Raw genomic sequence first — 54,239 nt, forward strand, 5'->3', positions numbered from 1 at the left:
TCTGGCGGCCCAGGTCGGCGGCTCGGCCGACCTGCTGGACCTGTCGCACAAGCTGTCGGGTGCGGTGGCCGATGCCATTCGCTATACGAACGGCTCGACCCATGCCGCGACCACCGCAGCCGAGGCGCTGGCCCTGGGCGAGGGCGTGTGTCAAGACCACGCCCATGCGCTGATCGCTGTGGCACGGGAACGCGATCTGCCGGCGCGCTATGTGTCGGGTTATCTGCATTCGACACAAGACGGCCAGTCACATGACGCCGCCCATGCCTGGGCCGAGATTTTTGTGGACGGGCTGGGCTGGGTTGGGTTCGACGCGGCCAATCGCTGCTGTCCTGACGAACGCTATGTTCGGCTTGGTTCGGGGCTGGATGCGCAGGATGCGGCCCCGATCCGCGGCGTGGCCATGGGGACCGGAACCGAGAAACTGGCCGTCGCCGTGCGGGTCGAGGAACTGGCGCAATAGTCGCGTTTTGATATGCGCGCGACCGGCATTCCGGCCAGGGGTGCCGGTCGTGATTTCGGTGGAAATCTGGTGGAGCCAAGGGGAGTCGAACCCCTGGCCTCATCATTGCGAACGATGCGCTCTACCAACTGAGCTATGGCCCCATCCGCCGGTTTTTTGAACCGCGGCGATACGCTTGTCAAGCGGCCTTCACTGGCAGCGCCTGTGCAATCGCAACTGTCACCACTTTGCGGTGAGGGCCGGATCAGCAGGTGAGGATGCGGTCTGCCGGGAATCCGCTGCCGCGACCGATGCGGCGGCGACAATTGACGAAGGGCGGGTGGGCAAAGTGCGGGGCGAAGGCCGGCCATGGCGCCGGCTGCACCGTCAATCCGGCCCTGCGCACCGCGATCGGGACAAGATCAACGCCCCGTCATTGCAGCTTCGACGAACCGGACCAGATCAGCCGCCGGACGGGCACCGGACAGCCGTGCGATTTCGCGGCCCTGTCGGAACAGGATAAAGGCCGGGATGCCCTTGATGTTCCACCGCACCGTCGCCGCAGGTTCGCGTTCCGTGTCGATCTTGACCAACCGTGCCCGGCCTTTCAACTGGGTCGCGGCCTTGTCGAACTCTGGCGCCATAGCCCGACAGGGGCCGCACCATGGCGCCCAGAAATCGACCAGCAAGGGCAACCCATCGGAGCGCGCCGCCTTGTCCAGCGTATCGAAATCAACCGCGACCGGCTTGCCCGGCAGCAGGCCCGCGCCGCAGGTGCCGCATTTCGGCCCAGAGCCAAGCCTATCCGAAGGCACGGCATTGACCTGGAGGCATTCCAGGCAGGTCAGTTTCAGCTTTTCGGCCATCGCCGTATCCTTACATCGCGGTTTTGCGACATATCTGCGCGGTGTATCGCCGCTTCAAGTGCTCGGGGCGGGATCGGAACTTGTGCAGGCGCCTGGCGCTGTTGCTATCGTTCGATTTTGTCTACTATATTATGATGATGACACATTCTGATGACCTTGATGCACGGATCGGTGCGCGCGTCCGTGCCGAACGCGAAAGTCGCGGCTGGTCACTGACTGACCTGGCCAAGCGCGCCCTTGTTTCGCGGGCGATGATCCACAAGGTTGAACGCGGTGAAAGCAGCCCCACCGCAAATCTGCTGGCCAAGCTGTCGGGCGCCTTTGGGCTTAGTATGTCGACCCTGATGGCGCGGGCCGAACTTGGGCAGGGAAGGCTTTTGCGCAAGCAAGATCAGCCGGTCTGGACCGACCCGGTTACCGGCTATCTGCGCCGCCACGTCTCGCCACGGTCAGAAATGCCATTGGATTTGGTGCATGTCACGCTGCCGCCGGGGCAAGAGGTGCCGATGCCCGCATCTGCCTTTGCCTTCATCCGCCAGCTTATCTGGGTTCTGGATGGCAACCTTGTCTTTGTCGAGGGACCGGCCCGGCATGAGATGCAGTCAGGTGACTGCCTTGAACTGGGCCCGCCCGCTGACTGTGTGTTCCGCAACGAAAGCGACCGCCCTTGTCTTTATGCTGTCGCAGTGCTGCGAAACAGCTGATCCGTCCTGTCGCAGATCGTTGACATTACATCTAATATAGTGGACCGAATGATATTATGATGTCATTGGGTGCAGCATGATGATTCGAGATGCAGAAGGCAGGGATATCGCCGGAATAACGGCGATCTATAACGACGCGGTAGAACGGACGACCGCGATCTGGAACGACGCCAAGGTCGACATTGCCAATCGCACGAACTGGTTGGCCGAGCGGCGGCACGCGGGCTATCCGGTGCTGGTCGCGGTGGACGACGCCGGCGAGGTTCTGGGCTATGCCTCATTTGGTGATTGGCGCGCCTTTGACGGCTATCGCCACACGGTCGAACACTCAGTCTATGTCCGAAACGATCAGCGCGGCGCGGGCATCGGGGCGGCGCTGATGCAGGTGCTGATCGACCGGGCGCGACAGGCTGGCAAGCACGTCATGGTGGCGGGGATTGAGGCCGGAAATACCGGATCAATCAGGCTGCATAAAAAATTGGGCTTCCAGCAGGTTGGGCTGTTGAAACAGGTCGGCACCAAATTCGGCAACTGGCTTGACCTGACCCTTCTGCAACTGTTGCTGGACGACCGCGCCACCCCTGATCTGACAAAGGCCGCGCCATGACCGTTTTTCTGTTCTTCATCCTTGTTGCCGCAGGCGCCGCACTGGTCGTGCAGAATATCATCATGATGCAGATGTCAGTGCGGGCATCGACCATCCTGATCGTCTTGCTGATGAATTCCGCCGTCGGGCTGGTTTTGTTGTCGGCCCTGCTGATTGCGCGAACCGGGTTTGGCGGCATCCGCGAGCTTGTCAGCGGCTTTCAGCCCTGGGCGATCCTGCCCGGCCTGCTGGGGACGTTCTTCGTTTTCGCCAGTCTGCTGGGCTATCAACGGGTAGGGGCGGCGGCGACGGTTTCCATCCTCGTCGCCAGCCAGTTGCTTCTGGGCCTGACCGTCGATCTTGCCCGAACAGGCAGCCCGTCGCCTGTGACGCATCTGCCCTCGCTCGTCGGTGCCGCGCTGCTGGTTCTGGGCGCCTATCTGGTCGTGTCTCGCAGTATCTGAGCGGCGGATTACTCCGCCGCTTGCGCATAAGCCTCCAACGGCGGACAGGTGCAGATCAGATTCCGGTCGCCATAGGCGTTATCCACACGCCCGACAGGCGGCCAATACTTGTCCACACGGAATGCGCCCGGCGGGAAGCAGCCCTGTTCGCGGCTGTAAGGACGGTCCCATTCGGCCACCAGATCCTCGACCGTATGGGGCGCGCGGCGCAGCGGGCTTTCATCGGGTTTCATCCGGCCCTCGGCGACCTCGGTGATCTCGTCCCGGATCGCCATCAGCGCGGTGATAAAACGGTCTATCTCGGCCTTGGTTTCGGACTCGGTGGGTTCCACCATCAGCGTGCCGGCGACCGGCCAGCTCATCGTGGGCGCATGGAACCCGTTGTCGATCAGGCGCTTGGCAATGTCGTCCACGGTCACGCCATGTTCGGCAAAGGGCCGCGTATCGAGGATGCATTCATGCGCCACCCGCCCGCGATTGCCCATGAACAGGATCGGGTAAGCCCCGGCAAGACGGCTGGCGATGTAATTGGCGTTCAGGATAGCCACACGGGTCGCCTGCGTCAGCCCGGCCCCGCCCATCATCAGGCAATAAGCCCAGGAAATCAGCAGGATCGAGGCGCTGCCATAGGGTGCCGCCGAAACCGCGCCGCTGTCATCATCGCGGGGATCGCCCGGCAGATGCGGCGCCAGATGCGCCTTGACGCCGATGGGGCCCATGCCGGGGCCGCCGCCGCCATGGGGGATGGCAAAGGTCTTGTGCAGGTTCAGGTGGCTGACATCGCCGCCGATCTCGCCCGGCTTCACCAGCCCGACCAGCGCGTTCATGTTTGCCCCGTCGATATAGACCTGCCCGCCATGATCATGGGCGATCTGGCAGACCTCGCGCACGGTATCCTCAAAAACGCCATGCGTGCTGGGATAGGTGATCATCACGGCGGCCAGCTTATCGCCCGCCGCCCTGGCCTTGTCGGCGAAATCTTCAAGGTCGATGTCGCCATTGGGGGCCGATTTCACCACCACGACCTTCATGCCGCACATCTGCGCGCTGGCCGGGTTGGTGCCATGCGCCGAAACCGGAATCAGGCAGACATCGCGCTGATCATCGCCATTGGCGCGGTGATAGGCCTGAATGGTCAGAAGCCCCGCATATTCCCCCTGCGCACCGCTGTTGGGCTGCATCGAGAAGGCGTCATAGCCGGTGATCTGGCACAGCTTGGCTGTCAGATCTTCGATCGCCTCGGCATAGCCGGCGGCCTGATGGCGCGGCGCAAAGGGATGCAGCGCGCCGAATTCGGGCCAGGTGATCGGCATCATCTCGGCCGCGGCGTTCAGCTTCATCGTGCAGGACCCCAGAGGGATCATCGCCCGGTCCAGCGCCAGATCGCGATCCGACAGGCGACGCATATAGCGCATCATCTCGGATTCCGCGCGGTTCATGTGGAAAACCGGATGGGTCAGGTAATCGCTGTCGCGCAGCAGGGCATCGGGAATGGCGGGTGCGGTCGCGGGGGTCGCGGCCTCTCCGATGCCAAAGGCGTCCAGCAGCCGCGCGATCACGCCTGCATCAGTGGTCTCATCGACGCTGATGCCCACGCGGTCACGGCCAACCTTGCGCAGGTTGATGCCGCGCTGCTCGGCTGCGGCCAGAATGCCGGCCTGACCGACGCCGACCTTGACGGTGATGGTGTCAAAGAACGCATCCGGCGCGACCTCTGCCCCGGCGTTGCGCAGGGCATCAGCGACGGTCACGGCATGCAGATGCACCCGCTGCGCGATGGCGCGCAGCCCGACCGGCCCGTGGAATACGGCGTAGAAGCTGGCCATGACCGCCAGCAAGGCCTGCGCGGTACATACATTCGACGTGGCCTTTTCGCGGCGGATATGCTGTTCGCGGGTTTGCAGCGACAGGCGATAGGCCTGATTGCCGCTCGCATCAATGGAAACCCCGACGATCCGTCCCGGCATGGTGCGCTTCAGCGCATCGCGGCAAGCCATGAAGGCGGCATGCGGGCCGCCATAACCCATCGGAACCCCGAACCGCTGCGACGAGCCGACAGCGATATCGGCCCCCATCTCGCCCGGCGATTTCAGCAGGCACAGGGCCAGCAGGTCGCTGGCCACCACGGCCAAGGCACCATTGGCATGCAACGCCTCGATTTCGGGCGTCAGGTCGCGGATATGGCCGTAGGTGCCCGGATACTGGAAGATCGCGCCAAAGACCGCGCCCGCATCCAGATCGTCGATGGATGCCTTGACCACCTTGATCCCCAAGGGGGCGGCTCGCGTCTCGATCACCGAAATGGTCTGCGGATGCAGATCATGGGCGACAAAGAACGTATCGGATTTGGACTTCGACTGGCGATGCGCCATGGCCATCGCCTCGGCCGCCGCCGTCGCCTCGTCCAGCAGGGACGCATTGGCCACCGGAAGCCCGGTCAGATCGGCCACCATGGTCTGATAGTTCAACAGCGCCTCAAGCCGGCCCTGGGCAATCTCGGGCTGATAGGGGGTATAGGCCGTATACCAGGCCGGATTCTCAAGAATATTCCGCTGGATCGCAGGCGGCGTGACGGTGCCGTAATAGCCCTGCCCGATCAGGCTGGTCATCACCTTGTTCTTGCGCGCCACCTCTTCCATCCGGGCCAACAGCGCGGCTTCGGACAGGGCGGGCCAGTCCAGCGGGCTATGCTGCCGGATCGCCTTTGGCACGGTCTGGTCGATCAGCGCCTCCAGGCTGTCGGCCCCCACAGCCTTCAGCATCTCGTCCATCTCGGCGGGCGAAGGACCGATATGGCGGCGATTGGCGAAATCATCGGGATTATAGCGGGTCGGGTTCCAGCGGCTCATCACAACCATCCATGTAGGGAAGCAAGGCCCGGCAAAAGGCCTCATCATCCGTGCAGAAATATCCTCGGGGGGTCCGGGGGGCGAAGCGCCCCCGGTCCGACAGTCAGAATCAGCCGATCAGCGCCTGATAGGCGGCTTCATCCATGAAACCATCCATGACGCCAGCATCGGCGGGCTTGATCTTGAAGAACCACGCCGCCATCGGATCGGCATTCACATCGCCGGGCGCATCGGCCAGCGCGCTGTTGACGGCGGTGATAACGCCCGCAACCGGCGCGGTAATGTCAGATGCGGCCTTGACCGATTCGATCACCACGACCTCTTCGCCAGCGGCAACCTCGCGACCCTCTTCGGGCAGCTCGATGAACACCACATCGCCCAGCTGCTCGCTGGCATGGGCGGTGATGCCGACGACGATCTCACCACCTTCGTCGCGCAGCCATTCGTGATCTTCGGTGTATTTCAACATGGGATAAGTCCTCAGCGTTTGTAGGAAGGGGTGACAAAGGGCAGGGCGGAAATGCGAACCGGCACCCGGCGACCGCGAAGATCGGCCCAGACAAGACCGCCCTCGGCCAGTTCCGCCGGCAGATAGGCCATGGCCACCGGCCCGCCAACCGTCGGGCCAAAGCCGCCGGAACAGACCGTGCCGATCTGGGCGCCACCTGCTTCGGCCTCGAACAACGCCACACCCTCGCGGATCGGCGCCCGACCCTCGGGGCGCAGCCCGACGCGCCGGATTGTCGCCGATCCGTCAGCCAGTTGCCCCAACACCCGGTCAGCGCCCGGAAAACCGCCCTCGCGGGCACCACCGCGACGACGCGCCTTGCCGATCGCCCAGCTCAGCGCCGCCTCGGCCGGGGTGGTTTCCTCGGTCAGGTCATGGCCATAAAGCGGCATTCCGGCTTCCAGCCGCAAACTGTCCCGAGCAGCCAGTCCGATGGACATCACCTCGGGCTGATCCAACAGGGCATCGGCAAAGCTGCGCAGATGGGTCTGTGGAACCGAAATCTCGAATCCATCCTCGCCGGTATAGCCCGAGCGGGATACCCAAAGCTCGGCCCCGTTCCAGTTGTGGCTGGCGACATCCATGAACTTCATCGCCGCCACGCCAGGCAGAAGCCGGTCCAGCACCAGCTGGGCCATGGGACCTTGCAGCGCCAGCAGACCGCGATCGGTGATCGGCTGCACGCTGACGCCAGCCAGCTTTTGCAGATGCGGGATATCATGGTCGGCGCGGGCGGCGTTCACCACAAGCAGATAGTGATCGCCGCGATTGGCGAACATCAGGTCGTCCAGAATGCCGCCCTGATCATTGGTGAACAGCCCATAGCGCTGACGCCCCTCGGGCAGACCCAACACATCGGCGGCAATCAGGCTTTCCAGCGCCAGCGCGGCGCTTGTCATATCGCCATCCATGGGCGCGACCCGCACCTGCCCCATATGCGACACGTCAAACAGCCCGGCATGGGCACGCGTGTGCAGATGTTCGCCCAACACGCCTTGCGGGAATTGCACCGGCATGTCCCAACCCGCGAAAGGCACCATCTTGGCCCCTTCGGCGACATGCAGATCGTAAAGTCCGGTCCGTTTCAGTTCCTCGGCCATCGGCCCTCCCCAAATTTGGCGCCGGTGGTCCGGCATCTGTCAACCGGCATGACGCCAGCCCTAGATGCCCCTTCTGTCCCTGCCCGCTGACGGGCGCCTGAGATCGTTATCCCTTCGGCGGGCCATCTCGGCCACTCTCCAGAGTTCTGACGGATAACGGTCCTTTTGCCTGAGAGTTCGCCGGGGCGGCTGCTCCTTCGGCACTGGCGCGTCGCCAGCTTCTCCCGAAATCCTGTGCAAGACAGGTACCGACACTGCCCGGCCAACGCAAGAGATTTGTCATCCGGGCACCGCGACGGCGCCCATTCAGGTTTTCGGAAAGACGAACACCCGGTCGCGCCGCAACATCAGCCACATGGGCGTGCCGGCGGGCGGTAGGAACACGCCGGGCACGGTGGCACTAAGCGTAATGGCATCATCGTCGGTGACGAATTCAACCAGCGATTCCCGGCCCAGATAGCGCGCCCGCACGACCCGCGCATGGGCGGCCGTGCCATTTTCCGGCGTCGGCGCCGGCCCCTGCCCGTTTCGGTCGAAATCAATCTTCAGGTGCTGGGGACGAATGACGATATCGACCTCGGTTTCATCGGGCACGCCGGGGGTCAGAAATTCACCAAAGGGCGTATGCGTCAGCGCCCCTTTGACCTTGCCGGTCAGCAGGTTCAGATCGCTGAAAAACGCCGCGACCTGGCGGTCGACCGGGGCGTTGTAAAGGTTATAGGGCGCGCCCTGCTGCACAATGCGCCCGTCCCGCATCAACAGGATCTGATCGGCCATCCGCATCGCCTCGACCGGCTCATGCGTGACCAGCAGAACGGCGGTGCCTTCCTCTTTCAGCAGGGCCAGCGTGTCGTCACGGATGCCGTCGCGCAGCCGTTCGTCCAGCCCGCTGAACGGCTCGTCCATCAGCAGCACGCGAGGGCGGGGCGCCAGCGCGCGAACCAGCGCCACCCGCTGCTGTTCACCGCCAGACAGTTGATGGGGATAGCTGTCGATATGCCGCCCCATCTGAACCCGGTCCAGCAATTCCGCCACACGAGGCCGGTTGGCGGCCTCGCCGCCCTTCAGGCCAAAGGCCACGTTCTCGGCCACGGACAGATGCGGGAACAGCGCGAAATCCTGGAACATCAGCCCAATGGCGCGGCGTTCGGGCGGCACACGAAAGACCGTGTCGCAGACCAGTTGCCCATCGACCAGGATACGCCCCGAATCCTGCATATCCACGCCGGCAATGATGCGCAGCGTCGTCGATTTCCCGCAGCCCGAGGGCCCCAGCAGGCAGGCAACCTGCCCGGCGGGGATGGCGAAAGACACGTCATCCACGACCTTGCGTCCGCCAAAGCTGCGGGTGAGATTCTGCACCTCTAGTCGCGGAGGGATCTGCACGGGGTCTGCCAGATTCTTTCGGTCAGGTTTTACCGGGCCTATCAGCGCGGCAATTCAGTCGCAACCAGTTCCATCGGCAACCAGCCATGGATCGGGGCAAGATCGGGCAGCCGCGCAGCCCAGACGGCACCGCCTCCGGGCGGCTGATCGGGGCGGGTTCGGGCATCGGTTCCGGTCAAAGCGCACCAGCATAATGTTCCGATCCCACCATGCCCGACGATCAGCAGATCGCCCTGCGTCTGCATCACCGCATGCCGACCCATCGCATCCATCCCGCGCGCCTGCACATCATCGGCACGTTCCCAGCCTTCCACATTGTCGCCGGGATTGGCAAAAAACGCATCGGCCAGCGCCTCGTGCCGGTCATGGGGCAGATAGCCGGTGGCCGAGCGGTCGATCTCGTTCAGCGCCGGATCGCGCAGCGGGACCAGTCCCAGCATGTCGGCGATCAGATCGGCAGTCTCGATCGCCTTGCGTTCAGTGCTGCTGATGATGCGGCTGGTGGCCGCCAGCCAATCCGCCCCGGCAAGCGCCTGCACCCGCGCCCTGCCCTGATCGGACAGGGGCCAGTCGGGCACCGGCACCGCCGGATCTATCACCACCTGCGGATGACTGAGATAACGCAATACAGTCATCTGTCGGGCTCAGATGGTGACGTTCAGCGCCCCACCGTCCAGCAGGATGTTCTGCCCGATGATGAACCGCGCCTGCTGGCTGCACAGAAAGGCGCAGGTGGCGCCAAAGTCCTCGGCCGTGCCATAGGTGCCGGCGGGAATGCTGGCCTCGCGGCGCTTGCGGGCCTCGTCCACGCTGATGCCGGCCGCCTTGGCCGCGCCGCCATCCAACCCCTTGGCCCGGTCGGTCGCATGGATGCCGGGCAACAGGTTGTTGACCACCACGCCACTGCCCGCCACCTGCCGCGACATGCCCGCCACGAAACCGGTCAACCCGGCGCGGGCAGTGTTCGAAAGCCCCAGAACGGCAATGGGCGAACGCACCGATTGCGAGGTGATATTGACCACCCGGCCCCAGCCACGATCCATCATCCCCGGCACCAGAGCCTGCATCAGGGCGATGGCGCTCAGCATATTGCCGTCGATGGCCTTGATGAAATCGTCACGGTTCCAGTCGGTCCAGTTGCCCGGCGGCGGGCCACCGGCGTTATTGACCAGAATATCCGCCTGCCCCACGGCGGCCAACACCTTGGCGCGACCCTCATCCGTGGTGATGTCAGCGGCAACGGGCGTCACCTCGACACCATATCTGTCCGCAATCTCGCGCGCGGTGGCTACGATTTCCGCCTCGGTCCGGCTGTTGATGACCAGGTCAACCCCGGCCTCGGCCAATGCCTCGGCGCAACCACGGCCCAGACCCTTCGATGCGGCGCAGACCAGCCCGCGCTTGCCCTTGATCCCAAGATCCATGCATTCCCTCCGTCGATTATCGCGGCAGGGAAACCCGTCCATGCCGGGATGTCAAACCCCTGCCTTGCGGCCCGGCCACCCTAGTCGCCGCCGCCACCACCCCCGCAATCACTGGACGAGTCACCGGAATCGCAGCCCCAGCTGTCATTACCCGCATATCCCGCGCCAGACCCCGAAGCGTCATGAGTATAATCGCTGCCCCGGCGCGACCGCCGCCACCGCAGAATTCGTGGCACCAGGATCAGCAACGCAAAAAATGTGAACAGCGCCGGAAGAATATAGCGCTCCAACCGCCCTAACCCCCAACTGCATCGCGAATCGCGCGCATGTTCGCGCCATAGACATGCGCCTGGTCGACCGACCCGCCCTTGAACACGGCGGACCCGGCCACCAGCACATCGGCGCCAGCCTTCACGACCAGAGGGGCGGTCTTGGGATCGACCCCGCCATCCACCTGAATATGGATCGGCCGATCTCCGATCATCCCGCGCAGTCGGGCGATCTTGTCGACCTGGCTGTGAATGAATTTCTGCCCGCCAAAACCGGGATTGACCGTCATCACCAGAACCATGTCGGCCAGATCCAGCACATATTCGACGGCCTCCAGCGGCGTGCCGGGATTCAGCGCCACACCGGCCTTCTTCCCGGTGGCGCGGATCGCCTGCAAGGTCCGGTGAATATGCGGCCCGGCCTCGACATGGGCGGTGATCATGTCGGCCCCGGCCTCGGCATAGGCCTCGATATAGCGGTCGACCGGCGCGATCATCAGATGCACATCCATGAAGGTCTTCACATGCGGACGAAAGGCCTTCACGGCGGGCGGGCCAAAGGTCAGGTTCGGGACGAAATGCCCGTCCATCACGTCGACATGTACCCAATCCGCACCCTCGGCCTCGATGGCGCGGATCTCACGCCCGAAATCGGCAAAATCAGCGGACAGGATCGACGGGGCGATCTTGATGCGGCGGTCGAATGTCATGGCACGGCCCTCGGCAATATGCGTGCCGCACCCTTACGGCCCCAACGCATGACAGGTCAACCACAGGCACAGCCTGCTTTGGTGCCTGCTTTGGTCCCGAAATATCCTCGGGGGGTCCGGGGGGCAGACAGCCCCCGGCCATCGCCCCCGGCAAGGTCTCCCGGCAGATCAGAAGCACAGGATTTCGGCCTCGGCCTCTGCGCGGCGCAGCGTGGCGACGATTTCGGTCATCTGCGGCATCCCGCGAAACATGCTCGCCCGCTCGCCCGAGACCTGACGCATGGTCAGGACCGTCTCGGCGCTGACATAGTCGTCATAGGTGATCACGCTGGCGATCTGGTCGATGGCACAGGAACAGCGGTCCAGCATCTCGCGGGTCTGGCCATTCGTGGCCATGCAGGCAAAGACATATTCGGCCCGCGCATTGGTAGGGAAATCACTCACCTCTTGTGCGGCGGCCGGGGTGGCCAGAAGGCACAAAACGGCAAGGCCCGACCTCATTTCATCACCAGACGGTTCAGATAGCCAGGCCTGTCACCCTCAGTCCGCGCGACCATTTCGCGAATCGGCGCCTTGGGGCCGCCAATGGTAAAGACCATTTCCATCGTCTCGAAACCGCCCATCCGCGCGGCGTTGGGATCGGCCGCGAAGGGGGTGAACCGCGCCACGACGGTATCGCCGTCACGCGTCAGGTTGCCACCGCCAAACAGCGCGTCCTTCATGCGGTTGCGGATATAGAAGGGGCTGCCTCCGGTCAGGACGGCCATGTCGCGGGCGGTGCGTTCCAGAAAGAAGGTCAGCACCGGATCGCCGCCGCTGATCGGGAAGGGGCCCAGCTTGCGCTGGAAATCACTGGCGTCATGGATCAGTTGCAACACCGGCTTGCCATCTGCGGGATCGACGATCTCGGTCAGGGTCAGCGTGCCGTCCTGAACCGGACGAAAGCCCTCAGCGGCGGGGCCTTCGACGGTTTCGGACCAGACCAGCTGCGCCTCGCCCAAAGACCATGGCCCGCGCTCGGCAAAGACCGCATCGCCGGCCTCGCCGGCAAGTGTCGGCGCGACAGGGATCAACAGCAAAGCCAGCGCAAGGCAGATGGTTTTCCTCATTCCGGTATCCTCCCAAGAACCGCCCAAGAACCGCAATGGCACGATGGCGCAGCACCGGGGCGCGGGCAAGGGCCGGGGGCGGCGCCTCCGTCGATGGTCGCAGGATCGGCTGCGCCGCGCCTATGCCAGCAACTGTTCCAGCACGGTTTGCAGATCGGCCGGACGCACAGGTTTTTCCAACAGCGGCACGCCGATATCGGCACAGGCGCGGGCGATGTCGGGATCACGGCGCGCCGTGACCATGACCGCAGGAATCGGCTGGCCTGCCGCGGCGCGCAGCGCGTTGATCGTGGCGATGCCGGTGTCGCCCTGGTCCAGATTGTAATCGGCAAGGATCACATCGGGCGGATCATCGCCCATCGTCGCCAACGCCTCGGCGGTAGAGCCGGCCAACCGGGCGATCATCCCGGCCTGATCCTGCAAGATCACCTCGTATCCGCGCCGCATGCCGATATCATTTTCCACGATCAGCGCCAGCCGCCCGCGCAATGCGCCGCCCTGACGGGACCGGCTGGCGGCATCCATCGGGTCGGCCTCGACCGTCACGGGCAGGCCGACGCGAAAGACGGTGCCGCGCATCGGCTCGCTGTCCAGTTTCAACGGGTGGCCCAGCTTGGCGCAGGCACGGCGGACGATCGACAGGCCCAGCCCCATGCCCATGGTGCCGGGATCGCGGCTAAGCCGCTGAAACTCGCCAAAGATGCGGTTGCGGTCGATGGCGGGAATGCCGGGGCCGGTATCCCAGACCTCCAGCCAGGCCATCGGTCCGCGCGGGCGCATCCCGACCAGAACGCCACCCCGCGCCGTATATTTGATCGCATTCGAAATCAGGTTCTGCGCCACTCGCCGCAGAAAGACCGGATCACTGTCGATCACCGCCGAGGTCTGCGCAAAGCGCAGGCGCAGCCCCTTGGCCTCGGCCATGGGGCCATATTCGTCGGCCAGGCGCGAAAACAGCGGGTCCATCGCGACGGGCTTGCGGTGAAACTCGATCCGCTGGCTATCCAGCCGGGCAATGTCCAGAACCGCATGCATCAGCTGTTCGACCGATTCAAAGGCCCCTGTCAGGCGGGCCAGCATTTCCTGCTGGGTGTCGTCCATCCGCGTCGCGGCCAGCGCATCCAGAAACAGGCGCGCCGCCGACAGCGGTTGCAGCAGGTCATGGCTGGCCGCGCGCAGAAACCGCGTCTTGGAGCGGTTCGCCTCTTCGGCCGAGGCGCGGGCCACGGCCAGTTCACGGTTGCGCTGCGACAGATCGGCCAAGGCCTGTTCCAACTGCGCCGTGCGGGTCGTGACCTCTTGTTCCAGGGCCACGGCGGCCTGGAACATCGACCAGGCCGAGCCGCGCGATTCCTCCAGCCGGTCGGCGCGCTCGATCAGCACATCCGCGATGCGGCCCAGCTTTTCGGCCTGACGTTCAGGGCTGTCATCAGGACGCAGCATCAGGGCGATCCGGGTGGCGGCAGGACGGCAAGGCCAACAAAGGTCTGATTCACATGCATGGCGCTGTGCTGTTCGCCATAGGTGTTGAAGCCGACGATGTTATAGCGCGCAAACAGATCCGACATCGCATCCAGCAAACCGGCACGTTCCAGCGCCAGCCGCCGCAGAATGCAGTCAAAGCCCAGCACCATCAGCGGGCGGCGGGGCAGCGCCTCCATCGCGCCGGCGAAACCATGGGTCAGATCCTCGGCCCGGCCCAGCGTCAGCACCGTGCCCACGTCAATCGCCGACATCAAGGACAGCCCGCCGCAATCGGTGCGCGCCCGGATCGCGCGGACATGATGGCGCCGCCCCATGCGCAAAAGCAGCGGGTGGCGGGCGAAATCGGTCGGCGTCAGCGCCGCTTCGGGGATGCCGGTCAGCCTGGCATATTCCTCGGCCGCGGGTTCGGCGTTCAGTTCAAGGATGATCCGCTGTTCAGGGATCGCCGCCGTCACCACCGCGCGGGTCTGGGTCGGGCTGAAATGGGCGAATGTGACCTCGCTGACAGGCAGCACGGTTTCAACCATAACGAAAACCGCAATGTCAGAGGCCACCTCGTCATCCGCGATCAGGCAGGTGCGGGTAAATTCCAGCGCATCGCCGGCCGAGCCGCCCAGCACCGGCATGGCGGGCAGCGCCGCCTCGATGGTGGCGGTCAGCACCTCTTCCTTGCCGGCAAGGCCGTCGGAAAACAGCAGCCCGAACTGCGCCCGGTCACGGTCGCCCGCGAAATCGGCATGGCGACGGCGCAGCTGTGCCATCCATTGCGAAACCGGGATATGCGCCAGATCGCGCAGCACCTCGATTTCCGCCCGAAAGGTTGCGCGGGGAAAGCCGATCGCCACCACCTTGCCATTGCAATAGCCCTGCGGCCCGATCTCGCCAGCCGATGAACAGCCCGCCAGCCGGCAATCGGGCAAAGCCTGACGCAGCGCAGCGGCCAAAGGTGCCAGCGCCTCGCGCGGGGAACCGAACAGGATCACCAGAGCCGGGTCGATGGCGCCCAGCTGGTCCAGCAGGTGTTGTGCGCCGGCCGGATCGCCCGCGTCGATCTGGACGGTCAGCGGCCCGTAAGGATAACCCGCCCCGTCCGGCATCATCCGGCCTCGAACAGCTTTACCGAATTGGCCAGAAGAACGGCCTGTGTGCGCCGGCGGGCGTTGATCTTGGACATGATGGCGGTGATATGGGTCTTGACCGTGGCCTCGGCGATCGACAGCTCGTAGCTGATTTCCTTGTTCGCCTTGCCCTGACAGATCAGCCGCAAAATCTTCATCTGCTGGGGGGTCAGGCTGGCAAAGCGGCGGGCCAGATCGGCGCGGGCCAGTTCCTCTTCCTCGGCCAGTTCGGGTTCATAGCCTTCTGGGGTGACATGTTCGCCGTTCCACATCCGGCGCAGGCTGTCCACCAGCGCCTCGCGGCCAAGGGATTTGCTGATATAGCCCTGCGCCCCTGCCGACATGGCGGCCTGCACCTGGGCCGGGTCGATATCGGCCGAGATCATGGTGATCGGCACATCGGGCAGCAACCGGCGCAGGGTCACGATGCCCTCGGCCCCGCGCGCATCGGGCAGGTTCAGGTCAAGGATCACGGCGTCAGGGGCGCCCTGCGCCTTGATCTGGTCGACCGCCGCGGCAAGGCTGCGGGCGGTGTGGACGTGTTTCAGCCCGAAACTGATCTTCAAGGTCAGCGCCAGCGCGTCGCACATCAGCGGGTGATCATCGACGATAAGGATTTCCCGAACCTGATCGGCAGTCAAACGCGTCATGGACACAGTTGTTTCGGCATCGGCATCAACCGGCATGTTGAATATCCTCCCCTGATGATCGGTACCTGATTTGACCGGCCCCGTTTCATCGTTGATTTTAAAGCCAAGACCCTGCAAAGCAAGTGGCCTTACAACTTACGTGCTATTGGCGGCGCGGCGCCATCGTGCCAGTTTCGGCCCGGTCGGACCGAATGAAACGGGGAGGCAGGCAGTCATGCAGATGGTTGGAAAACTGGCAATCGCACTGGCGATATGGGCGGGGGCGGCACAGGCGCAGGACGCCGCCTTGCCGGTGATTGAAATCGGGACGCTGGAAAACGGCACCGTGAACTGGGAATTGCAGACGATCAAGGCGCAGGGCCTGGATACGGCCAATGGCTTTACCCTTGAACTGCTGCCTCTGGCCGGCAACCCGGCCACGCAGGTCGCCATGCAGGGGGGCGAGGTGGATGCCATTGTCTCGGACTTCCTGTGGGTGGCGCAGCAGCGGGTGCAGGGGGGCGATTACACATTTCTGCCCTATTCGACTGCCGTGGGCAGTCTGGTCGTGCCCGCCGACAGCCCGGTGCAAAGCCTTGCCGATCTGAAGGGCAAGAAGATCGGCATCGCCGGCGGGCCGGTCGATAAAAGCTGGCTGATCCTGCGGGCCTGGAGCCAGCAGCAGAATGGCGAGGATCTGGCCGCCGTGACCGAACAGGTCTTTGGCGCGCCCCCCGTCATCATGAACGCCGCCGAGACGGGCGAGGTCGATGGCGCGATCAATTTCTGGCACTTTCTGGCCAAGATGAAGGCCGCCGGCATGCGCGAGGTGATCAGCGTCGAGCAGGCCGCGACCGATCTGGGGCTGGACCCGACCACGCCGCTGCTGGGCTATGTCCTGCACAGTGGCTGGGTTGCGAAATACCCCGATCTGGCCAAGGGGTTCGCGGCAGCCTCGCGTCAGGCAAAGGAGCTTCTGGCCACCGACGATGCGGCCTGGGACGCGATCCGACCAATAATGAACGCCGCCAATGACGCCGAATTTCAGGCATTGCGCGAGGGCTGGATCGCCGGCATCCCACCCGAGGGGCCGGTGAACGCCGAAAACGCGCAGGCCATGTTCGCCGTGATGGCCGAACTTGGCGGGGAAGAACTGACCGGCGGGTTGACGCATCTGCCCGCGGGGTTGTTCTGGTCGGGTGAGTAAGACGCGGCGATATTTCCCACAAAGCCCCGGTGCGCTTCCGGGGCTTTTGTCGGTGCTGGTCATGCTGGCGCTGTGGACCGTCGCCTCGCAACTGACCGAACGGCCGCAGACCCTGCCGGCGCCCTGGGTCGTGGCCGCGCGGATCTGGGCGCTGGCGGCATCAGGCGAATTGTGGTTCCACGCCGGGATGACGCTGTTCCGAGTGCTGGCCAGTTTCGTCATCGCCATGGCCGTGGGCATCGCGCTTGGCCTGTGGATGGGGCGCTGGCGGGCCGCCGATCACTGGCTGAACCCGGCGCTGGTCATCGCGCTGAACATTCCGGCGCTGGTGACGATCGTGCTGGCCTATATCTGGATCGGGTTGAACGAGGTCGCCGCCGTCACCGCCGTGGCGCTGAACAAGATCCCCGTCGTCACCGTCATGCTGCGCGAAGGCGCGCGCGCCCTGCGCCCCGATCTGGACGAGATGGCGGCGGCGTTTCGCATGCCGCGGCTGGCGCGGCTGCGCCATGTCGTGCTGCCGCAGCTTGCGCCCTATATCGCGGGCGCGGCGCGGGCCGGAATCTCCCTGATCTGGAAGATCGTCCTGGTGGTCGAGTTCCTGGGCCGTTCAAACGGGGTCGGCTTCAAGATTCATCTGCTGTTTTCCAATTTCGACGTGGCGGGCGTGCTGGCCTGGGCGCTTGCCTTTGTCGCCGTGATGCTGGCCATCGACCTGTTCATCCTGCGCCCGTGGGAGGCCCGCGCGAACCGCTGGAGACGCGATGAGGCTTGATCTGACCGCAAAATCATTTGGCCCGCGTGCTGTTCTGGGGTCGCTGACCTTGCAGGTCGGGCGCGGGCAGCGGGTGGCCCTGCTGGGGCCGTCGGGCATCGGCAAGTCGACCCTGGTGCGGATCGTCGCCGGGCTGGACCACGATTTCGACGGGACCCTGTCAGGTGATGACCGGCTGGCGCTGGTGTTTCAGGAACCGACCTTGCTGCCCTGGCGCGACGCGCTGGCCAATATCACCATCCCGACCGGCTGCGGCCCCGATGACGCCCGCGCCCTGATGGCCGAGGTCGGGCTGGCCGGGCGCGAGGCCCAGTTTCCCCGGCAGCTGTCCCTTGGCCAGCAACGCCGGCTGGCGCTGGCCCGCGCCTTTGCCGCGCGCCCCGATATTCTGCTGATGGATGAACCCTTTGCCAGCCTTGATGCCGATACTGCGACACGAATGATCGCGCTGACGGGCGCCCTGCTGGACCGCAGCGGTGCCGGGCTGATCCTTGTCACCCATGACCCGGCCGAGCCCGCGCGGCTGGGCGCGGCGGCGATGGTGCTTTCGGGCAACCCGGCTATCTTGCATCGTTAGGCGCGGATCGGCTCGGCAAAGGCTGCCTGCACGCGCATCTGCAAACGGTCGAACTGCGCCTTGTAATATTGCGTCGCCTGGAACCGTTCGCGGGTGACCGACAGCCAGTCGATCAACAGCCGGCCGCGCAGGCACAGACCCAGCACCGCCGGATCGACCGGGTGGCGATACAGTTTGAAGAACATCTGTTTCATCGCCCGGCGAATGCCGCTGCGGTCCAGATCACCGGGCGCGGCGGGACATTGCGCATCCTCTTTCAGGAAATCGACGATGTCATAGACGCACAGCTTGGTCGCGGCTTCGGTGAAATCCAGCCCTGTGACCTCGCCCCCGCCAATGATCAGATTCTGACTGTGAAAATCGCCATGGGCAAAGCCGGAGTTATCGGCCCGCCCGCACAGCGCATCCCCATCGCGGCGCAATGCGTCCAGATAGGGTTCGGCCTGAACACGGTCCGCCTGATAGTGAAGTGGCGGCACCACGCGGTTCGGTGCGGCAAGCAGACGCGCGGGGTCAGCCCCCGGCCGCAGCCTTGGCGCGGCGTTTCAGCACCTGTTCCAACCTAAGCCCCGAATGCGCCGAGCGTTCCTGCATCAGCGCCAGATGTTCTTCGACCATCTGCGGATCGCGGGTGCGGTGGACGCAGGCGAACAACGAGCTTTTCCACAGCTCGGCTCGCATGTTGCTGGCGATCTCGTCCTTTTCGCGCGGCAATATCCACTGACTGCGTCCCTGTTGGACGTGAAGGCGCGAATGGCGCAGGTCGATGAAGCCTGCGGCCGAGATCACCTGATCCAGCGACGGCAGGTTGCGACCCAGCTGGCAGGCCGTGCCGGTGCCAAGGATATCGACCTTGATGACGTTCCGGGCGGGCTTGTGAAACAGGAAATTCCGCCAGCCGTACTTCTGTTTCCGGTCCTTGAAGACCCAGGCATTGCCCTGATAGCCCAGCACGTTGTCCGACGGATCCAGCCGGTCAAAAGCAGCAATGGTGCGGGCGACATAATCGGGCGGGTACAGAATGTCGTCGTCGATGGTGAAAACCATATCATCCGCGCCGGCGGCAAAGGCGAACTTGCCCGCGTCCTTCAGGTCGCGATCGGGGATCATCGTCTGAATCCGCGCGTCATCGCCCAGATGCGCGGGCACCCGGTCATAGCCGTTCAGGCAGATGCACAGCCGGTCAACCTGCGGCAGGATCGTCTGCACCGTCTGCATCAGGATCCCGGCGCGCGGCGGAAAGGTGGCCAGATTGGCTTGGATCATCATGGTCTCGTGCAGCGCCGGCGCGGGCAATCGGCCCAACGATGCGCAAAGCGGCGGCGTGATGCAATGGCCCGGCCGCCGTTCAGCCCGCGGCGTCGAATGTCTGGTCCCAGACCTGGCCCTCGGTATCCTCGACATGCACGGTGATCGGCTGGCCGTTTGGGGTATAGCCAAAACGGAATACCGGATCCTCGCTGACCGAGATGCCCGCAGACATGGTAAACAGCAGATCCTCGCCCTGCCGCACCTCTAGCCGGTCGATGAAATGCGCGGGAATGTTCAGCAGCGTGACCTGATCGCGTTGCAGGCCCGAAAAATTCGGGTGCCGGATCATCAGCGTGCCGATGGTGCGGCCGTTTTCCTCGGCCGATTTCCAGCGCATCTGCCCCATGCCATCCCTGACCGAGGCCATTTCCTTGCCCGCAGGGGCAGAACAGCCCCCAGATGCCTTCACAAAGCGGCCCGCCATGATCTTGTCGCCGGCCCCGGTGGTGGCGATGGCGCGCAGGTCGGAATAGGAATCGACGCGCACGCGCACCTCGAAATCCAGGGGCATCATCGCCGGACCAAAACCGTATTCGGCGGCCACCGGCGCAGGGTTTTCGTCGATCACCAGCGTCAGATCGGTCAGCGCGGGGGCATCAGCGGGCTGGGTGATGCGGATCGGGACGATGGCCGCATCATTGGCGCGAACCGGCGCATCCAGATCCAGAACCGCGCCATCGACCGGCGGTTCGGCGGTCAGGCCGACGACGGATTCGCGCAGGTCATCCCATGTGGCCGAGGGTTGCAGCGGATTGTCCTGCGCCAGCGCCGGTGCCGCCAGCACGATCAAGGCCAAGGCCAGGGCATGTCGCATCGTCATCCTCCCTTCACCATGCGGCGATAGGTCAGGTCGGTTGCCTCGCTGGCCGCATCATCCTCGGCCCGCGCGACCACCGCCGCATGCAATGGCGATCTGGAACAGGCCGGATCGGTCGCCCGTGCGTCGCCTGCCAATGCCATAGCCTGACACCGGCAGCCGCCAAAATCCACTTCTTTCCGCTCACAAGAGCGGCATGGCTCGGGCATCCAGGCGGTGCCGCGAAAGGCGTTGAAACTGTCCGACAGGTGCCAGATATCGGCCAGCGGACGGTCGCGCAGGTTTTCGAACCGCATCCAGTTGATCGACTGCGCGGCATGGCAGGGCAGAACCGTGCCGTCCGGTGCGATGTTCAGGCCCGTTGACCCCCAACCGCCCATGCAAGCCTTGGGATAGGTGGCGTGATGATCGGCGGGGACATAGTCGATGACCATGCGCCCGCGCAGCCTGATCCGCGCATCATTGACCACGGAACGCGCGAAAGCCGCCTGTTCGCGCGTGGGCATCAGCGCGGCGCGATTCAGGTCGGCCCAGCCGTGAAACTGCACTGTCGCAACCTCGATCCGCCTTGCGCCAAGGGTTTCGGCCAGCGCGATCATGTCGGGCAGGCGGTCCATGTTCTGCCGGTGAACCACGGCGTTGATGGTCAGGGGAAAGCCGATCTGGCCCACCCATTCGGCAAAGGCCATCTTTTTGTCCCACGACCCCGGATGCCCGCTGATCCGGTCGGCCATATCGGGACGGATGCCTTGCAACGACAGTTGCACGTGATCGACGCCGGCGCGGTTCAGTTCCTCCAGCCTTTGCCGGGTGATACCGATGCCCGAGGTGATCAGGTTCGAATAAAGCCCCGCATCCCGCGCGCCCGCGACGATCTGTGCCAGATCGCGCCGGGCGCCGGGTTCCCCGCCCGAGATATGGACCTGCAACACCCCCAGATCGGCCGCCTGGCGAAAGGCATCGGCCCATTCCTCGGCGGTCAGTTCCGATTGCCCGCGCACCAGATCGACGGGATTGCTGCAATAGGGGCAGGCCAGCGGGCAACGGTGGGTGATCTCGGCCAGCATGGCGATGGGGGCGCGGGGCGTCACGGCATTGCCGTCCAGATCGCGGGGCTGCGGGTGATCCTTCATGGCCGCACCTTCACAAAGACCATGCGGCGCTCGATCAGCCCGGTCAGGAAATCGCGCACATCGCCGGCGATCTGATCCTCGGGCGCGGCATATTTCGCGGCCAGATCGCGGGTGATCGCCGCCATGCTGCGGGTGCCGTCGAGTTCCGACAGGATCGCATCGCCGATCTGGTCCAACTGCATCGCCCGTTCAGGCGCCTGCAAAACCCGCAACCCGCGCACCCGATCATCCGCCAGCCGCACGCCGCGCGGCAGATAGGGGATATCATCAGGCTCGATCAGCGGTTCCATCACGCCATCCCCTGACCCGGCCGCCATGCGCCGGGGGGAATGTTGCCTTCGACATAGCCATGCCACAGCGCATCCAGTTGCGCCCAAAGCACATCGGTCTTGAAGGTCAGCGCCGCCGCTGCCGCGTTCTGCTTTTCCAGCGTGTCGGCATGGGTCAGCACATGGTCCAGACCGAAGGCCACGTCCTCGGGCGCCTCGGTCAGACGTTTGCGAAAATAGGCGAGGCTGCTGTCATCGGCGAAATCGTAATGCGCCAGCAGCCCTTCAATCCGTTGCGCATGGATTTTCGGCGCAAACAGTTCCGTCAGGCTGGCAGCAACTGCGTCCAGCAAGGGCATGTCACGAACAAAGCGGACATAGGCTTCAACGGCAAAGCGCGTGGCCGGCATCGCGCCCACGCCGCTGGCGACATAGTCGGGGTCCAGCCCGACAGCGCGGGCCAGCGCCAGCCAGCGCCGGATACCGCCGCCTTCGGTCACGCCGCCATCGTGATCCTCGATCCGCTTGCGCCAGATGCGGCGCAGGCCGGGGTCCTCGACCCGCGACAGAAAGGCCGCGTCCTTCATCGGAATGCGGGATTGATAGATCCAGCGGTTGATGACCCAGGCGCGCACCTCGTCCGGGGTGCAGGCGCCGCCATGCAGCCGGGCGTGAAACGGGTGCCTGTCGTGATAGCGCGCGGCGCCGATGGCGCGCAGCCGGGCTTCGAAATCCTCGCGGGACTGGGCTTGCATGGGAAGATCCTTCACAACGTCACCTCTGTCCCGTCGCGGCCGACCTGCCAGCCCTGCGCCTGCGCCTGTGCGGTCTGCGGACTGGACGGGTCGGTCAGCGGGTTGGAATTGTTGATATGCACGAAGATCCGCCGGCCAACGGGCACCCCGGCCAGCGCGACGATGCTGTCGGATGCAGCCATATGGCCCATCCGCCGGCCGGTCTTTTGTCCAAGCCCGGCTGCGATCATCTCATCATCGTGCCACAGCGTGCCGTCGAACATCAGCAGGTCGGCACCGGCGATCCGATCGGTCAACCAGCCCGGCAGATCGGCGCAGCCGGGAATATACAGCGCCCGCCGGTCGCCCGCCGCCAATTCGACCCCCACGGTATTCTCGCCCAGCAGCCCGGTCTCGACGGTTTCGCCTTCAAGATAGAGCGGCACCTTGCCGGGCACGGCGAACAACGTCGCCCGCAATCCGGGGATCAGGTCAAAGGGCTGATCCAGCCGCAGCCTGCGACGCGGCACGAAATCCGGGTTTACGGCAGATAGCATCGGATTGGCGTCCAGCGCGTCATGGATCGCAGGCGTGGCGAACAGATCAAAGGGCTGGCTTTCGCGCAAGGTCAGCAGCCCGGCGACATGGTCGATGTCACCATTGGTCACCAGAACCGAGCGCAGCGGCATCTGCCTTGGCCCGGTCGGATGCAGGGCCGGGGTGGCCGCCAGCTGGCTGCGAATATCGGGCGACGCGTTGATGATCGCCCAGTCACGGCCATCGGCAGATACGGCGATGCTGCTCTGGCTCATTGCGGGGATGCGGCCCGCGCGTGCAGCCGCGCAATTGCCGCAACCGCAATTCCATTGCGGCAGACCGCCGCCCGCCGCCGCGCCAAGGATGATTATCTGCATGTCACGCGCGATGCGAACGGCCCCGCCCGATCCGCCGGACGAGGCCGCCGCCTAGGTGTCACGCCGTCCTGTCAGAACAGGACCGGCTCGTCCTCGGCCGGGGCATACATGTTGATTTCCATGCCGCAGGCGATTTCTTTCAGGACAGGTTTGCTCCAAGCCATCGGGTTCCTCCTCTTGAACGCAGGATACATGCTAGGATCATGTGGAACACCGTCAACGCGACCTAAGTAGGGTTCGCGGTCCGCAAGCGGCGCATCGCCACCCAATCAGGAAGAATCGGCATATGTTTCATCTGATCTTGACCGCCTGTCTGGCCACAAGTTCCGGGATTTGCGGCCCGATCCTGCTGCCACAGGGCGATGCCGCGACGCAACAGGACTGCGAGGCCAGGGCCGCGCGAATCACCGACGACTGGATCGCGGCCCAGCCCGGATTGACCGCCGCCGGAACCCGGTGCCGCGCGAATGCCGATGTGGCGGCTCTGCAATTGCAGACCATCGCGCCGGGTATCTGGTTCCGCCGCGGCGACATCGCCCAGATCGAGACCGGCAACCGTGGCCGCATCGCCAACCTGTCCGTGGTGATCGGCGAGACCGGCGTGGCGGTGATCGACGCCGGGGCAAGCCGTGGCGAGGGGCAGGAACTTTATGCCGCGATCCGGCAGCTGACCGACCGGCCGATCACCCATGTGATCCTGACACATATGCATCCCGATCATGTCTTTGGCGCCAGCGTCTTTTCCGAGGCAGGCGCGACGGTTCTGGCCAGCGACAGGCTTGGCCCCGCGCTTCAGGCCAGGGCGCAAAGCTATCTCGACAGTTTCGACCGCATTGTCGGCCCGACCGAGATGATCGGCACCGCCATCGCCATGCCCGATACCGTCGTATCGGACCGGATGACCATCGGCCTGGGCGGGCGCAAGCTGGAATTGCTGGCCGTGCCCACGGCCCATACCGACAACGACCTGACCGTGCGCGATGTGGCGACAAACACGCTGTTCACCGGCGATCTGGTGTTTCGCGGCCTGACCCCCGCCGTTGACGGGTCGATCAACGGATGGTTGCAATGGCTCGAATCGCCGCCGAAAGATGTTGCATTGGTGGTTCCCGGTCACGGCGAAACCGCGCAAGGCTGGGACGAAGCTGTTGCCAAACAGGCCAATCTGCTGGTCCAATTGCGTGATTCGGTGCGTAATGCGATTGCGTCGGGCAAGCCGATGTCACAGGCCGTTCCCGATATTGTTGAGGAGCTTCACGGTTTTGCAGAAGGCTGGACCGACTTCCCCGACACCATCGCCCGCGATGCAACCGCGGCCTTCAAGGAACTGGAATGGGAGTAGTGACAGATTGACAAATGCTATACTTTAAGGAATGTTGGCGCTAACAACTGACCACTCGAACGGTCTGAAGTTCACGGAGCAGGGGGAGGGAAGATGAGAACGATCCTGACGATTTCGGTCGCAGCCATGGGGCTGGCGGCCGGTGCGGCACACGCACAGATGGTAATCGAACCGGGCAGCGACGACCGGATCAACTGGCAAAGCCTGGAGGATTTCAAAGCCAGCCATGGCGGCATGGAAGGCCAGGAAATCACCATTCTGGGCCCCTGGCTGGGCCCAGATCAGGAGTTGTTCACCTCGATCCTGCCCTATTTCCAGGAAGCGACCGGCATCACGGTCAACTATTCCGGCTCGGACAGTTTCGAACAGCAGATCGTCATCGACAGCGAGGCCGGATCACCCCCCGATATCGCCATCTATCCGCAGCCGGGCCTTGCCGCGGATCTTGCCCGCAAGGGCCATCTGAAACCGCTATCCGAGGAAACCGCGTCCTGGCTAGCCGCGAATTATGCCGCCGGCGAAAGCTGGGTCAAATTCAGCACCTATGCGGGGCCGGACGGGGCGGAAAATCTGTATGTCTTTCCCTACAAGGCCGATGTGAAATCGCTGGTCTGGTATGTGCCCGAGAACCTGGAAGATGCCGGATACGAGGTCCCCGAGACCTATGAGGATCTGAAGGCCGTGACCGAACAGATCGCTGCGGACGGTGAAACGCCCTGGTGCATCGGGCTGGGTTCGGGCGGCGCGACCGGCTGGCCCGCGACCGACTGGGTCGAGGATCTGATGCTGCGCACCAACAGCCCCGAGGATTACGACGCCTGGACGACGAACGCGCTGCCCTTCAACGACCCCAAGGTCGTAGCCGCGATCGAGGAATTCGGCTGGTTCGCCAAGAATCCCGATTTCGTGGCGGGCGGCGTGGGCTCGGTCAGCTCGACCGATTTCCGCGACAGCCCCAAGGGCCTGTTTGAAAGCCCGCCCAGCTGTTATTTCCACCGTCAGGCCAGCTTTATCCCCTCGTTCTTCCCCGACGGGGTCGAGATCGGGCTGGATGCCGATTTCTTCTATTTCCCGGCCAAGGCCGATGGCGCGCTTGGTCAGCCGGTTCTGGGCGGCGGCACCCTGTTCGGGGTGCATAGCGACAACCCCGCCGCAATGGCCTTTATCGAGTTTCTTCAGGTGCCCGCCGCACACGAGATCTGGATGACCCAAAGCGGCTTCCTGACCCCGCATACCGGTGTCAACACCGAGGCCTATGGCACCGAGACCAACCGGAAGATGGGCGATATCCTGCTGAACGCCACCACCTTCCGCTTTGACGGTTCCGACCTGATGCCGGCGGCGATCGGCGCGGGCGCCTTCTGGACCGGCATGGTCGATTTCGTCGGCGGCGCCGAGGCGCAGGCCGTCGCCGACCAGATCCAAAGCACCTGGGACACGCTGAAATAGGCGCGATCCGCAAAGTCTGAAAATCGGGCCGGCCCTGCCCAGGGCCGACCCTTCCGCAGAGGGAGGATCAGTGATGGAGCTTTTCTGGCTGGCCTTCAGCACCATTGTGATTGGCGTTTTCGGCTGTGTCGCGTGGTTCTGGGGCTCGAACTGGATACTTGACGCCATTTACCCGCCGCGCGGCCCCAGGGCCGGCGACAACATCCGCAAGGCAAGCCAGATCCGACCCTGGCTGTTTCTTGGCCCGGCCATCCTGTTTCTGTCGCTGTATCTGGTCTATCCGGTTATCGGCAGCTTCTGGGCCTCGCTGCATAATGCCGATGGCACCCGCTTTGTCGGCGGTGACAATTACAGCTGGCTGGTCAGTGACGCCAAATTCCGCGAATCCATGCGCAACAACCTGTTCTGGCTGCTGATCGTGCCGGCGCTGGCGACGCTTTTCGGGCTGATCGCCGCGCAGCTGACCGACCGGATCAAATGGGGCAATATCGGCAAGTCGCTGATTTTCATGCCGATGGCCATCAGTTTCGTCGGCGCCGGCGTGATCTGGAAATTCATCTATGAATACCGCGAGGCCGGCGAGGCGCAGATCGGCCTGCTGAACGCCATCGTCGTGGCGCTTGGGGGCGACCCGAAGGTCTGGCTGACGATCGAGCCGTGGAACAATTTCTACCTGATGATCGTGCTGGTGTGGATCCAGACGGGCTTTGCCATGGTGATCCTGTCGGCCGCGCTGCGCGGCATCCCCGAGGAAACCATCGAGGCCGCAATTCTGGATGGCGCTTCACCCTGGCAGGTGTTCTTCAAGATCAAGGTGCCGCAGATCATGGGCACCATCGCCGTCGTCTGGACCACCATCACCATCACCGTGCTGAAGGTGTTCGACATCGTCTTTGTCATGACCAACGGCCAATGGGGCACGCAGGTTCTGGCAAACCTGATGTATGACTGGTCGTTCCGTGCCAATGACATGGGCCGCGGCTCGGCCATCGTGATCGTGCTGATGCTGCTGGTCACCCCGATCATGGTCTGGAACATCATCAACCTGCGCAAGGAGGCAAATTGATGGAAGGCATGGCAGGACAGAAATCCTCGCTGACCTGGGCGGTCAATATCGCGGCGCTGTTGCTGGTGGTGCTGTGGACGATCCCCACGCTTGGCCTGTTCGTTTCCTCGTTCCGCGACCGCGACCAGATCGCGGCCTCGGGGTGGTGGAAATCCTTCTCGGCCGCCGAACAGACCGGCTTTGTGCGCACCGGCACCGATGACGATGCCACGCAGGACGGGGCGCTGTATGTGCTGGAAGGCAATGTCGTCACCGAGGGCCAGACGCTGACGGCATGGGGCACATCGGCCCGCGCGCCGGCTGAATTTGCGCCGGGCGACACCACCACCATCGAGGATGGCTGGGAACTGACCGTGGCCGAGGATGGCAGCTATCGTCTGACATCGGCCCAGCCCTTCGACATGTCGCGGGGCGAGCGGATCTTTACCACAACGACTGTGCCGCCGAAATTCACGACCGACAACTATCGGCAGGTGCTGACAGCGGACGGGCTGGGCCGCGCCTTCATGAACACCATGACGGTGACAATCCCGGCCACGATCATCCCGATCCTGATTGCGGCATTTGCGGCCTATGCGCTGGCCTGGATGCAATTCCCCGGCCGCGCACTGCTGACGGCCGCTGTCGTCGGCCTGCTGGTGGTGCCCTTGCAGGTGGCGCTGATCCCGCTGCTGCGCTTTCACAACGAAATCGGCATCGGCAAGGGCTATCTGGGCATATGGCTGGCCCATACCGGCTTTGGCCTGCCATTGGCGGTCTATCTGTTGCGCAACTATATGGCCGGGCTGCCGCGCGAGGTGATCGAAAGCGCCCGCGTCGATGGCGCGACCGAGTTCCAGATCTTCCGCCGCATCATCCTGCCCCTGTCCTTCCCGGCGCTGGCATCCTTCGCGATCTTCCAGTTCCTGTGGGTCTGGAACGACCTGCTGGTTGCCACGGTCTTTCTGGGCAACACCCGCGAACAGCTGGTCATGACTGCCATGCTGCGCGAGATGATGGGATCACGCGGCGGCGAATGGGAAATTCTCGCGACCTCGGCATTCATAAGCATTCTGGTGCCGCTGATCGTGTTTTTTGCAATGCAACGATACCTGGTGCGCGGCCTGCTGGCCGGCTCGGTGAAAGGTGGCTGATTGATGACGACTGGAACTGACTGGTGGAAAGGGGCGGTGATCTATCAGATCTATCCGCGCAGCTTCCAGGACTCGACCGGGGACGGACGGGGCGACCTTGCCGGGATCGCCCGGCGGCTGGATCATGTGGCCTCGCTTGGCGTGGACGCGGTGTGGATCTCGCCTTTCTTCACCAGCCCGATGAAGGATTTCGGCTATGATGTCAGCGATTATCGCGGCATCGACCCGCTGTTTGGATCAATGGACGATTTCGACGCGCTGATTGCGCGCGCGCATCAGCTGGGCATCAAGGTGATCATCGACCTGGTGCTGTCGCATACCTCGGACCAGCATCCATGGTTTCAGGAAAGCAAATCCTCGAAGGATAATCCCAAGGCCGACTGGTATGTCTGGGCAGATCCCCGGCCCGATGGCACGGCGCCGACGAACTGGCTGTCGATCTTTGGCGGCAGCGGCTGGCAGTGGAACCCCAAGCGGGAACAATATTACCTGCACAACTTCCTGAAGGAACAGCCGGACCTGAACTTCCACAACCCCGATGTGCAGGATGCATTGCTGGATGTGGTGCGCTTCTGGCAGGGCAAGGGCGTCGACGGCCTGCGGCTGGATACGATCAACTTCTATACCCATGACGCGCAGTTGCGCGACAATCCGGGCCTGCCGCCGGAACTGCGCCGTTCCGATACGGCGCCGGCGGTGAACCCCTATAACCACCAAAGCCACAAATACGATAAATCGCAACCCGAGAACCTGATCTTTCTGGAAAAACTGCGGGCCGTCATGGACCAGCACGGCACCGCCGCCGTGGGCGAGATCGGTGACAGCGAACGCGCCTGGGAACTGCTTGAGGAATATACCAAGGGCGACAAGCGCGTGCAGATGTCCTATGTCTTCGACTTCCTGTCGGGCGACGACCTGAGCGCGCAGCGCATTGTCGATGTCTTTGCCGAAAAGGCCGCCCGCGCGCCGGATGGCTGGCCCTGCTGGGCGTTTTCCAACCATGATGTCGTGCGCCACGTCACCCGCTGGAACCTGAACGAGGCCGCCGCCAAGGCCTATGCCACCGTGCTGATGTGCCTGAAGGGTTCTGTCTGCATCTATCAGGGCGAAGAGCTTGGCCTGCCCGAGGCCGATATCGCCTTCGAGGATCTGCAAGACCCCTATGGCATCGAGTTCTGGCCCGAGTTCAAGGGCCGCGACGGCTGCCGCACGCCGATGGTCTGGGACGGCGGCAGCAATGATCACAGCGGCTTTTCATCGGCGCAGCCCTGGCTGCCGATCCCGCCGGAACATCGCCAGCTTGCGGTGTCCGAACAGGATCATGTGGCCGGCTCGCTGCTGAATCATTACCGGTGGGCAATCGGCCTGCGTCACAAACATCCGGCGCTGCGGGTTGGCGACCAGACGGGGATGCGTGCCGATGGTCCGGTGCTGTCCTTCACCCGCGCGGCGGACGGGGCCAGCCTGTCAATCCGCGCGAACCTGTCCGGCGAAGCAGCCGGCGGGCTTGAACCGTGGCAAGTGGAAATCATTGAGGGTTAAGGAAAGGGGGGACGCATATGGCTGATCTGAATCTGGCCGATGTCGCCAAATCCTATGGCGACGTTCATGTTCTGCGGAATATCAACCTGGATATAAAATCCGGCGAGTTCATCGTGTTCGTCGGCCCCTCGGGCTGCGGCAAATCGACCCTTCTGCGGATGATCGCCGGGCTGGAACAGATCACCAGCGGCACGCTGAAGATCGGTGGCGAGGTGATGAACGACATCCCGCCCAGCCAGCGCGGCATCGCGATGGTGTTCCAGTCCTATGCGCTTTATCCGCATATGACCGTGCGCGACAACATGGCCTTCGCGCTGAAGATCGCCGGCAAATCCAAGGAAGAGATTCAGGCCGCGACCGACCGCGCCGGCAAGATGCTGCAACTGACACCCTATCTGGACCGCCTGCCCAAGGCGCTGTCAGGCGGCCAGCGCCAGCGCGTCGCCATCGGCCGGGCCATCGTGCGCGACCCCAAGGTCTATCTGTTCGACGAACCGCTGTCGAACCTGGACGCGGCGCTGCGCGTCGCCACCCGGATCGAGATCGCGCAGCTGAAGGCCTCGATGCCGGACCGCACGATGATCTATGTGACCCATGACCAGACCGAGGCGATGACGCTGGCCGACCGCATCGTCGTGCTGGCCGGCGGCGGCATCGCCCAGGTGGGCGCACCGCTGGAGCTGTATGAACGCCCGATGACCGAGTTCGTGGCGCAATTCATCGGCAGCCCGGCGATGAACCTGTTGCCCGGCAAGGTATCCCAGGTGGGCCAGACAACCGTGGTGCAGCTGGATGGCGGTGGCGTGGCCCGCGTAGCGATTCCCACGCAACCCGGCGACGAGGGCATGAAGGTCAATGTCGGCATTCGCCCCGAGGATATGCGCATCGCCGAGGACGAGGCGATCTTCGAAGGCACGGTCGACCTGACCGAGGCCCTGGGCGAGGTGACGCTGCTTTACTTCGGCACCAACAATGCCGATGGCAAGGCGCCGGTCATCGGCAAGCTGCCGGGGATCCATACCGGCATGACCGGCCAGTCGGTTCGACTGACGGCCGATCCGCAGGCGATGCATCTGTTCCACGACGGGAAATCGCTGCTGTATCGCCACTGAGCAGGCCCCGGAAGGACAAGAAAAACCCGCCAGAGGCTTCTCTGGCGGGTTTTTGATTGTGGGGCCTTTGGCGGCGATCAGCTGAAGATGAAATCGCTGTTGTCCAGCTCGCTGACAGTAAGCGAGCCATCTTCGGAATACAGCTGAAAGCCAAGATTGGTCCCTGCCAGCGAGACACGAACGCCATCGGTGCCAAATGGCGTGATGATCAGGTCATCAATGCTGGAAACGCCCCATTGTGAGATGTCCAGCTGGTCGATCCCGTCCTGATAGTCAAAGACCGTGTCGCGGCGATTGTCGAAGGCCACGAAAACAAAGGTATCCGAGCCGTCTCCGCCCCGTAGCAGGTCATAGCCGGTTCCGCCATTCAGCAGGTCATCGCCGGTATCGCCATACAGCTTGTCTGTCCCATTATTGCCGAACAGACGGTCATTGCCACCGCCGCCATGCAGCTCGTCGGCATTGGCCAGACCGGCGAAGTGATTGTCCTGCTGGTCGCCGTAGATCGTGTCCTTCCCGCTGCCGCCGCGAATATTCTGGAAGTCGAAGAAATGCTGGGTGACGCCCATCACCGTAAAGGTGCCATTGCCCAGATCGTCATCGTCCATCTTGACCAGCGCGCCTTCAGTCGCGGTGGCGGTTCCACGGACCAAATTCTTTAGATTCAGCCAGTTGTTGCCGCCATTGCCCAAATGAACCGCATATTCATTCGCCGCGACATCGACCGAATCAAAACCCGTCGAATATTCGTAGACCGGGGTGTCCACATAAAGGAAGTCATTTGCATCCAGAGTTTCGCTCTGGGTCTGGACATAAAGTTTATGCCCTAAATCAGCCGTCGTGATCTGAAGCTTACCCGGCTCGACCATCGAGACAATCAGCTGGTCAAAGCTGGTCACGCCCCATTGGCTGAGGTCAATCAGATCGCTGCCATCCTGGAAATCCTGGAATACCCCGGATTCCGGGCCTGCACCCGGCGTAAAGATGTCCTTTCCCAGCCAGCCGTGGACAATATCAAATCCACCATTTCCATAAATCCACTCGGATTGTGCCGTGCCGGGAAAGATGTCGGTCCCGGTTGTCCCCTCGATCCTGATCATGCGCTGTAACCTTTCAAACTGACCTGACAAGTGCAATGACGCGAATCCGGCCCGTAAAAGCCCAAGACCTCCCTTCGCGATTAGTTAAGATTATATTAAATTTGCGGTCAGTGTAGGTCTTCGTAACCATCCTTTCAGATAGGTTATGCTCAAATGTTCACCGATAGGACGAGTTGGCGGGCCTGGCTATCTTTCTGGTTGCGATCCTGGTGATTGTCACGACCGCCGGCTGTGGATATATCCACCCCAGCAAGGAGAATTGGTCATGGCACACACGGTTTTCATCGACGGCGAGGCTGGCACCACGGGTTTGCAGATCCGCGAGCGTCTGGCGCGTCGCGATGATATTCGGCTGATCCAGATCGACTCCGCGCGCCGCAAGGATGCCGATGCCCGGCGCGAGGCCTTTGCCGCCGCCGATGTGGCGATCCTGTGCCTGCCCGACGATGCCGCACGCGAGGCGGTGGCGCTGGCCGCCGGTCTGGACGTGCGCTTCATCGACGCCTCGACCGCGCATCGGGTGGCGGATGGCTGGGTCTACGGCTTTGCCGAAATCTCGGACGAGACGCCGGCGGCGATTGCCGGGGCGCGGAATGTCAGTAATCCGGGCTGCTATTCCACCGGCGCCATCGCGATCATCGCGCCATTGGTCAAGGCCGGGCTGATTGCCCCGGACGAGGCTTTGTCGATCTTTGGTGTCAGCGGCTATACCGGCGGCGGCAAATCCCTGATCGCCGAATATGGCAGCGGCGAGGCGCCGGCGCATTTCATCTATGGCCTGAACCAGGCACACAAGCACCTGCCGGAAATCATCGCCCGCACCGGGCTGAAAACGCGGCCCGTATTCTCGCCATCGGTCGGGAATTTTGCGCAAGGCATGGCGATTCAGGTTCCGCTGCAACTGGGCGGCGGGCGCAGCCTGTCATCGCTGCATCAGGCGCTGGCCGATCACTATGCCAGGGCGCAATTCGTGCGGGTTCTGACGGCTGACGATGTCGGTGCGCGCGTGGTACCGACCAAACTGAACGACACCAACATGCTGGAAATCTCGGTCCATGGGGATGATGGCAATGGCTGCGCCAATATCATTGCCGTGCTCGACAACCTGGGCAAGGGCGCGTCTGGCGCGGCGGTTCAGAACCTGAACATCATGCTGGGCGTGGATGAGGGCGTGGGGCTGTAAGCCCTGCCTCAGTCCAGGTGGTTGGCGATGGCGCGGGCCAGTGCAAAGGCGCGCTGCTCAAGGATGACTGGGGTTTCACACACATAGGTCAGCGATTGCTGGCGGTCGGTAAAGATGCGCTCATCCCAGTCCAGCGCCGCCTCCTCGGCGTCGATGGCGTCGAAATCGGGCGTAGCGGCGGCTTCCAACTCGGTCAGCCTGGCACGGCGATCCTCGATCATCCGCGCCAGATCGACCTGCCGCGTGCCATAGCGGGCGATGCCGTCGATGATGGCGGTTCGTTCGGGCTCGATCAGCGCAAGAACCGCGACCATCAGCGCGGTCAGCTGGGCGTCGTCAGCAGTTTCGGCGAAATCGGCGATCAGGGTCTGGGCTTCCTCGATCGGCAGGCGGCGCTGTTCCAGCCGCGCGGCAAGCGTGCGGATCGCAGGGTCACGGGACAGGTTTGCGACATGATCATCGGGCTGGGGGCCAGACCACATCTGGCCAAGCGACAGGTGCGGCTGCTTGCGCTGGATGCAGGGCCATGTCGGATCCGCCCCGCTGGCCCCAAGAACCGGGCCGGCAATGCTCATGACGATGGCGGCGAGGATCGGCGCTTTCATGCGGCCCCCTTTCTGCGGCTGAAGATACCCCTACCCGGATCATACATGAAAACCGCCGCGCCAAAGAACCCCGCCAAACAGCCCAGAACCACCGCCAGCGACAGCCAGTTGACCTGAAGATACAGCGCAAAGCGGATCAGCTCGACCGCATGGGTAAAGGGGTTCAGCGCGCAGATATCATGCAGCAGGACCGAGCTTTCGCGCATCCGCCACAGCGGATACAGCGCCGATGAGGCGAAAAACATCGGGAAGATGACGAAATTCATCACACCCGCGAAGTTCTCTAACTGACGGATGGCCGAGCTGAGAAACAGCCCCATCGCACCCAGCATCAGCCCCGACAGCATCAGCGCCGGCAGCACCGCGACATAGCCCCAGACGGGTGGGCGGATATCCCAGAACCAGGCGATGGCCAGAAACGTATAAACCTGGATGATCGACACCATCACACCGGCGACCAGTTTGGACGCCAGCAGAAACCAGCGCGGGAACGGGCTGACCAGCAGCGTGCGCATTGCCCCGGTTTCGCGGTCATAGACCATCGACAGCGATGACTGCATGCCATTGAACAGCTGGATCATCGCGCAAAGGCCGGGCGTGACATAGACCTCGTACAGCACATAGGTCTGATAGGGCGGCGTGATCGACATGCCCAGAACCGCGCGGAAACCGGCGGCAAAGATGAACAGCCAGACCAGAGGCCGCACCAGCGCCGCAAGGAAACGCCCGCGCTGGTTTACGAAGCGCAGCGTTTCGCGCCGGGCAATGCCAAGGAAAGCCGTGGCCCATGTCCGGGGCGGAAAGGCGACATCGCTCATGCGGCAACGCCCGTCAGGTCGAGGAAGGCTTGCGTCAGGCCCTGCGCCCCGGCCAATTGCCCGGCGGGGCCGCTTTGCAGCACCTGGCCACGGTGCAGGATGACCAGCTCGTCCTGCGGCTGGATCTCGTCCAGGATATGCGTGGCCCACAGCGCCGAAACGCCGCGTTCGGCAATCAGGCGGCGGGTCAGGGCCAGCACCTCGGCGCGGGATTTCACGTCAAGGCCCACGGTCGCCTCGTCCAGCAGCAGCAGGTCGGGGTGGTGAATCAGGGCGCGGGCGATTTCCGCGCGGCGCTGCTGTCCGCCCGACAACGCGTTGACACGGGCGCCCGCGCGGTCGGCCAGATCGACCTGGGCCAGCACATCACCGATGCGTGCCCGCGCCTCGGCCCGGCCGATGCCATGCAGGCTGGCGTGATAGCTGAGGTTCTGCGCCACGGTCAGATCGGCATCCAGCGCGCGGCTTTGAAACACCACGCCAAGCCGCGCCAGCGCCTGCGCAGGCTGCCGGCGCAGGTCATATCCGGCCACACGGATCTGGCCGGATCTGTTGTTGTAAAGCCGGGTGATCAGTGAAAACAGCGTGGTCTTGCCCGCGCCATTCACCCCCAGCAGCGCCGTAAACCCCCCACGCGGCACCGTCAGCGAGACATTCCGCAACGCCTGCACGGCGCCGAAGCTGTGGCTGACATCGTTGATTTCCAGCGCGGGGGTCATGGCGCGACTATAGCGCGCTATTGAATGTTGAACACCGCCTGCTGCGTCTCGCCGGTCGAGCCGGGGATCGACAGGGTATAGCGGCCCGGAACGATGGCGATAAAGCTGATCCGGGCGCTGCCGGCATCATCGAATTCAATGCTGTGAACACCCATCGGGCGGATCTCGATATCATTGATGACGACCTCGTTGATCCAGACCGCGCGGAAGAAATCGCCACCCGAAAGGGCCAGTTCCTGCGTGCCATCAGCGTTGATATGGATGGTATAGTAACCGCCCGATTTCAGCGTGTATTCACCCGATGCGACCGGCTGCCCTGCGCTCAGCGTCAGGGGGGCCAACAAGGCACGGTTGTCGCGCGCCATGATGCCCGAGAAGCCGAAATCATACTTGCCCGAGGCTTGCAGCACGCCCTCGGCACCGGCTTCGGCGGATTCTTCCTCTTCGCCTTCTTCTTCCTCGCCTTCAGCCTCGGCACCTTCGGCGGTTTGCGCCTCGGCCTCGGGTGCCGCTTCCGGGGCGGCTTCCTGGGCGGTGGCGGGCAGGGCAAGCCCGGCCAGGATCATCAGCATGCTCAGCAAACGGGTCACGGGGGTTCCTCCTTCGGATAGTTTTATGCGGGCCTTAATTCGGGGCGACGACCACGCCCCAGGGCTGCTGGCCTACGGGGATGGATTTGATCACCTCGCGTGCGGCCACGTCTATGACCGAAACGTCGTTAGAATTGCCGTTGGTGGTGAACAGATATTTCTGGTCCGGGCTGAAGCCCAACTGCCAGACACGCTGACCGACCAGCAGGTAATCAATGACCTCGTCGGTCTCGCCATCGACCACTGCCACACGGTTTGCCGGGCCAAGCGCGACGAAAACCGTCTTGCCATCAGACGTGACCCGCGCGCCGACGGGCTGGATCGCCTCGGGCAGAACGCCGGGGATGTCAAACCCGATCTTGGTCGTAATGGTCTGGGTCGCCGGGTCGATCACGCTGACCGTGCCGCCAATCTCGCTGGTCACATACAGTTTGGTCCCGGCGTCGTTATATTGGGCAAAGCGCGGGCGGCTGTCGACCAGCACATTGGCCACGATCTCATAAGTCTCGGTGTCGATGAAATGCGCCATATTGGTGGTTTCGGACGTGTTGATGACGAACTTGCCGTCGGGGCTGACGCCCATGCCCTCGGGTTCCACGCCAACGGGAATTTCGGCCAGAACCTGACGGGTTTCGGTGTCGACCACGGTGACAAGGTTGTCGTCCTCGTTCGCGATATAAAGCGGGTTGCCCGAGGGGTGCAGGACGAACAGTTCCGGGTCAGGGCCGGATGGCAGGGTATGGGTTTCCTGCATCGTTTCGGGATCGAACACGCGAACCAGATCGTCGTCGCTGGCGCAGACATACAGTTCCTTGCCATCGGGGCTGATGGTGATGCCGCGCGGGCGGTTTCCGGCGGGGAAGCTGCCGATCACCTCCAGCGTTTCGCTGTCGATTACGGTGACATCATTGCCTTTCTCATTGGTCACAAAGACGCGGTTGGCCAGCACCGGCGTGGCGGCAAGGCAAAGCGTCAGGATCAGCGCGTGTCGCGCGACGGGGAGTGTCATGTCTGTCACCTCAAAAGCTGCATTCGGTTTCGGGGCGGTCGATCCCCAGCGTGTCCAGCGCGCTGGTCTGGTGCAGGAACTGGTCCTGCGGGCTGACGCTGGCCATCAACAGGCCGGTGGTCAGCAGGATCGGCTGGCGCAGCTGGTGATCCCAGTCACGCACGGTCAGTTTCTGGCCCTTGAAGCCTGCCACCTCGAAGCGATCGGACAGGATGAAATCCTTCAGAACAGCCGGATCGGCGGACTGGCTGCGGGTCGCGGCCTCGCCCAGCATGCGCAGCGCCAGCCAGGTCTGATAGTCGGCCTCGCGCATATTGCGGCCCGCCAGCTTCTCGAAACGGTTCTGGAACTGGGTCGCGCCCCAGGCCTCCATCGCGGGATGCCAGCTGCGCGGAACGAGGCCTGCGGAACCGGCAACAGGGCGCGGATCCCAAGTCTGATAGGGCAGATAGGCGGCAAAGATATCGGCCTCATCGGCGGCGATCAGCACGTCATGTTCGGGCGCACGCTGGGTAAAGACCGGCATCTGCTTTTGCACCTGCACATGGCCGGAATCGGTGCGCCGCGCGCCGCCGGTATCTTCATACAGCCGTTCCTCGACAATCTTTGCGCCGAACTTGGTGGCAGCGCGCTGAAAGGCCTGGGCCAGATCCTGATCCTGCGGATGGCTGCCCTTGATCAGGAACCAGTCCTGCCATTGCTTCCAGACAAGAAACTGGGCCAGCGCATCGGCCATCATCGCGTGGCTGGGCGCGACATGGACGGTGTTGAACCGGCAGTCCGCACCGCGCAGATTATCGCCCCGCGCCTGCGCATTCAGGATCAGCGCACGATCGCCAGTCTGATCGGCAAGGGCCAGCGTGGTCGCATCATCGGCCAGAACCACGACGAACTGGATGCCATCGGCCAATAACTTGTCCATCTCGGCGGCGGCGGTGTCGGATGTGGCGGTGACCTCGACCGCCTCGAAATCCTGACCCATGAAACGACCGGTGGTGTCATTATCCTCGATCGCCAGCCGGGCACCGGCAAAGCCCAGATCCTCGGTCGGTAATTCCAGCCGCGAAATTGGCGGCAGGCCGGGATTGTCGACACGCAGGACAGCGGCGCGGATCAGCACCGGATCGGCGCCCTGCTGCGACCATGCGGGACCGGACATGGCCGCCAACCCCGCCAAAAGTATGATGATTCTGCGAAACATTCGTCTCACTCCCCTGCGGTATGGTCCCTGCCGCCGGCCCTTGCGACAAGCCTGCAATCGTTCCCGGCCGGATCGGGAATATTTGGCTCATCCCTTTGTCTGATGGACGCGCCGCACGGGGAAACGCATCCTGCGGCCAAAGGCGAGGAAAAAGGAGGGTCGGCGCTATGCGCGGGATCATGGGATTGGCGGCGGGCATCGTTCTGGCGGCGGCGACGGTGGCATCGGCGCATGGACCATCGCGATTGAAAACCGAAATGTCGGTGGTGCTGAACGCCACGCCCGACGAGGTCTGGCAGGTGATCGGCAAGTTCGACGACATGAGCTGGCACCCCGCCGTCGCCTCGACCGAGATGACGCCCGAGGGCGCAGCCGCCGACAAACCCGAGGAATCCACCCGCGTCTTGCACCTGAAGGCCGACAGCGGCGATCCGACCATCACCGAGATCCTGACCGGCGTTAACGCCGAAAAACGCATGTATAAATACATGATCACCGAAGTCGCGGTCGAGGTTCTGCCGGTGACCAACTATTCCTCGACGCTTCAGGTGAATGACAAGGAGGGCAAGGCCGAGGTCGTCTGGAAAGGCGGCTATTACCGCGGCTTCCCCAATAACGACCCACCCGCCGGGCAGGATGATGATGCTGCGACGGCGGCTGTCACCGGCGTCTATCAGGCCGGTCTGGACGCGCTGGCCGAGCGGTTCGGCAAAGTCGAATGATCCGCGCGGCGCTGGCCGCGATTCTGCTGACATCCCCGGCTGCCACGGCCGGGGATTTGGCGTTTGTCACCTCTCAGAACGGCAATGCGGTCAGCGTGATCGACCTGAGCGATCATCGGGTGATCGCCACCACCACAATCGAGGGCGCGCCTGCACCGGTCGCCTATGACGCGGCGGCGGGGCGGGCCTATGTCGTGGCCGCCGATACCGGGCGGCTGACGGTGCTGAGCGAGGCGGGGGAAATCACTGGCAGCCGGGAACTGGGCGAAGGCGCCTTTGGCATCGCCGTCGCGCCGGGTGGCGGGGTGTTTGTCGCCGACTGGTATGGCGCCCGTTTGATACGGCTGGATGCGGATCTTGCGCAGATGTGGCAGGCCAAGACCGGCGCCGCACCCGCCGGGGTTGCCGTCAGCACCGACGGAACGCTGGTCGCCACGGCGGATCGGGATGCGGACGGTGTCAGCATCTTCGACGCCGAAACCGGTGAACGGTTGCGGCAGGTCGGCACAGCCGGGCCGCATCCCTTCGGCATCACCTGGCATGAGGGGCGAATCTGGACGGCGGATGTGCAGGGAAATTCGGTTTCGGTCATCGACCCGGCGGCCGGCGCTGTGATCGGTTCGGTGCCCAGTGGCAGCCATCCCTATGCCGTGGCTTTCGCCGGCGGGCGGGGCTTTGTGACCGATCAATACGGGTCAACCGTGACCGTCTTTGATCCGGCCAGCTTGCAGGTGATCGGCACTGTCGCGACCGGAGACTACCCCGAGGGTATCGCGGCCCTGCCCGATGGCAGCGGCGTCGTGGTGGCCAACTGGGACAGCGATACGGTGCAGATCATCGACGCCGAAACCCTTGCGATCACCGCCGAAATCGACCTGCCGGCCGGGCCGCGTGCCTTTGGCCAGTTCACGGGTCGACAGGTTCAGCCTTGACCAGATCCGCGCCGCCCGCCTGCTGCCAGCCATCGGTGCCGCCGGGAAACCAGTAAACGCCGGTATAGCCCCATGCCACCGCCCGCTTGGCGGCATTCCAGCTCATCCAGCAATCGGCGCGGCAAAAGATCACCACAGGCGCGTCCAGATCGCCGCCCGTTGCGGCGCGCAGCCCGTTTTCCAGCCGCGCCTTTTCGGCATCGGACTGGCGCTGATAACCGGTATCCCACAGCCAGACCGCGCCCGGAATCGTGTCATGGCGCGGCTCGCGCCAGATCGTGCCTTCAGGCAGACCCTCGGGTTTGCGCTTGCGGGGAAACACGTCAAGGAACGGCACGCCCTCGGCGTCCATGGCAATCGCCCTGTCCGCGTCGATCACCTGCGCACCCTTCAACGCGTCTGGCACGGGCGCGTTATAAGGCTCGCCCCGATACAGATCGACTTGCGGCGTGGTTTGTGCGACGGCAGCCGCGGTGGCCAGCACGGACGCAATCACGCAGGCCGCAAGGCGATAGGCGGTCAATTCAACATCTCCTTCCCGTAATCATCGACCAGCGGCACGCCAGCCTCGGTCAGGATCGCGTTGATCTGATCCTGATTGCGGCGGATCTGGCTGTTCAGCTGCCGCTTCCATTCCTGTTCGGGCAGCCGCACCCCCATGGTGATGCGATAGAACATGCGCGGGCCGGTGGTTTCCTTCAACAGCGGGGTGAATTGCAGGTCAGGGTCAGCCTTGACCTGCGGCCCCGCCAGCGGCCCCCACAGCACCGCGGCATCCAGCGTGCCGTCGCGGACCTGCGCGATCATGTCGCCGACAGGGTTTTCGACCCGCCGATCGACCGTCAGCTGCCCGCCGCGCATATTCTTGGCCAGCCCGGCCAGCGCCATATTGGTGGCGGGCGGCGTTCCCGCGATCACGCCAAGCTCGTGATCCTTCAGCGCCGGATCAGACAGGTGATCCACCCCCGCCAGATCGCTGTCGCGCCGGGTCACGATCCCATAGACCGAGGTGTAGTAGTGGTTGGTGTTCTGCACCATCTCGTCACCCTGGGCATAACCCATGACGACATCGCATTCCCCGGCCTGCAATGTCCGGCGGATGAACCCCATGCCCGAGGGAAACCAGGTATAGGCCACAGGCAGACCAAGCGCCTGGCCGAACAGTTCGGCCAGCTTGTTTTCGAAACCCGACCCATCATCGGCCGACATGGGCTTGTTGGCGGGGTCGGCGCAGACCCGGAAGGCCGTGGTCGACCGCAAATCCGCCACCTGCGCCGCAGCCGGCAAAGCCATGGCCGTGGCGCAGGCCAGCATCAGCCCTGTTGCAGCGCCGCGCATCAGCCGGACATGCAGGCATCTTCCTGCGCAGTAAATTCGGGTGACTTCTCGGCCCGCTTGGCGGGGCGGCCGCGTGCGATCGTATCGGTCCCGCGCACCAGCAGATAGACATAGATATCGTCGATATAGCACCAGACGTTCTTGTTGGTGCCAAAAGCCGGCATCACCTGATTGGCCGAGGCGTTCACATCCTGTTTGCCCGAGGCGACGATTTCCATGAAATCATAGTAATCCATGTTCAGCACCGAAGTCTTCAGCGCCGGCGCATAGGTCGATCCCTCGCCATCTGGCCCATGACAGACATGGCATTCCGCGTGATAGCGGCGATAGCCCGAGAACACCGCATAATCGACCTCGTCGTCATTGTTCTTGAAGGTCGGGATGCCATCGGCGTTATACCAGCGGCCGTTCTCCATATAGTCGGCGGTGATGTCCATGCCATTGGGCAGCACGGTCTGACCCTCGGCAAGATCAGCGGGCTGGTCATTGGCAGTGGGCGCGGGAATCGTTTCCTCTTCCCCGCTGGTCTGGGCCAGCAACGGACCAGCCATCACCAAACCTAGGGCCAGCACAGCCAGCGAACCTGTATGTTGCATGTCGGGTTTCCTCCTCAAACCGTGCGCATCGCAGTCAGAAAAATGCCACCCCGAGAATACCGCCGGGGTGGCACTTGTAGAGTTCAAACTTGGTTTAACGGACCAAAGTCTTAGTTGCTGGCCGGTGCCTCGCCCTCGGCCGGGGCTTCGCCTTCGGCCGGCGCGGCCGCCGTATCGGCTGCCGGTGCCTCGGCGGCAGCGGCATCACCACCACCCGGCAGTTCGAACACGGTCAGCTGCCCGCCCAGTTCGGTATAGTCGCTGAGCGCGGCATAGCCGCCCACGGCACCCAGACCGTCATTGGGGTTGGTCAGACCAGCCGCCAGACCGATCCCGGCCCAGCCACCCACGCCCGACAGCACGCCGATATACTGCTTGCCGCCAGACACATAGGTCATGACGTTGCCGATGATGCCCGACGGGGTCTTGAACCTGTAAAGTTCCTCGCCGGTTTCAGCGTCGATCGCCTTCAGATAGCCTTCCAGCGTGCCATAGAACACGACATCGCCAGCGGTTGCCAGGGCACCCGACCAAACCGAGAACTGTTCGGGCAGCGACCACTTGATCTCGCCCGCCACGTTGTCCCAGGCGATGAAATTGCCCATGCCGCCATGGCTTTCCGGCGCGGGATACATCGCCAGCGTCGCGCCCACATAGGGCTGACCGGCGGTATAGGCCACGCGGAAAGGTTCGTAATCCATGCAGACATGGTTCGTGGGCACATAGAACAGGTTGGTCTTGGGCGAGAAGGCGGCCGGCTGCTGGTCCTTGGTGCCCAGTGCTGCCGGGCAGATCCCGGTCGAGTTGGTATCCTCGCCGTTCTGCTCGGTCGAATATTCGGCCACCACGGCCGGACGGCCATAGTTTTCCGAGTTCGGGTCCATATCGACGCCGCTGGTCCAGTTCACCGCCGGGTCATATTTCTCGGCCACCAGCAATTCGCCGGTTTCGCGATCCAGCGTATAGGCCAGGCCGTTGCGGTCGAAATGGGTCAGCAGCTTGCGCGGCGTGCCATCAACGTCCTGATCGGTCAGGATCATTTCGTTCACGCCGTCAAAGTCCCATTCGTCATGCGGCGTCATCTGATAGAACCACTTGGCCATGCCGGTATCGGCATCGCGCGCCATGATGGTCATCGACCACTTGTTGTCGCCGGGCCGCTGCGACGGGTTCCAGGTCGAGGGGTTGCCGGTGCCGTAATAGACCAGGTTCAGTTCCGGGTCATAGGAATACCAGCCCCAGGTCGTGCCGCCGCCGATTTTCCACTGGTCGCCTTCCCAGCTGTTCAGCGAACTGTCGGCCCCGATGGGCTTGCCCAGAACCATGGTGTTTTCCGGGTCGACCAGCATTTCCGCATCCGGGCCGGTGGAATAGGCCTTCCACGCCTCGCTGCCGTCGGCCAGGTTATAGGCCGTTACCCGGCCACGAACGCCATATTCGCCGCCCGAAACGCCGACAATCACCTTGTCCCCGGCGGGCAGCACGGTCGCGGTATTGGTCTCACCGATGGCCGGGTCGCCGGTCTTGACCTGCCATTTCACCTCGCCGGTCATGGCATCCAGCGCGACCAGCGTGGTATCGGCCTGGTGGCTGATGATCATGCCATCAGCATAAGCCACGCCGCGATAAACGGTATCGCAGCACATCACCGCGATGACTTCGGGGTTCTGTTGCGGCTCATAGCGCCACAGGATCTTGCCGTCATTGGCCAGGTCCAGCGCGAAGATCTTGTTGGGGAATGGCGTGTGGACATACATGATGTCGCCAATCACCAGCGGACCGCCTTCATGGCCGCGCAGAACACCGGTCGAGAAGCTCCAGGCGACGCGCAGGTCGCCCACGTTGTCGCGGTTGATCTGGTCAAGCTCGGAATAGCGGGTATTGGCGTAATCACCGGTCTGGATGGCCCATTGATCGGGTTTTCCGGTTTCGGTGATGACGCTGTCATTCGCATGGATTGCCGCGCTTGAAAGCAGCAGGGCCACCGCGGCGCCGGTCAGCAGAGTTTTCATTGATGGCTTCCTCCCAATCGGATTCGTTGGCTGTGACATTCCTCCCTGGTCACAGCTATCCGATCAGCAGTCTTGGACGGGGCCGGCGATGCGTCAATGCGCCGCAGGGGCAAGTAGCCATAAAGTATGGGTCAGTTTTGCAGCCCGACCGGGAAAATCCGGCAATCCTTAATTGAACAGCCGTTCAGCATGCCACATCACATGATCGCCCATGAAGGTCTGGACGAAAAAGTAGCTGTGATCATAGCCCTGCTGCATGCGGAACTGCCCCGGCTGGCGGCGTTCGGCCATGGCAAGCGCCAGCGCCTCGGGCTTCAGCAGATCAAGGAACTGGTCGGCACTGCCCTGGTCGATCAGCACTTCGCCCGGATAGCCGCGTTCACGCATCAGCAGGGTGGAATCATGGGCCGCCCAGGCCGCCTTGTCCGCACCCAGATAGGCCGCCAGCTGCTTTCTGCCCCAATCGGATTCTGAAGGATTGGCAATCGGTGAAAAGGCCGAAACCGAGCGATAGACATGCGGCATCGTCATGGCGATGGTCAGCGCGCCGTGGCCGCCCATCGAATGTCCGGTGATGCCCTGCGCATCGCGGTCCAGGGCGAAATTGCCAAAGACCAGTTCAGGCAGTTCATGGGTCACATAATGCCACATCTTGAAATGCGGTGCCCAGGGCTGCTGCGTCGCATCGACATAGAAGCCCGCGCCCTGTCCCAGATCATAGGCCTCGTCATTGGCGACACCTTCGCCGCGCGGCGAGGTATCGGGGAAGATGATCGCCATGCCGGCCTCGGCGCACCATTCCTGAGCGCCCGCCTTGGTCATGGCGTTTTCATGGGTGCAGGTCAGGCCCGACAGATACCACAGAACCGGCACCCGGCTGTGCTGCGCCTCTTCCGGCAGGAACAGGCCAAAGGTCATCTTGGTGCCGGTGGCCTGCGACTGGTGGGAATAAACGCCCTGAACGCCGCCAAAGCTGCGGTTTTCGGACACGGTTTCATAGGTCAAGGTCATGGTTTTTCCCCAGAGTCAGATCGCAATACATGACAAGCCCATCGACATAGCCATGTTCGGGATGAAGAAACGCGCCCGGCAGCCGCCCGACAATAGAAAATCCGGCCTTCTGCCACAAATGGACGGCATCGGCGTTGGTCGAGACGACGAAATTGAACTGCATCGCGCGAAATCCCTGCGCCCGTGCCCAGTCCTTTGCGTGATCGGCCAGCTTGCGCGCCACGCCACGCCCGCGCGCAGCGGTGGCGGTGGCAAAGCTGGCATTGGCAACATGGCTGCCGCCGCCCGGCCGGTTGCGGCCGACATGGCTGGTGCCCAGAACCTGACCATCCGCCTCGGCCACAAAGGCGGTAAAAGGCCGGGCGAACCAGTCATCCAGCGCCGCCTGACGGTCGATGTCGCGGTCGATGCAATAGGTTTCGCCGGCACGATAAACGGGCTCAAGGATCGCCCAGATCGCGTCGTGATCGGCGGGGGTTGCGGGGCGGATCGTCACCTCTCCGCCCGGCTTGTCACTCATTTCAGCTCGTCCACTGTGCGGATGATCTTGCCGACAAGACCGTAATCCACCGCCTCTTGCGTGTTCAGCCAGAAATCGCGGTAGGTGTCTTTCTCGACCCGCTCGACCGTCTGGCCGGTGGCGTCGGCCATGATCTGATTCAGCCTCTCGCGCATCAGACGGATCTGTTCGGCCTGGATCATCATGTCCGAGGTCGTGCCGCCGATCCCGCCCGAGGGCTGGTGCAGCAGAAAACGGGTATTGGGCAGGCAGTAACGGTTCTGCTTCTGCGCGCCGACAAAGATCAGCGCCCCCGCCGATGCCACCCAGCCCGAGCCGATGGTGCGCACGGTCGGGCGGATGAACTTGATCACATCATGGATCATGTCGCCCGATTCCACATGCCCGCCGGGCGATGAAATCAGCATGTTGATCGGATCGTCGCCGTCTTCGGCCAGGGCCAGAAGATGCGCCACGGTGCGCTGCGCCAGCTTGTCATTGATCTCGCCCGCAACGATCACGGTGCGCGATTTGAAGTAGAGTTTGCCCATATTGTCGCCTTCGGGCAGGCCCAGACCTTCGCCCTTGGACTTTTCGTCGCGGCGGTCGTCATCATCGTCGTCTTCGTCGTCCAGCCAGTATTGCCGCGTCATCCTGCTCTCCTTCACACCACGATAGAACGGCGGGACCGGGGCCCCGCCGTTCTTCTACCTAAGCAGCCATTAAGGATCAGTAAAGGACGACCGAGCGGATCGATTCACCTGCATGCATCAGGTCGAAGCCCTTGTTGATCTCATCCAGGGTCAGCAGATGGGTGATCATCGGGTCGATCTCGATCTTGCCGTCCATATACCAGTCGACGATCTTGGGCACATCGGTGCGCCCGCGCGCGCCACCGAAGGCGGTGCCTTTCCAGACCCGGCCGGTCACAAGCTGAAACGGACGGGTGCTGATTTCGGCCCCCGCCGGCGCCACGCCGATGATGATCGACTGGCCCCAGCCGCGATGGGTGCATTCCAGCGCGTCGCGCATGACCTTGACGTTGCCGGTGCAGTCAAAGCTGTAATCCGCCCCGCCGATCTGATCGAAGGGCGTCTTGGTCAGGTTCACGATTTCCTGCACCACATTGTCAACCTTGGTCGGGTTGATGAAATGGGTCATGCCGAAACGCTCGGCCATCTCCTTGCGGCCATCGTTCAGGTCGACACCGATGATCATGTCAGCGCCGGCCAGACGCAGGCCCTGCAACACGTTCAGGCCGATGCCGCCCAGACCGAACACCACCGCCTTGGCACCGATTTCCACCTTGGCCGTGTTGATCACAGCACCGATGCCGGTGGTCACGCCGCAGCCGATATAGCAGATCTTGTCGAAGGGCGCATCCTCGCGGACCTTGGCCACCGCAATCTCGGGCAGCACGGTATAGTTCGAGAAGGTCGAGCAGCCCATGTAGTGATAGATCGGGCGGCCATCCAGAAAGCTGAATCGCGTCGTGCCATCGGGCATCAGGCCCTGACCCTGGGTTGCACGGATTGCAGTGCACAGGTTGGTCTTGCCCGACAGGCAGGACGCGCATTGCCGGCATTCCGGCGTGTAAAGCGGGATCACGTGATCGCCCGGCTTCACCGAGGTCACACCGGGGCCGACCTCGACCACAACGCCCGCTCCTTCATGGCCCAGTATCGAGGGGAACAGCCCCTCGGGATCGGCGCCGGACAGGGTAAATTCGTCGGTATGGCAGATGCCGGTGGCCTTGATCTCGACCATGACCTCACCGGCCTTTGGGCCTTCAAGGTTGATCTCCATGACCTCAAGCGGTTTGCCGGCCTCGATGGCGACGGCGGCGCGGGTTCTCATCTGTATTTCTCCTGTCTTTCGGTCTTGTTCGTTCCGGTCATGGCCGAGGGGGCCGGCAATGTGCGGCCCCCCGGCGTTCTTTCAGATGCACGTTCAGGCCGGCAGGGCCCCGCTGCGCTTGGCGATATGGGTTGCGATCGCATCCATCAAGGGTGGCGACAGCGCATCATAGGGTTCCAGCCCCAATTCGCGCAGACGCGCGCGGATGCCGTCCATCCGCGACGGATCGACACCGGATTCGATGATTGAACTGACAAAGGCCGCAAATTCGGGCGCGGACCAGCCGTCTTCGTCCGACAGTTCCGTATGCACAAAGTCCAGACCATAGAACGGATGGTCCTTGTTCTCGATACGGCCATACATGTGAACGCCGCAGCCGGTGCAGCGATAGCGCTGGATCGGTGCGTCCTTGTTGACGATTTCCAGCCGCTCGGCGCCCTGCAAGACCTCGATGGCGTCGCGCGACACCACCGCAACCTGACTGAAAATCGCACCATCCGGCTTCCAGCACTTGGTGCAGCCGCAAACATGGTTATGCGCCGTCTGCGCCCCGACCCGGACCTTGACCGGGTTGCTGCTGCAATGGCAGCTCAGCACCCCGCCACTGAAGCTTGGGCTTCCCGCCGTGACGCCGTGATCCACTGCCGGGTGAATGGTCACCCCTTCTGTGCCAACCATGGCCCCCTCCTCCGCTAGGTTTCATGGACTGCCAGCCTGACGCCGACTGAGGGGTGCGAACAAGTGAGAAAAAGGTTGTAGCAAGGCGCGGCGGTCGCCTGTGCGTCAGCCGCCATCCGTCAGCCGTTGCCGGTCACGCGGCGCAGGAAGGCGCGGGTGCGGTCATCCTGGGGCGCGTCGAAGATCTGGGCGGGCGGGCCCTGTTCGACGATACGGCCACCTTCCATGAAAATGACGCGATCGGCGATTTCGCGGGCAAATTGCATCTCATGCGTGACGATCAGCATGGTCTGGCGGCCATCCGCGACCTGGCGGATCAGGTCCAGAACCTCGCCCACCCATTCGGGGTCCAGCGCGCTGGTCGGTTCGTCAAACAGCAGCAGATCAGCATCCATCGCCATCGCCCGGCCGATGCCCACGCGCTGTTGCTGGCCGCCCGACAGCGATGCCGGATAGCTGTCTGCCTTGTCGGTAAGCCCGATGCTGGCCAGCACCTGATCGGCGCGCTCTTCCGCGCGGTCGCGCGACCAGCCGCGAACGGTGATCAGCCCTTCGGTGATGTTCTGGCGCGCGGTCTTGTTCGCAAAAAGCGCATAGTTCTGAAAGACAAAGCCCGTGCGGCGACGCAGCGCCAGAATTTCGGCGCGGCTGGCATGGGCGGCGTCAACGCGGTGATCGCCGATGGTGATCAGGCCGGCATCGGGCCGGTCGAGAAAGTTCAGGCAGCGCAACAATGTCGATTTGCCGGTGCCCGAGGGGCCGATGATGGCCACACGCTCGCCCGGCTCCAGCGCAAGGTCGATGGCGTTCAGCACCGTATTGGCGCCGAATGTCTTGGTCAGCCCCTGAATGGTGATGTGGCAATCCGTGCTCATCTGGCGAAGGCCCTGTTCATGCGGGTTTCAAGCCGGCGTTGCAGGAAGGAAAACGCCTCGACCAGCAGCCAATAGATGACCGCGACAACCAGGAAAGCTTCGAGATAGAGGAAGCTGCCGGCGGCCTCTTTCTGGGCGGCGCCCATCATCTCGGTCACGCCGAGGGTGAAGGCCAGCGAGGTGCTTTTGATCACGTCGATATAATAGTTCATCAGCGTGGGCGCGGCGATACGGGCAGCCTGTGGCAGGATGATCCGGCGCAGCATCTGGGCGCGGGTCATGCCGATGGATTCGGATGCCTCCCACTGGCTGCGGTCGACGCCCATGATGGCGGCGCGAATGGATTCCGCCATATAGGCCGAAAAATGCAGCGTCAGGCCAATGATCGCGGCTGTAACGCCGTCGATCTTGGACAAGGTCGGCAGAAGTTGCGGCAGGCCGTAATAGAACAGGAACAGCTGAACCAGCAGCGGGGTGCCGCGGAAAAAGCTGATGAACAGCGCCACCGCCTGATCGACGACCGGCAGTTTCAGCACCCGGACGATGGCCAGCAGCACTGCCAGAATCAGCGCAAGGACCATGGCGACGGAAGCCATCGCCAGGGTCTTTGGCACATAGCCGAGGATGATCGGCACGAGGCCGATCATATAGTCGACATCAAGTCCGCGCATCACTCGGCCGGTTTGGTGACGTCAGCCTCAAGCCATTTCTGCGAAATTTCGGCCAGCTTGCCGTTTTCCTTCAGCGTGGTGATGGCGGCATCGACCTTGTCGCGCAGCGCGATCCCGGCCTCGTCATTGCGGAAGGGCAGCGCGTTGCGGATCTCGCTGAAGGGTGGGCCGGCCAGTTCCAGCGGCGCGGGGCTTTTGGCGATGACCTGTGCGGTGGACACGCGGTCCATCACAAAGGCGTCGACCCGGCCAAGGGCCACGTCCTGCTCGATATTCGATTCATAGGTGCGGATGTCGATATCGGCGGCATTGGGCAGTTCACGCAGCAGCTGTTCGAAATTCGAGCCAAGGTTCACGGCAACGGATTTGCCCGACAGGTCGTCGGTGCTGTTGATGCCGACCTCATTACCCTCGCGCACGGCGACCTGCGCGCCGTCATAGACATAAGGCTGGGTAAAGACGAATTTCGCCTCGCGTTCGGGGGTAATGGTCAGCTGGTTGGCGATGGTGTCGATCCGGTTCGATTCCAGCGCGCCGACCTGACCCGAGAAGGACATGGTGACGAATTCGATGTCGTCGCCGGTCACTTCGCCGATGGCGTTCAGGAAATCGACTTCGAAGCCCTGAAGCTTGTCCTGTTCGACGAAGGTAAAGGGGAAATAGCCCCCCGACATGCCGACACGGATGGTTTCGGCGGCGGCAGGGGCAATGGTGGCGGCCGAAACGGCCAGGGCGGCGACGAGCGATCTGATCATCGGAAAACTCCTTGATATTTCGGCAAACACTTGTGTCCAACAACCGTCAGCCGCAAGAGGTTCCCTGCATCAGGACAGCAGAAAGGACGGCTATTTGCCGCGCAGCAAGGCCCCGCGGAATGACGTTCCCCCGATCATCAGGCCTGGTGGAACGTCATTCGGACAATCGGGCCATCAGCTGGACGGAGTCGAGCTGACGCCAACCTTGGCCGGGCGCAGCAGCCGGTCATGCAGCTTGAAGCCGTTATCCATGACCTGAATGATGTCGCCGGCGCGGGTGCCGGGAACCGGGGCCTCGAACATGGCTTCGTGGTTCTGGGGGTCGAATCGGTCGCCGATCTGGGGCGCAAGGATGGTGATGCCATGCTTGTTGAACACATTTGCCAGCTCGCGCAGGGTCAGCTCCACGCCTTCGATCAGGCCGGGTGCGGCGGCGCGCTGTTCATCGCCCGCAGTATCCAGCGCGCGGGTCAGCGCGTCATGGACGGGCAGCAGGTCGCGGGCCAGGCGCGAACCGCCATATTGCTCGGCGTCGCGGCGTTCCTTGTCGGCGCGCTTGCGGGCATTTTCGGCATCGGCCAGCGCGCGCATGAAACGGTCGCGCAATTCATCACGCTCGGCCGTCAGCCGATCAATCTGGTCGATCGGGTCGGCCAGCGGATCATCAAGGTTGTCGTCACTGGACAGGTCGTTCTGATCGCTCATTGCCATTTATCCTTTCCGGCCGGACAGCACCCGCCCGACCAGTTGCGCGGTGTAATCGACGATGGGCACGATGCGGCCATAGTTCAATCTGGTCGGCCCGATCACGCCCACAGCCCCCACAATCTTTCGGTCGGCATTCATATAGGGCGAAACGACCAGAGAGGAACCCGAAAGTGAGAAAAGTTTGTTCTCGGAGCCGATAAATATCCGCACGCCCTCGCCCTGTTCGGCCAGTTCCAGGAATTGCACGATGTCGCGCTTGCGTTCCAGGTCGTCGAACAGCTCGCGGATGCGGTCGATATCGGCCGCCTCGCTGTCCAGCAGGTTCGCCCGGCCACGCACGATCAGGCGGGGGTCACTGTCGGCGGTGTTCCACAATGCAAGGCCGGATTCGACCAGCTCGGCCGCCAGACTGTCCAGTTGGCGGCGGCGGGCCGCGATTTCGCGACTGATATGGCCGCGCAATTCCGACAGGGTGCGACCTGCCGCGATGGCGTTCAGGAAATTCGCCGCCTCGCGCATCGAGGACGGGGTCTGGCCGATAGGCGGGGTGAAGATCCGGTTCTCGACATGGCCATCGGCAAAGACCAGCACCACCAGCGCACGGTCCGGCGCCAGACTGACGAAATCCAGATGCCGGACCGGGGCTTCGTGTTTCGGGGTCAGCACCAGCGAGGCGCCATGGGTGATGCTGCTAAGGGTGGTGCTGATCCGGTCTAGCAGCGTTCCGGTATCGGGATCATCATTGCCGATGGTCTGTTCGATCCGGGCGCGGTCGGTGGGATCGACGGCATCGACCTCCATCATGCCGTCCACGAACAGCCGCAGGCCAAGCTGGGTCGGCATGCGACCGGCCGAGATATGCGGGCTGTCAAGCAGGCCAAGATATTCAAGATCCTGCATGACATTGCGGATCGTGGCAGCGCTGACCCGTTCGGACATGTCGCGCGTCAGCGTCCGCGAGCCGACCGGCTCGCCCGTTTGCAAATAGGCTTCTACGACGCGGCGAAACACCTCGCGCGAGCGGTCATTCAGTTCGGAAAGCTGTGGTTGCTGGCTCAACCGGGCCTCTCGCGGGGTTGCGTCGTTGCGGGGGGCGGCTGTATGGGGCAGGAAACCAAGGAAAGGAATGCTGCCCATGCGCCCCTCTGGCAGGAATTTAAGCGAATTGCGGCCAATTACAATCGAGACCGGCGTGATGGGTCATGCCGAGGGCTCTTGCCTGATCAAGGTGGGTGGCACGCATGTGCTGTGCAGCGCCAGTATCGAGGAGAATCCACCACGCTGGCTGAAAGGCACGGGGCGCGGCTGGGTGACGGCGGAATATGGAATGCTGCCCCGCGCCACCAACACCCGCAACCGTCGCGAGGCGGCAACCGGAAAGCAAGGCGGTCGGACCGTTGAGATTCAAAGGCTTATCGGCAGGAGCCTGCGGGCTGGCGTGGATCGGCTGGCCTTGGGCGAGCGGCAGATCACCGTGGATTGCGACGTGATCCAGGCTGATGGCGGCACGCGCTGCGCCTCGATCACGGGGGGCTGGGTCGCGCTGCGGCTGGCGGTGAACAAGCTGTTGAAGGCGGGGGTTCTGACCAGCGATCCGATCCTTGACCATGTGGCCGCGATCTCCTGTGGCATCTATGCGGGCCAGCTGGTTGCCGATCTGGACTATGCCGAGGACAGCGAGGCGGGCACCGATGGCAATTTCGTGATGACTGGCGCGGGCCGCCTGATCGAGGTGCAGATGTCGGCCGAGGGTGCCACCTTCTCGCGCGTCGAGATGGGCGGGCTGCTGGATCTGGCCGAGGCCGGGGTGGCGCAGCTGGTTGCGGCGCAAAAGGCCGCCACCGCATGAGGCAGTTCGAGGGCAAGCGGCTGCTGGTTGCCACGCATAATGCCGGCAAGCTGGCCGAGATGCGGGCGTTGCTGGCGCCTCGTGGGATCGAGGTCGTCGGCGCCGCCGAAGCCGGACTGCCAGAGCCGGTCGAGACCGAGGACAGTTTTTTGGGGAACGCCCGGATCAAGGCGCGTTCGGCGGTCGAGGCGACGGGGCTTCCGGCGCTGGCCGATGACAGCGGCATCAGTGTCGATGCGCTGGGCGGCGCGCCCGGTGTCTATACCGCCGATTGGGCGGAAACCGGAAATGGTCGTGATTTCGGCATGGCCATGGCGCGGACCTGGCGGGAACTGGATGCGGTCGCGGCACCCGAGCCGCGACTGGCGCAGTTTCGCTGCACGCTGGTCCTGATGTGGCCCGATGGTCATGACGAGGTGTTCGAGGGGGTTCTGCCGGGTCGGGTTGTCTGGCCGCCCCGCGGGATCGAAGGGCATGGATATGACCCGATTTTTGCGCCGGAAGGTCACGACATCACCTTGGGCGAAATGCCGTCGGAACAAAAGAACAGCCTGAGCCACCGGGCGCGGGCGGTTGCGGTCATGATGGCCGGCAGCTTTGCGCAAGACTGAGGCGTAACAGGGATGAGCTGCGCTGAAGCTGCACTCGGGACGGTCGCTGCGCCTGTCGACGACTGGCGGGCGGGCGGCTTTGGCCTGTATGTACATTGGCCGTTTTGTGCGGCGAAGTGCCCATACTGCGACTTTAACAGCCATGTGGTTGAACGTGTCGATCAGCGCCGCTGGGCCGATGCGCTTTGTGCCGAGATCGCGCGGCTCGGACGAGAGGTTTCGGGGCCGGCGCGACAGTTGGGCAGCATCTTTTTCGGCGGCGGCACACCATCCTTGATGCTGCCAGAGACCGTCGATGCCGTGATCGGGGCGGCGCGGGCGGCGTGGGGATTTACCAACGATATCGAGATTACGCTGGAGGCCAATCCAACCAGCGTCGAACAGGGCCGTTTTCGCGGGTTTGCCGATGCCGGTGTGAACCGGCTGTCCATGGGCGTGCAGGCCTTGCGTGATGACGATCTGCGGCGGTTGGGACGATTGCATTCGGTGGCCGAGGCTCGGGCTGCCTTTGACATTGCGCGGAACTGTTTCGGGCGCGTGAGCTTTGATCTGATTTATGCGCGGCAGGATCAGAACCTTGATGATTGGCGCGCCGAGTTACGCGAGGCACTGAACATGGCGGTTGATCACCTGTCGCTGTATCAGCTGACAATCGAGCCGGGCACCGCCTTTGGCGCACGCCAGGCTGTCGGGCGGTTGCGCGGGCTGCCGGATGACGATGTGTCTGCTGATATGTATCTGGAAACGCAGGATATTTGCCTGTCGCACGGCATGCCTGGATATGAAATATCTAATCACGCGGGTGCGGGCGCGGAAAGTCGGCACAATCTGGTCTATTGGCGCCAGGGTGATTGGGCCGCGGTCGGGCCA

Annotated in this window: 60 protein-coding genes, 1 tRNA gene, 1 pseudogene and 1 riboswitch (2 of these 63 cut by a window edge); of the genes and pseudogenes, 19 read left to right on the plus strand and 43 right to left on the minus strand. The window is 63.4% G+C overall.

Annotation, left to right across the window (positions count from 1 at the left end; genetic code table 11):
• Nucleotides 1–463: the 3' portion of a transglutaminase family protein gene (locus FNJ84_RS03990; RefSeq protein WP_143791717.1), read on the plus strand. The gene continues 347 nt to the left of window position 1, outside the view; the window shows 463 of its 810 coding nt (coding positions 348–810); the start codon falls outside the window, past its left edge; its stop codon occupies nt 461–463.
• Nucleotides 464–530: 67 nt separating this feature from the next.
• Here the strand turns inward: FNJ84_RS03990 and FNJ84_RS03995 are convergent.
• A tRNA-Ala gene (locus tag FNJ84_RS03995) sits at nt 531–606 on the minus strand.
• 258 nt (nt 607–864) lie between these two features.
• Nucleotides 865–1,308, minus strand: coding sequence for a thioredoxin TrxC (gene trxC, locus FNJ84_RS04000; RefSeq protein ID WP_143791718.1), 444 nt, complete (start codon nt 1,306–1,308; stop codon nt 865–867).
• Between the two features lie 137 nt (nt 1,309–1,445).
• Here trxC and FNJ84_RS04005 point away from each other — a divergent pair, with 137 nt between their 5' ends.
• From FNJ84_RS04005 to FNJ84_RS04015, 3 genes are all read left to right on the plus strand, one after another.
• Nucleotides 1,446–2,012 (plus strand): XRE family transcriptional regulator, encoded by a 567-nt coding sequence (locus FNJ84_RS04005; RefSeq protein WP_143791719.1) that lies wholly within the window; start codon nt 1,446–1,448, stop codon nt 2,010–2,012.
• A 76-nt stretch (nt 2,013–2,088) separates the two neighbouring features.
• Nucleotides 2,089–2,619 (plus strand): GNAT family N-acetyltransferase, encoded by a 531-nt coding sequence (locus FNJ84_RS04010; RefSeq protein WP_143791720.1) that lies wholly within the window; start codon nt 2,089–2,091, stop codon nt 2,617–2,619.
• A complete protein-coding gene (locus FNJ84_RS04015) occupies nt 2,616–3,062 on the plus strand; it encodes a DMT family transporter (RefSeq protein WP_143791721.1) in 447 nt (148 codons plus the stop codon). Before FNJ84_RS04010 ends, FNJ84_RS04015 begins: the two co-directional genes overlap by 4 nt.
• Nucleotides 3,063–3,070: 8 nt before the next feature.
• On the opposite strand, the gene gcvP is transcribed toward FNJ84_RS04015, so the two are convergent.
• The 12 genes from gcvP to FNJ84_RS04075 form a co-directional block, all read right to left on the minus strand.
• On the minus strand, nt 3,071–5,911 hold the full coding sequence (gcvP, locus tag FNJ84_RS04020) for an aminomethyl-transferring glycine dehydrogenase (RefSeq protein WP_143791722.1): 2,841 nt from the start codon (nt 5,909–5,911) through the stop codon (nt 3,071–3,073).
• Between the two features lie 109 nt (nt 5,912–6,020).
• The gene (gene gcvH / locus FNJ84_RS04025; RefSeq protein WP_185968421.1) at nt 6,021–6,377 is read right to left on the minus strand and encodes a glycine cleavage system protein GcvH; all 357 of its coding nucleotides are present in this window, start codon (nt 6,375–6,377) and stop codon (nt 6,021–6,023) included.
• A 14-nt stretch (nt 6,378–6,391) separates the two neighbouring features.
• Entirely contained in the window at nt 6,392–7,519 is a 1,128-nt protein-coding gene (gene gcvT, locus FNJ84_RS04030; RefSeq protein ID WP_143791724.1) for a glycine cleavage system aminomethyltransferase GcvT, read from the minus strand.
• A gap of 147 nt (nt 7,520–7,666) precedes the next feature.
• Nucleotides 7,667–7,756, minus strand: a riboswitch (glycine riboswitch).
• A gap of 69 nt (nt 7,757–7,825) precedes the next feature.
• A complete protein-coding gene (locus FNJ84_RS04035; RefSeq protein ID WP_143791725.1) occupies nt 7,826–8,917 on the minus strand; it encodes an ABC transporter ATP-binding protein in 1,092 nt (363 codons plus the stop codon).
• Between the two features lie 29 nt (nt 8,918–8,946).
• A complete protein-coding gene (locus FNJ84_RS04040) occupies nt 8,947–9,531 on the minus strand; it encodes a histidine phosphatase family protein (RefSeq protein WP_185968411.1) in 585 nt (194 codons plus the stop codon).
• A gap of 18 nt (nt 9,532–9,549) precedes the next feature.
• Nucleotides 9,550–10,329 carry an SDR family oxidoreductase gene (locus tag FNJ84_RS04045; protein WP_143791727.1) on the minus strand — a complete coding sequence of 260 codons (780 nt, stop codon included), beginning with the start codon at nt 10,327–10,329 and terminating at the stop codon, nt 9,550–9,552.
• Nucleotides 10,330–10,624: 295 nt separating this feature from the next.
• Nucleotides 10,625–11,308 (minus strand): ribulose-phosphate 3-epimerase, encoded by a 684-nt coding sequence (gene rpe / locus FNJ84_RS04050; RefSeq protein WP_143791728.1) that lies wholly within the window; start codon nt 11,306–11,308, stop codon nt 10,625–10,627.
• 168 nt (nt 11,309–11,476) lie between these two features.
• The gene (locus FNJ84_RS04055; RefSeq protein ID WP_143791729.1) at nt 11,477–11,809 is read right to left on the minus strand and encodes a hypothetical protein; all 333 of its coding nucleotides are present in this window, start codon (nt 11,807–11,809) and stop codon (nt 11,477–11,479) included.
• Entirely contained in the window at nt 11,806–12,417 is a 612-nt protein-coding gene (locus FNJ84_RS04060; protein WP_143791730.1) for a hypothetical protein, read from the minus strand. Before FNJ84_RS04060 ends, FNJ84_RS04055 begins: the two co-directional genes overlap by 4 nt.
• 120 nt (nt 12,418–12,537) lie before the next feature.
• Nucleotides 12,538–13,860, minus strand: coding sequence for a hybrid sensor histidine kinase/response regulator (locus tag FNJ84_RS04065; protein ID WP_255471028.1), 1,323 nt, complete (start codon nt 13,858–13,860; stop codon nt 12,538–12,540).
• Complete coding sequence (locus FNJ84_RS04070; protein WP_185968412.1) at nt 13,860–15,002, minus strand: FIST N-terminal domain-containing protein; 1,143 nt, start codon at nt 15,000–15,002, stop codon at nt 13,860–13,862. The genes FNJ84_RS04065 and FNJ84_RS04070 overlap by 1 nt, the downstream gene beginning before the upstream one ends.
• On the minus strand, nt 14,999–15,670 hold the full coding sequence (locus FNJ84_RS04075) for a response regulator transcription factor (protein ID WP_255471029.1): 672 nt from the start codon (nt 15,668–15,670) through the stop codon (nt 14,999–15,001). Before FNJ84_RS04075 ends, FNJ84_RS04070 begins: the two co-directional genes overlap by 4 nt.
• Before the next feature lie 220 nt (nt 15,671–15,890).
• Here FNJ84_RS04075 and FNJ84_RS04080 point away from each other — a divergent pair, with 220 nt between their 5' ends.
• The 3 genes from FNJ84_RS04080 (at nt 15,891) to FNJ84_RS04090 (ending at nt 18,208) form a co-directional block, all read left to right on the plus strand.
• On the plus strand, nt 15,891–16,856 hold the full coding sequence (locus FNJ84_RS04080; RefSeq protein WP_255471048.1) for an ABC transporter substrate-binding protein: 966 nt from the start codon (nt 15,891–15,893) through the stop codon (nt 16,854–16,856).
• A gap of 61 nt (nt 16,857–16,917) precedes the next feature.
• A complete protein-coding gene (locus FNJ84_RS04085; protein WP_143791878.1) occupies nt 16,918–17,631 on the plus strand; it encodes an ABC transporter permease in 714 nt (237 codons plus the stop codon).
• Nucleotides 17,621–18,208 carry an ATP-binding cassette domain-containing protein gene (locus tag FNJ84_RS04090; protein WP_143791734.1) on the plus strand — a complete coding sequence of 196 codons (588 nt, stop codon included), beginning with the start codon at nt 17,621–17,623 and terminating at the stop codon, nt 18,206–18,208. The genes FNJ84_RS04085 and FNJ84_RS04090 overlap by 11 nt, the downstream gene beginning before the upstream one ends.
• Here the strand turns inward: FNJ84_RS04090 and FNJ84_RS04095 are convergent.
• The 8 genes from FNJ84_RS04095 to pqqA all read right to left on the minus strand — a co-directional run bounded on the left by FNJ84_RS04095 (nt 18,205) and on the right by pqqA (nt 23,550).
• Nucleotides 18,205–18,687: a phosphotransferase gene (locus FNJ84_RS04095; protein WP_255471031.1), complete on the minus strand. Its 483-nt coding sequence runs from the start codon at nt 18,685–18,687 to the stop codon at nt 18,205–18,207. The genes FNJ84_RS04090 and FNJ84_RS04095 overlap by 4 nt on opposite strands.
• A gap of 34 nt (nt 18,688–18,721) precedes the next feature.
• Nucleotides 18,722–19,474, minus strand: a complete 753-nt coding sequence (locus tag FNJ84_RS04100; protein WP_185968413.1) for a hypothetical protein — start codon at nt 19,472–19,474, stop codon at nt 18,722–18,724.
• An 82-nt stretch (nt 19,475–19,556) separates the two neighbouring features.
• Nucleotides 19,557–20,333: a quinoprotein dehydrogenase-associated SoxYZ-like carrier gene (locus FNJ84_RS04105; protein WP_143791737.1), complete on the minus strand. Its 777-nt coding sequence runs from the start codon at nt 20,331–20,333 to the stop codon at nt 19,557–19,559.
• Nucleotides 20,334–20,335: 2 nt separating this feature from the next.
• The gene (gene pqqE / locus FNJ84_RS04110) at nt 20,336–21,469 is read right to left on the minus strand and encodes a pyrroloquinoline quinone biosynthesis protein PqqE (RefSeq protein ID WP_185968414.1); all 1,134 of its coding nucleotides are present in this window, start codon (nt 21,467–21,469) and stop codon (nt 20,336–20,338) included.
• Nucleotides 21,466–21,759, minus strand: a complete 294-nt coding sequence (pqqD, locus tag FNJ84_RS04115) for a pyrroloquinoline quinone biosynthesis peptide chaperone PqqD (RefSeq protein WP_143791738.1) — start codon at nt 21,757–21,759, stop codon at nt 21,466–21,468. The genes pqqE and pqqD overlap by 4 nt, the downstream gene beginning before the upstream one ends.
• Nucleotides 21,759–22,493 carry a pyrroloquinoline-quinone synthase PqqC gene (pqqC, locus tag FNJ84_RS04120; protein ID WP_143791739.1) on the minus strand — a complete coding sequence of 245 codons (735 nt, stop codon included), beginning with the start codon at nt 22,491–22,493 and terminating at the stop codon, nt 21,759–21,761. Before pqqC ends, pqqD begins: the two co-directional genes overlap by 1 nt.
• Nucleotides 22,494–22,504: 11 nt before the next feature.
• Nucleotides 22,505–23,386, minus strand: coding sequence for a pyrroloquinoline quinone biosynthesis protein PqqB (pqqB, locus tag FNJ84_RS04125; protein WP_143791740.1), 882 nt, complete (start codon nt 23,384–23,386; stop codon nt 22,505–22,507).
• 71 nt (nt 23,387–23,457) lie between these two features.
• The gene (gene pqqA / locus FNJ84_RS04130) at nt 23,458–23,550 is read right to left on the minus strand and encodes a pyrroloquinoline quinone precursor peptide PqqA (protein WP_036719992.1); all 93 of its coding nucleotides are present in this window, start codon (nt 23,548–23,550) and stop codon (nt 23,458–23,460) included.
• Nucleotides 23,551–23,672: 122 nt separating this feature from the next.
• On the opposite strand from pqqA, the gene FNJ84_RS04135 reads away from it, so the two are divergent.
• From FNJ84_RS04135 to FNJ84_RS04160, 6 genes are all read left to right on the plus strand, one after another.
• The gene (locus FNJ84_RS04135; RefSeq protein WP_143791741.1) at nt 23,673–24,728 is read left to right on the plus strand and encodes a quinoprotein relay system zinc metallohydrolase 2; all 1,056 of its coding nucleotides are present in this window, start codon (nt 23,673–23,675) and stop codon (nt 24,726–24,728) included.
• Between the two features lie 93 nt (nt 24,729–24,821).
• Nucleotides 24,822–26,177: an ABC transporter substrate-binding protein gene (locus tag FNJ84_RS04140; protein ID WP_143791742.1), complete on the plus strand. Its 1,356-nt coding sequence runs from the start codon at nt 24,822–24,824 to the stop codon at nt 26,175–26,177.
• A gap of 73 nt (nt 26,178–26,250) precedes the next feature.
• Nucleotides 26,251–27,243: a carbohydrate ABC transporter permease gene (locus FNJ84_RS04145; protein WP_143791743.1), complete on the plus strand. Its 993-nt coding sequence runs from the start codon at nt 26,251–26,253 to the stop codon at nt 27,241–27,243.
• Nucleotides 27,243–28,376, plus strand: coding sequence for a carbohydrate ABC transporter permease (locus tag FNJ84_RS04150; protein WP_143791744.1), 1,134 nt, complete (start codon nt 27,243–27,245; stop codon nt 28,374–28,376). Before FNJ84_RS04145 ends, FNJ84_RS04150 begins: the two co-directional genes overlap by 1 nt.
• A gap of 3 nt (nt 28,377–28,379) precedes the next feature.
• Nucleotides 28,380–29,918 carry an alpha-amylase family glycosyl hydrolase gene (locus FNJ84_RS04155; RefSeq protein WP_143791745.1) on the plus strand — a complete coding sequence of 513 codons (1,539 nt, stop codon included), beginning with the start codon at nt 28,380–28,382 and terminating at the stop codon, nt 29,916–29,918.
• Nucleotides 29,919–29,935: 17 nt separating this feature from the next.
• Nucleotides 29,936–31,030: an ABC transporter ATP-binding protein gene (locus tag FNJ84_RS04160; protein ID WP_143791746.1), complete on the plus strand. Its 1,095-nt coding sequence runs from the start codon at nt 29,936–29,938 to the stop codon at nt 31,028–31,030.
• Between the two features lie 77 nt (nt 31,031–31,107).
• Here the strand turns inward: FNJ84_RS04160 and FNJ84_RS04165 are convergent, their stop codons facing one another.
• Nucleotides 31,108–32,130: a hypothetical protein gene (locus FNJ84_RS04165; protein ID WP_143791747.1), complete on the minus strand. Its 1,023-nt coding sequence runs from the start codon at nt 32,128–32,130 to the stop codon at nt 31,108–31,110.
• A 265-nt stretch (nt 32,131–32,395) separates the two neighbouring features.
• Here FNJ84_RS04165 and argC point away from each other — a divergent pair, with 265 nt between their 5' ends.
• On the plus strand, nt 32,396–33,313 hold the full coding sequence (argC, locus tag FNJ84_RS04170; protein WP_143791748.1) for an N-acetyl-gamma-glutamyl-phosphate reductase: 918 nt from the start codon (nt 32,396–32,398) through the stop codon (nt 33,311–33,313).
• Between the two features lie 8 nt (nt 33,314–33,321).
• Here argC and FNJ84_RS04175 read toward each other — a convergent pair whose 3' ends face one another.
• From FNJ84_RS04175 to FNJ84_RS04200, 6 genes are read right to left on the minus strand one after another with little or no spacing between them, the layout of a single operon-like run.
• On the minus strand, nt 33,322–33,918 hold the full coding sequence (locus tag FNJ84_RS04175; RefSeq protein ID WP_143791749.1) for a hypothetical protein: 597 nt from the start codon (nt 33,916–33,918) through the stop codon (nt 33,322–33,324).
• The gene (locus tag FNJ84_RS04180; RefSeq protein ID WP_143791750.1) at nt 33,915–34,736 is read right to left on the minus strand and encodes an ABC transporter permease; all 822 of its coding nucleotides are present in this window, start codon (nt 34,734–34,736) and stop codon (nt 33,915–33,917) included. The genes FNJ84_RS04175 and FNJ84_RS04180 overlap by 4 nt, the downstream gene beginning before the upstream one ends.
• Nucleotides 34,733–35,455, minus strand: coding sequence for an ABC transporter ATP-binding protein (locus FNJ84_RS04185; protein WP_143791751.1), 723 nt, complete (start codon nt 35,453–35,455; stop codon nt 34,733–34,735). Before FNJ84_RS04185 ends, FNJ84_RS04180 begins: the two co-directional genes overlap by 4 nt.
• Nucleotides 35,456–35,472: 17 nt before the next feature.
• Nucleotides 35,473–36,045 carry a hypothetical protein gene (locus FNJ84_RS04190; protein WP_143791752.1) on the minus strand — a complete coding sequence of 191 codons (573 nt, stop codon included), beginning with the start codon at nt 36,043–36,045 and terminating at the stop codon, nt 35,473–35,475.
• A gap of 34 nt (nt 36,046–36,079) precedes the next feature.
• Nucleotides 36,080–37,054, minus strand: coding sequence for a YVTN family beta-propeller repeat protein (locus FNJ84_RS04195; RefSeq protein WP_143791753.1), 975 nt, complete (start codon nt 37,052–37,054; stop codon nt 36,080–36,082).
• A 10-nt stretch (nt 37,055–37,064) separates the two neighbouring features.
• Nucleotides 37,065–38,213 (minus strand): ABC transporter substrate-binding protein, encoded by a 1,149-nt coding sequence (locus FNJ84_RS04200; RefSeq protein ID WP_255471034.1) that lies wholly within the window; start codon nt 38,211–38,213, stop codon nt 37,065–37,067.
• Nucleotides 38,214–38,422: 209 nt separating this feature from the next.
• Between FNJ84_RS04200 and FNJ84_RS04205 the strand changes: the two genes are divergently transcribed.
• Both FNJ84_RS04205 and FNJ84_RS04210 read left to right on the plus strand, forming a co-directional pair.
• Nucleotides 38,423–38,977, plus strand: a complete 555-nt coding sequence (locus FNJ84_RS04205) for an SRPBCC family protein (protein WP_143791755.1) — start codon at nt 38,423–38,425, stop codon at nt 38,975–38,977.
• On the plus strand, nt 38,974–39,909 hold the full coding sequence (locus tag FNJ84_RS04210; protein WP_143791756.1) for a YncE family protein: 936 nt from the start codon (nt 38,974–38,976) through the stop codon (nt 39,907–39,909). The genes FNJ84_RS04205 and FNJ84_RS04210 overlap by 4 nt, the downstream gene beginning before the upstream one ends.
• Here FNJ84_RS04210 and FNJ84_RS04215 read toward each other — a convergent pair.
• The 14 genes and pseudogenes from FNJ84_RS04215 to hrcA form a co-directional block, all read right to left on the minus strand.
• Nucleotides 39,884–40,432 carry a rhodanese-like domain-containing protein gene (locus FNJ84_RS04215; protein ID WP_143791757.1) on the minus strand — a complete coding sequence of 183 codons (549 nt, stop codon included), beginning with the start codon at nt 40,430–40,432 and terminating at the stop codon, nt 39,884–39,886. The two genes, FNJ84_RS04210 and FNJ84_RS04215, sit on opposite strands and share 26 nt — an antisense overlap.
• A complete protein-coding gene (locus tag FNJ84_RS04220) occupies nt 40,429–41,247 on the minus strand; it encodes a substrate-binding domain-containing protein (protein ID WP_143791758.1) in 819 nt (272 codons plus the stop codon). Before FNJ84_RS04220 ends, FNJ84_RS04215 begins: the two co-directional genes overlap by 4 nt.
• The gene (locus FNJ84_RS04225; protein WP_300042075.1) at nt 41,247–41,843 is read right to left on the minus strand and encodes a c-type cytochrome, methanol metabolism-related; all 597 of its coding nucleotides are present in this window, start codon (nt 41,841–41,843) and stop codon (nt 41,247–41,249) included. Before FNJ84_RS04225 ends, FNJ84_RS04220 begins: the two co-directional genes overlap by 1 nt.
• A 215-nt stretch (nt 41,844–42,058) precedes the next feature.
• A pseudogene (locus FNJ84_RS04230) lies at nt 42,059–43,855 on the minus strand (methanol/ethanol family PQQ-dependent dehydrogenase); the annotation flags it as partial.
• 168 nt (nt 43,856–44,023) lie between these two features.
• Nucleotides 44,024–44,866 (minus strand): S-formylglutathione hydrolase, encoded by an 843-nt coding sequence (gene fghA, locus FNJ84_RS04235; RefSeq protein ID WP_143791760.1) that lies wholly within the window; start codon nt 44,864–44,866, stop codon nt 44,024–44,026.
• Nucleotides 44,850–45,386 (minus strand): GNAT family N-acetyltransferase, encoded by a 537-nt coding sequence (locus FNJ84_RS04240; protein WP_143791761.1) that lies wholly within the window; start codon nt 45,384–45,386, stop codon nt 44,850–44,852. Before FNJ84_RS04240 ends, fghA begins: the two co-directional genes overlap by 17 nt.
• A complete protein-coding gene (locus FNJ84_RS04245) occupies nt 45,383–46,018 on the minus strand; it encodes an ATP-dependent Clp protease proteolytic subunit (RefSeq protein WP_143791762.1) in 636 nt (211 codons plus the stop codon). The genes FNJ84_RS04240 and FNJ84_RS04245 overlap by 4 nt, the downstream gene beginning before the upstream one ends.
• A gap of 76 nt (nt 46,019–46,094) precedes the next feature.
• Nucleotides 46,095–47,222 (minus strand): S-(hydroxymethyl)glutathione dehydrogenase/class III alcohol dehydrogenase, encoded by a 1,128-nt coding sequence (locus FNJ84_RS04250; RefSeq protein WP_143791763.1) that lies wholly within the window; start codon nt 47,220–47,222, stop codon nt 46,095–46,097.
• Between the two features lie 93 nt (nt 47,223–47,315).
• Nucleotides 47,316–47,900, minus strand: coding sequence for an S-(hydroxymethyl)glutathione synthase (gfa, locus tag FNJ84_RS04255; RefSeq protein WP_143791764.1), 585 nt, complete (start codon nt 47,898–47,900; stop codon nt 47,316–47,318).
• A 119-nt stretch (nt 47,901–48,019) separates the two neighbouring features.
• Nucleotides 48,020–48,775, minus strand: a complete 756-nt coding sequence (locus FNJ84_RS04260; RefSeq protein ID WP_143791765.1) for an amino acid ABC transporter ATP-binding protein — start codon at nt 48,773–48,775, stop codon at nt 48,020–48,022.
• Nucleotides 48,772–49,446 (minus strand): amino acid ABC transporter permease, encoded by a 675-nt coding sequence (locus FNJ84_RS04265; protein WP_143791766.1) that lies wholly within the window; start codon nt 49,444–49,446, stop codon nt 48,772–48,774. The genes FNJ84_RS04260 and FNJ84_RS04265 overlap by 4 nt, the downstream gene beginning before the upstream one ends.
• Complete coding sequence (locus tag FNJ84_RS04270) at nt 49,446–50,201, minus strand: amino acid ABC transporter substrate-binding protein (RefSeq protein ID WP_143791767.1); 756 nt, start codon at nt 50,199–50,201, stop codon at nt 49,446–49,448. Before FNJ84_RS04270 ends, FNJ84_RS04265 begins: the two co-directional genes overlap by 1 nt.
• 174 nt (nt 50,202–50,375) lie before the next feature.
• Nucleotides 50,376–50,906, minus strand: coding sequence for a nucleotide exchange factor GrpE (locus FNJ84_RS04275; protein ID WP_143791768.1), 531 nt, complete (start codon nt 50,904–50,906; stop codon nt 50,376–50,378).
• Between the two features lie 6 nt (nt 50,907–50,912).
• Nucleotides 50,913–51,968: a heat-inducible transcriptional repressor HrcA gene (gene hrcA / locus FNJ84_RS04280; protein ID WP_370454578.1), complete on the minus strand. Its 1,056-nt coding sequence runs from the start codon at nt 51,966–51,968 to the stop codon at nt 50,913–50,915.
• A gap of 76 nt (nt 51,969–52,044) precedes the next feature.
• On the opposite strand from hrcA, the gene rph reads away from it, so the two are divergent.
• The 3 genes in view from rph to hemW are tightly spaced (at most 12 nt apart) and all read left to right on the plus strand, a layout consistent with a single transcriptional unit that may run on beyond the window.
• The gene (gene rph / locus FNJ84_RS04285) at nt 52,045–52,758 is read left to right on the plus strand and encodes a ribonuclease PH (RefSeq protein WP_143791881.1); all 714 of its coding nucleotides are present in this window, start codon (nt 52,045–52,047) and stop codon (nt 52,756–52,758) included.
• Entirely contained in the window at nt 52,755–53,369 is a 615-nt protein-coding gene (locus FNJ84_RS04290; RefSeq protein ID WP_143791770.1) for a non-canonical purine NTP pyrophosphatase, read from the plus strand. Before rph ends, FNJ84_RS04290 begins: the two co-directional genes overlap by 4 nt.
• 12 nt (nt 53,370–53,381) lie before the next feature.
• Nucleotides 53,382–54,239, plus strand: the 5' portion of a protein-coding gene (hemW, locus tag FNJ84_RS04295; RefSeq protein ID WP_143791771.1) for a radical SAM family heme chaperone HemW. Its footprint extends 348 nt past the window's final position; 858 of the gene's 1,206 nt are visible here — the first part of the coding sequence; its start codon is at nt 53,382–53,384; the stop codon falls past the right edge of the window.

The sequence above is a fragment of the Paracoccus sp. M683 genome (genome assembly GCF_007096355.1).
Taxonomy (GTDB): Bacteria; Pseudomonadota; Alphaproteobacteria; order Rhodobacterales; family Rhodobacteraceae; genus Paracoccus.

What these genes read in the sequence shown, in the direction of transcription:
- trxC (WP_143791718.1), bottom strand. Translation starts at nt 1,308, where the DNA reads ATGGCCGAAAAGCTGAAACTGACCTGCCTGGAATGCCTCCAGGTCAAT.
- FNJ84_RS04005 (WP_143791719.1), top strand. Translation starts at nt 1,446, where the DNA reads ATGACACATTCTGATGACCTTGATGCACGGATCGGTGCGCGCGTCCGT.
- FNJ84_RS04010 (WP_143791720.1), top strand. Translation starts at nt 2,089, where the DNA reads ATGATGATTCGAGATGCAGAAGGCAGGGATATCGCCGGAATAACGGCG.
- FNJ84_RS04015 (WP_143791721.1), top strand. Translation starts at nt 2,616, where the DNA reads ATGACCGTTTTTCTGTTCTTCATCCTTGTTGCCGCAGGCGCCGCACTG.
- gcvP (WP_143791722.1), bottom strand. Translation starts at nt 5,911, where the DNA reads ATGAGCCGCTGGAACCCGACCCGCTATAATCCCGATGATTTCGCCAAT.
- gcvT (WP_143791724.1), bottom strand. Translation starts at nt 7,519, where the DNA reads ATGGCCGAGGAACTGAAACGGACCGGACTTTACGATCTGCATGTCGCC.
- FNJ84_RS04045 (WP_143791727.1), bottom strand. Translation starts at nt 10,329, where the DNA reads ATGGATCTTGGGATCAAGGGCAAGCGCGGGCTGGTCTGCGCCGCATCG.
- rpe (WP_143791728.1), bottom strand. Translation starts at nt 11,308, where the DNA reads ATGACATTCGACCGCCGCATCAAGATCGCCCCGTCGATCCTGTCCGCT.
- FNJ84_RS04055 (WP_143791729.1), bottom strand. Translation starts at nt 11,809, where the DNA reads ATGAGGTCGGGCCTTGCCGTTTTGTGCCTTCTGGCCACCCCGGCCGCC.
- FNJ84_RS04060 (WP_143791730.1), bottom strand. Translation starts at nt 12,417, where the DNA reads ATGAGGAAAACCATCTGCCTTGCGCTGGCTTTGCTGTTGATCCCTGTC.
- FNJ84_RS04065 (WP_255471028.1), bottom strand. Translation starts at nt 13,860, where the DNA reads ATGCTGCGTCCTGATGACAGCCCTGAACGTCAGGCCGAAAAGCTGGGC.
- FNJ84_RS04070 (WP_185968412.1), bottom strand. Translation starts at nt 15,002, where the DNA reads ATGATGCCGGACGGGGCGGGTTATCCTTACGGGCCGCTGACCGTCCAG.
- FNJ84_RS04075 (WP_255471029.1), bottom strand. Translation starts at nt 15,670, where the DNA reads ATGACGCGTTTGACTGCCGATCAGGTTCGGGAAATCCTTATCGTCGAT.
- FNJ84_RS04080 (WP_255471048.1), top strand. Translation starts at nt 15,891, where the DNA reads ATGGTTGGAAAACTGGCAATCGCACTGGCGATATGGGCGGGGGCGGCA.
- FNJ84_RS04085 (WP_143791878.1), top strand. Translation starts at nt 16,918, where the DNA reads ATGCTGGCGCTGTGGACCGTCGCCTCGCAACTGACCGAACGGCCGCAG.
- FNJ84_RS04090 (WP_143791734.1), top strand. Translation starts at nt 17,621, where the DNA reads ATGAGGCTTGATCTGACCGCAAAATCATTTGGCCCGCGTGCTGTTCTG.
- FNJ84_RS04100 (WP_185968413.1), bottom strand. Translation starts at nt 19,474, where the DNA reads ATGATCCAAGCCAATCTGGCCACCTTTCCGCCGCGCGCCGGGATCCTG.
- FNJ84_RS04105 (WP_143791737.1), bottom strand. Translation starts at nt 20,333, where the DNA reads ATGCGACATGCCCTGGCCTTGGCCTTGATCGTGCTGGCGGCACCGGCG.
- pqqE (WP_185968414.1), bottom strand. Translation starts at nt 21,469, where the DNA reads ATGAAGGATCACCCGCAGCCCCGCGATCTGGACGGCAATGCCGTGACG.
- pqqD (WP_143791738.1), bottom strand. Translation starts at nt 21,759, where the DNA reads ATGGAACCGCTGATCGAGCCTGATGATATCCCCTATCTGCCGCGCGGC.
- pqqC (WP_143791739.1), bottom strand. Translation starts at nt 22,493, where the DNA reads ATGCAAGCCCAGTCCCGCGAGGATTTCGAAGCCCGGCTGCGCGCCATC.
- pqqB (WP_143791740.1), bottom strand. Translation starts at nt 23,386, where the DNA reads ATGCAGATAATCATCCTTGGCGCGGCGGCGGGCGGCGGTCTGCCGCAA.
- pqqA (WP_036719992.1), bottom strand. Translation starts at nt 23,550, where the DNA reads ATGGCTTGGAGCAAACCTGTCCTGAAAGAAATCGCCTGCGGCATGGAA.
- FNJ84_RS04135 (WP_143791741.1), top strand. Translation starts at nt 23,673, where the DNA reads ATGTTTCATCTGATCTTGACCGCCTGTCTGGCCACAAGTTCCGGGATT.
- FNJ84_RS04140 (WP_143791742.1), top strand. Translation starts at nt 24,822, where the DNA reads ATGAGAACGATCCTGACGATTTCGGTCGCAGCCATGGGGCTGGCGGCC.
- FNJ84_RS04145 (WP_143791743.1), top strand. Translation starts at nt 26,251, where the DNA reads ATGGAGCTTTTCTGGCTGGCCTTCAGCACCATTGTGATTGGCGTTTTC.
- FNJ84_RS04150 (WP_143791744.1), top strand. Translation starts at nt 27,243, where the DNA reads ATGGAAGGCATGGCAGGACAGAAATCCTCGCTGACCTGGGCGGTCAAT.
- FNJ84_RS04155 (WP_143791745.1), top strand. Translation starts at nt 28,380, where the DNA reads ATGACGACTGGAACTGACTGGTGGAAAGGGGCGGTGATCTATCAGATC.
- FNJ84_RS04160 (WP_143791746.1), top strand. Translation starts at nt 29,936, where the DNA reads ATGGCTGATCTGAATCTGGCCGATGTCGCCAAATCCTATGGCGACGTT.
- FNJ84_RS04165 (WP_143791747.1), bottom strand. Translation starts at nt 32,130, where the DNA reads ATGATCAGGATCGAGGGGACAACCGGGACCGACATCTTTCCCGGCACG.
- argC (WP_143791748.1), top strand. Translation starts at nt 32,396, where the DNA reads ATGGCACACACGGTTTTCATCGACGGCGAGGCTGGCACCACGGGTTTG.
- FNJ84_RS04175 (WP_143791749.1), bottom strand. Translation starts at nt 33,918, where the DNA reads ATGAAAGCGCCGATCCTCGCCGCCATCGTCATGAGCATTGCCGGCCCG.
- FNJ84_RS04180 (WP_143791750.1), bottom strand. Translation starts at nt 34,736, where the DNA reads ATGAGCGATGTCGCCTTTCCGCCCCGGACATGGGCCACGGCTTTCCTT.
- FNJ84_RS04185 (WP_143791751.1), bottom strand. Translation starts at nt 35,455, where the DNA reads ATGACCCCCGCGCTGGAAATCAACGATGTCAGCCACAGCTTCGGCGCC.
- FNJ84_RS04195 (WP_143791753.1), bottom strand. Translation starts at nt 37,054, where the DNA reads ATGACACTCCCCGTCGCGCGACACGCGCTGATCCTGACGCTTTGCCTT.
- FNJ84_RS04200 (WP_255471034.1), bottom strand. Translation starts at nt 38,213, where the DNA reads ATGTCCGGTCCCGCATGGTCGCAGCAGGGCGCCGATCCGGTGCTGATC.
- FNJ84_RS04205 (WP_143791755.1), top strand. Translation starts at nt 38,423, where the DNA reads ATGCGCGGGATCATGGGATTGGCGGCGGGCATCGTTCTGGCGGCGGCG.
- FNJ84_RS04210 (WP_143791756.1), top strand. Translation starts at nt 38,974, where the DNA reads ATGATCCGCGCGGCGCTGGCCGCGATTCTGCTGACATCCCCGGCTGCC.
- FNJ84_RS04220 (WP_143791758.1), bottom strand. Translation starts at nt 41,247, where the DNA reads ATGCGCGGCGCTGCAACAGGGCTGATGCTGGCCTGCGCCACGGCCATG.
- FNJ84_RS04225 (WP_300042075.1), bottom strand. Translation starts at nt 41,843, where the DNA reads ATGCAACATACAGGTTCGCTGGCTGTGCTGGCCCTAGGTTTGGTGATG.
- fghA (WP_143791760.1), bottom strand. Translation starts at nt 44,866, where the DNA reads ATGACCTTGACCTATGAAACCGTGTCCGAAAACCGCAGCTTTGGCGGC.
- FNJ84_RS04240 (WP_143791761.1), bottom strand. Translation starts at nt 45,386, where the DNA reads ATGAGTGACAAGCCGGGCGGAGAGGTGACGATCCGCCCCGCAACCCCC.
- FNJ84_RS04245 (WP_143791762.1), bottom strand. Translation starts at nt 46,018, where the DNA reads ATGACGCGGCAATACTGGCTGGACGACGAAGACGACGATGATGACGAC.
- FNJ84_RS04250 (WP_143791763.1), bottom strand. Translation starts at nt 47,222, where the DNA reads ATGAGAACCCGCGCCGCCGTCGCCATCGAGGCCGGCAAACCGCTTGAG.
- gfa (WP_143791764.1), bottom strand. Translation starts at nt 47,900, where the DNA reads ATGGTTGGCACAGAAGGGGTGACCATTCACCCGGCAGTGGATCACGGC.
- FNJ84_RS04260 (WP_143791765.1), bottom strand. Translation starts at nt 48,775, where the DNA reads ATGAGCACGGATTGCCACATCACCATTCAGGGGCTGACCAAGACATTC.
- FNJ84_RS04265 (WP_143791766.1), bottom strand. Translation starts at nt 49,446, where the DNA reads ATGCGCGGACTTGATGTCGACTATATGATCGGCCTCGTGCCGATCATC.
- FNJ84_RS04270 (WP_143791767.1), bottom strand. Translation starts at nt 50,201, where the DNA reads ATGATCAGATCGCTCGTCGCCGCCCTGGCCGTTTCGGCCGCCACCATT.
- FNJ84_RS04275 (WP_143791768.1), bottom strand. Translation starts at nt 50,906, where the DNA reads ATGAGCGATCAGAACGACCTGTCCAGTGACGACAACCTTGATGATCCG.
- rph (WP_143791881.1), top strand. Translation starts at nt 52,045, where the DNA reads ATGCGCCCCTCTGGCAGGAATTTAAGCGAATTGCGGCCAATTACAATC.
- FNJ84_RS04290 (WP_143791770.1), top strand. Translation starts at nt 52,755, where the DNA reads ATGAGGCAGTTCGAGGGCAAGCGGCTGCTGGTTGCCACGCATAATGCC.